Here is a 55,161-nt window from a genome sequence, read left to right as displayed (position 1 = left end):
ATTTTGTGGAATAGAGCAGCAGACACAGAAACCAATCTGCTCAGTTGTCATTTGAATGATTTCCTCTATGGTAAAATTCATTCGTTGATAGCCGGCATCCCAAACAGCATCCGTTACATCACCCGGATCACCACCTGCGTTTGTAATGATATTGACGAGGTTAAAATCAAGCGTTGTCATCTTTCACCTTCCTTGCGCGTTTTTTCTTTTTGGTGATCGGGATTAACTTTGGTGCAACGATTTGTGGTGCTGGTGGTAGAGGAGGGCATATACCCATCCTGATATAACAGCGCTGTCGAATTCCATGAATAATTCTGGTAGTCCAATCGCAGCCGTCATCAACATGGTGTACGGCTTTGAGGATCGGAGAGTTGTATTCATTAATCTCGTGTTCGGTGTTATCTTGTTCAATCACTTGTTAGCCTCCTTGCAAATACATTTATAAGCCCGTAGAACGTGATTCGCCTTACCGTAAATCGTCGTCACTCGGAAAAAGAAACCTATCGTTGATTCGTGAACTGGCGCCCGAAGTAGGGCCATATCAATTAAGTGATTCACTTTTCTGCGTTCGGTAATGAAAGACAGGATCACTACTTTGGCTGTGTTGCCTGTTTTGCTAGCGATATATTCAATTTTCATTCGTCAATCCCCATAACCTGGTCACGTAAAGATTGAGATAATTTGTGGATATCCTTTTCCATGGCCATAGCGATTAAAATGGGTTCACCATATATTTCCGATGTTAAGGCATCCATGGCAAACAGAACGGAGCGGTCGTCTTCACTAGGCAAAATATCAATACTACCTCTGCCAAACATTAAATAAGGCAGGGCTAAATAGTGGGATGCTAAAAGAGGCGTTTTCTCCTCTTTGAATGATTTGGTTAGTAATGGAGTTAAATCAGGGTAACGCTCTTGCATGAGAACTAATTCTGATTTCTCAAATGGCCTAAACTCTTCATCCCGATCCTGACGGTAATAAGTAACAGTGTGGCTTCCATCATCATGGCTATTAATATCAAGAAATTCAGCCTCTTCAGGTACTGAATATACAAACTGAACAGCAACATCCTGGTCGAACTCTGCGTTGTGTTTCATTCTGATTAATGCATGCCCGTTAGTTGCTTCTATGTACTGGTTATTAATGTGAACAACCTTTGTTACCATGCGCGGGTCATCATTTACGGATATCAAAGTTAAAGCCGCTCGGATTAAGTCAGCATCAATATGTGGTAATTTTGCTTTCATTATTTTTCCTCCCAACCAATTGCCTGAAACAATCCCATTTTCGGGTGATACCAGCGAGTACCGCGATTTTCTGCTTCGTTCATCATGTTTTTCATTGCTGCCATGAAATCAGCCTCATGGATGATAGCCATAGGTCTAGGCATCCCTTCTGGCGTAAGAATGGTTATCTGGTCTTTGCGAATACTGTATTGCTTGGCAAGCGTCTTACACTTATCAATAGTCAGACCTGATTTTGTTTTTGCCAGTGAATAACCAATCCAGCCTGCAGGAATAGTGCCTTGTTTAATTTGCTCGACAGTCTCATGCATCTGTTCAACTTTCTCATCAATACGATTAATTTGGCGTTGCTGCTGGGCATTATGGCTGGCGATCCGGGCAATCATTTCTAATTCACTAATAGCGGTTTGTGGCTGGCGGAAATAACTATTAACCAGTTCGCGTTGTACCTGCCATGCAACATCATCATTGAATGGTTTGGTTAGCATGAGATACCCAGACTCAAACAACACGATGCCGCTAGGTGCAAATTTAGAAAATATCCCTTCAGGGAGGTCCGTACGTATTACGTCCGAACCTACTTCACAGAAATCGATGCCTTCGATAAAGTGCTCACGATTACGATTAAACGCGGCACGTGCCGTTCCATCTGGTCGAGCATGTACCAGATCAATCATTGAAAAAGTAACAACACGCTGACCTTTATATTCAGCAACAGGCATTTGAGTTTTATTAATAGTGATTAAGTTGTTCATGTGCTTCCCCTAGTGAATTAAATCGCTTGAAACAGGCGAATCTAAAAGCTGGTATCCTTTAATGAATACGTCATCAATAAAGTTCTGCATCCATTTCTCACCGGTGCTTTTTTCATGTTGATCATTACTGACGTAAAACTGCCATAAGGCTAAATAGCCTTCATTAGGTCGTTTTTCTAAAATCACTTTTTCAATTTGGTGAGTAAGTAGAGTTTTGATAACCTCCTCATCAAGGGCAATAATGTTATTTTCGTGACGAAAAGCGTATGTACTGGTGACACCAGGTCCGAATCTTTCAAAGCAAGATAGTAAATATTCCCCTGCAATAATTTTCCTGTAGTTATTAATTGAATATTTTGCATACTCTAGTTTTTCATCGTCTGTTAGTGGAGGCGAATTGGTTTCTAGTCTCTCTTTATTCAGTAGAAATCTAGGTGCATTTGTTTCTTTAAGAAAATCTATAATTTCATCTGAAGTCATATTGTTATTTTTCAGATATAACGTTCCTATATTTTTACTCACAGTCCACCTCTGAAGTTTTATTAATATTCTCTTCCAGCAATTCAGCTTCTTTTTTTAGCTTATATTTCTCCCGTGCCTTTCTGGCTCGTTCTGCTAGTTCTGTTTCACGAGCTGATAAAGAGTGGCGCAGTGCATTATGTTCAGCTCGATATTCAGCCCATTGGCGAACAGCGTCGCTTTTAGTTAAATGTTTAGCCTGTTCCCATAATTGAGCCGCCTTTAAATAATCACCTTCACGTTCGGATTCTGCTGCTTGATTGGCGATGTTTAAATAAGTTAATTTCATTTATTCACTTCCTTTTGATGTAAATGTTCAGCGATTAGCAAAGTAATATCACTAATGAATTCTTTACCTTCATCAGTTAACTTTCCGTGTTTATTATAAAAGCTATTGTAGACTTCAATTATTTGCTGGTCTGTTGCTCCTGCTTCTTTACGGCAGATGTTATTTTCATACAGTTTGATTAATGACTGTTTTAATACCTCAGTATCTAAATCAATACGGTATTTAATACCATCTACAGTTCGCTCGAATGTTGTAGATTTATTTTTTCTCTTTAGGTAATCAAAGATTGCATCAATAAAATGTTTTCTTCTTTTATCTAATAAAGTTAATTTTTCCATTTTCTCAATCTCGAATTTAGATAAGGGGATCCCCTCAGCATTGGCGCTGATTTAAATTTAATTTGCTTGTTTAATTATTTATTTGTTAATGCTTCTTGAAATCTTCCGTATTTTATCACCGCATCTTCTTTCGCTTCTTCGAACTTGGTGTTTGCTTTCTGCCATTCCTTTTCTAGCTGTAAAAGATGCTTTTCTTTTTTGAGCTTCTGTTTTAAATCTCGGTATATTTCTGCTTGTCTATCGATATACTCTGGCAGCATAGCGCCTCGCTTAAAGGCAGGAGTTCCATCAGGCAACTGTGTTTTAATATCTGGCTCGTTAGTTGGCTTGCCTTGCTTACTGAATTCATCACTAGCAAGGATGTGAGCATATTTATTGATAGCGGCATCCTCAGTGAAGTAGCTTTTATTGCAAGGTTGAACAAGATAAACTTCACGAGTAATGACCTGAATGTCGTGGCCTGTTGTTATTTCTACTGGCTTTGCTTTGTTTGTCATTTTTATTTCCTTAAATTTAAAAATGCGATAATTCGCTCTTTCATCTTTGGTAATTGATTCATTATTTCTTTAGCTTCATCTGATGCCTTTTCATATTCGAAAAATGAACTTACTAATTGATAATCACCATCTGCTAGCTTATATATTTTACATTCCCACTTACCGTGATGTTGCCAAAACTCATCAATGTATTTAGGGGGGGGCATATTATTAATTTTACTAATGGTTATTGCGTTATAAGTTGCAGTATTCATGCTTAGTCCGTTTTTATTAATTTTTCTACTCTTGATAGTGTAACGCTAGTCATTAAATCAATTTCGCTCAATAAACCAATAAGTCGACCAGCCTCTTTTGGAAATGATGTAGATAATCTATTCAATAATGGCTTTATTTCTACTGTTAGCTCTCTTGTATATCTTTGAGCAAGTGAAGCTGTTTTATGTAAATCAGAGTGCTTGCTCTCAACAGGGGGGGGTAACATTAAATTATGCATTTGGAACCTCAGTATTTATCTGAGCTACATTGTCATTTGCTTGTTCAATTAATTTTAAAGCTGCTTCTAAAGTGTTTTCGATATCTTCATTGTCTAAGATGGCTGAGTTTAAAATAGTATTTATAATTGCTCTGGCATAAGTTAGTTTTGTATTTGCAGAGTTTCTTAATTCAATGTTACTTGTCATTTCTTACTTTCCTGTTTCAATATCACAGACTTCGAGAGAGACTATAACTTGAACACCGTGAAGCCAGTAATGTATGTTTTCCACATCAATAGTTTTATTGTTGGATAAAAAATTTAGTTTAATGTAATTAAGTAAGGTGCTTATTTCAGTTAATCGTCGCTCTCGCCTAGTTTGAAATTTTGCTTTCCGTACATCTTCAATAAGCAAATTAATTTCATCTTGGACAGCGTTAAACTTATCAATATTAAGCATCGCCCCCCCCCTAAACACCTTTCTATTTCATCCTCAGCTTGACAGATTAATTCATTGGCAATGTGACGTTCGCTTGAATCCCTATTTAGAAATTGTGCTGCAACCAGAAAAGCTTTAACACGATGCATTGTGTCTATAAGCTGACTGGTATCAGTCGTTATTAATTTATCCATTTCCATTATCCCGTTGTGCATTTTCTTCAATTAACCAACCTGCCACAGGGTTTGATAGTTCATAAGCTAATTCAATTAAACTATCGACAATTGTGTTGCAAATAGGCATGCCGTTTAACTGATGGAGTACCGCATTCAATTGGGCGCTTTTTTTTGCGGCGACACTTAATTCAATTTCGTGTGACATGTCACGCTCCTACGGGTGTTTGTGATGCCAGTGATAAAACATAATCACGAACAAGTTGTAATTTTGCTGATTTCAAATCAGTCGCATAAACTTCTTTGCGACAGCCTTTGTCGGTTAGGTCACTACGCTTTACAGCAAAGAAGCAGAACTTAAACAGACCTGTACGGATATCAGGTTTAACTAAAGTTAAATTTGGTGGATAATGTATAGTCGGCATTTTTTAAACCTTAAAATTATGACGTGCTTTTAGTATTACCACTAGTGATAAATAAGTCAACACCGCAAGTGATATTATTTTATCACCAAAGGTTATATGTTTGATTTTGAAAGGGATAAAAAATAAAAAAGCCCGGCGTATTTATCGCTCGGGCTTGGGGATTTGATGTGTTGGGGAGTTAAAACGTGTCGTCAGGCCACTGAGACTTAACTACTTTGCCAATAATATGGCAGTCAACTCCACAAGGTATTAGTTCATATCTAGGGTTCAGTGGTTCAAGATATGGTCGCCCCGCATCTCGAATTAATCGTTTAAATGTGAACTCATCACCATTCATTCTAGCGATACAGAAGTCCCCCGCGTCAACAGGCTCTTCAGGATCAACAAGTATCAGCATCCCTTCAGGGAAGCTCGGGCGCCCACCTTGTGGCGCTGTCATTGAGTGGCCTTCAACCTCTAACCAGAATGCGCTGTCGCTTGCTTTTCTAGCTGTAGGAATCCATGCAACAGCATCTTTTTTGGTGTAGGAATGTTCATTTTCAGTGAATGAACCCGCTTGTACCTTTGAAAGCAAAGGGTATTCGTAAGTATTAATAATCTGTTCTGAGTTTGATAAGACGGATTGATAAACCTCCCGAATTTCTTTAGCTAGAAATGGGCTTATGTCCTCAACGGGGACGTCCAATATTTTAGCAAACTTAGCTGCATGCTCATGATTAATGGCATTTACACCATTTAACAATTGAGCGACTCCGCTTTGTCCCATTCCAAGCATTTCACCAAGAATTTCTTGCGAAAGCCCCAGATCTTTTTTCTTAGATTCAAAAATAGATTTTAGGCGAATGGCATCTGCTTTCTGTTCATCAGTCAACGGTTTCTTTTTCATGTGGCAATAATATCACCTCTGGAGATAAAAACAATCACCGCAGGTGTTGATTATTTTATTATTAGCGGTGATAATCCTCTGAGGAGGGACGTTCATGGAAAAAATTGAATTGTCAGTATTAGTTTCAACGCTGGGGCAAAAAAAAGTTGCTGATTTGTTTGGTATTCAGCAAAGCGCGATTAATAAGGCCATAAAAACTAATCGAAAAATTTTCGTCATTAGAGTTGATGGCGAAGTCGTCGGCGCAGAAGAGGTTAAGCCTTTCCCTAACAAGCCTAACAGTGATTTTTATGCACCAGATACACAACATACCGATGCCTAAGCATTACTTTCCTGATGACGCTAATTGGATTCAGGAAATGTTATTGCAGCTGTCACCAAGCGCCAGAAATAGGGCGCTGGTGGCTTATTCAGAAGTGTATCAGGAGCATTGGGAATTAGAGCCTGTTTCATATCGCAAGGTTAACAAAGCGAGACATGAAGCGAACTCAAGGCTAAGGCAGTACGTGAGACGTTATTCGAAGGCAATGCAAGGTTATACCTCAGCGCCGTTGTTGGTTGGTCAGTAATTTCATCAAGGGAGTATTCAGAAGTTAAGACGTTTAGCCGTCTAGACTGTTTTCTGGGGAAGAGGGGAAAACTTTCTAGGGGGGTAAGGGGGGTGATCTTTGAAAGGGGTGTTAGGGAAGGCACTGCCAAGGAAGGAGTTAGATCTTAAATATAGATCACTATAGGGGTTATAAATCCCACCAGCCGTTTAGATGGCTAAATGATAAATCTTCCAAAGGCTTCGTCCTTGGCAGGGTAAATTATTCAAGTGAGGAACGGATGTTAAACATTACACCTAATTTTGCACAGGAACGCGGTTTAGCTATGTTGCGTCAGCACTGGAAGCAAAACCGCACGTTTATGATTTATAGCCCAACAGGGAGTGGTAAAACAGGACTAGCGGCATTTATCACAAACGGTTACATCAAGCGCAATATGCGAGTCATGTTCTGTGCGCCATATACAAACCTGATCGCCCAAACAGCGGAGCGTTTTCAAGAGTATGGCATACCAATGGAAGAAATCGGATTTGTTTGGGCTAATCATCCCAATTATGACCCAACAAAATTAATCCAAATTGCCTCAGCAGATACGGTTATTCGTCGTGAGTTTCCTGACAACATTGATTTACTCATCATCGACGAGGCCCATTTACGCCGTAAGAAAATACTCGAAGTCATTCGTGATACTGACCTCAAAGTAATAGGGCTGTCTGGAACACCTTTTTCCCCATTTCTTGGGGAATATTATGAAAGGCTGATTAAACCTACGACGATGAAGGAGCTTATTCAGCGTGGGGATCTAAGTAAATACGAATTTTACGCACCAACAAAGCCGGATTTATCAAAAGTGAAATCAGTTCGTAGTGAGGAATTCGGTAGTGATTATAAAGAGGCTGAAATTGCTGAAATTATGTCAGGTGCGGATTTGGTTGGCGACGTGGTTGATAACTGGCTGGCTAATGGTGAAAACCTACCAACCATCTGTTTTTGCGTCACTGTCAGCCATGCAAATTATGTCACTGTTGCTTTTAATCGCTCGGGGGTAAATGCAGAAGTCATTACAGCTGATACGCCACATGATGAGCGCCGAGTCATTATTCATCGTTTCGAACAGGGTGCAACCAAGATCATTGTTAATGTCGGAACGCTTGTAGCGGGTTTTGATAGTGATGTTCGTTGCATCATTTACGCCCGACCTACTAAATCGGAAATTCGCTGGGTTCAGTGCCTTGGTCGCGGATTACGCAAAGCACCAGGCAAAGATAAATGCCTCATCTTTGATCATTCCGGTTCAGTCCACCGCTTAGGCTTTCCTGATGATATCGAATATGACGAACTACCAAGCAAAAATGATGGCATGAAAGAGGTTAATAGTTTTCGTGAGCAAGAAAAACGCGAGAAGAAACCGAAAGAATGTACCTCATGCCACTACATGAAACCTGCAGGTGTTTACGTTTGCCCTAAATGTGGATTTAAGCCACTCGCTGGGGAAGACGTAGAAGTCGATACGACACGCAACATCAAAAAATTAGGTAAGACTGAAAAAGTTTATACCCAGCAAGAAAAGCAAAGTTTCTATTCCCAACTTAAATATTACCAAAATGTCAGAGCGGTTGAAGGTAAGCCGATTAGTGACGGGTGGGTAGGTCACACATTTAAAGAAAAGTTCGGTGTATTCCCCTATGGGCTACACAGCACTCCTCAAGAGATTACACCAGAGGTTAGCAATTTTATTAAACATAAGCGGATCCGTTTCGTAAAAGGTCAGCAAAAAGCAAAAGAGCAGTTCGCTCGTATTAAAGGTCAGTTAAAAAATAACACACCACAGCAAGGAGCATTACTTTGAATACAATTGAAGCCGCAAAAGGACAATGGGCAAAAATCTTTGCGCACTACGGGCTACCCCCTATAACTGGGCGCAAACACTTTAAAGGCAAGTGTCCATTATGTGAGAGAAAAGGCAAGTTTCGCATTGATGATAAAAATGGGCTGGGTACATGGATTTGCACTTGTGATTCGGGTACTGGCTTTCAGCTATTGGAAAAAACGCAAGGTAAGAGCTTTAAAGTTCTCGCTGATGAAGTGGACATGCTTCTTGGCAATCATCGAGAAAATATAGCACCTAAACCACAAACTAAAGATACCTCAATTGCAGGGTTTAGAGATCGGATCATCAAGTGCTATTCAAACCTAAAATCACTGAAAGATACCTCAGCAGCGAAATATCTACACAATCGCGGTATCTATGAGCTGCCGAGTGAACAGGTTAAATTTTGTGACAAGCAACCCGTAAAACATAACCCTAACAGCTTTCAAGCTATCTGGTCGCTTGCAACAGACTCAAAAGGGCAGCTTTGTTACCTGCATAGGACGTATTTAGAAGGCGATAAAAAAGCGCGGCTATCTCTGGTCAAACGAATGGATGCGCTACAGGAGGATAACTACTTAGAGTATGCAAGTTCCGTCGCTATCCGTATGTTCCCCGTAGCTTCAACGTTGGGGATCGCTGAAGGGCTCGAAACTGCACTTTCCTGTAAGCAAATCTATGGCGTCAATACTTGGTCAACAATGAATGCTGGACATATGGCGAAGTTTGTCGCTCCAAAAGGTGTTAAGCACCTGATTATTTTTGCTGACAATGACTGGAGCGCAACGGGTGAGGCGGCAGCTTATGAATGCGCTAAAAAAAACCTAGTGGCAAATAACGATATCGAAAAAGTAAGCGTGAGATGGCCAGACTTAAACGATTTTAACGACATGCTCACACAAGGCTGTGACGCAAGAGAACGTGTTTTTATTCGGAAACAGAGAGAGGCGGCTTAATGAAACTCGAAAATGCACTTAAAAACTTTCACCCTAAGTCACCTACATTCGGCAATGTAGCAGGTTGCACTTCCCCTGACCGAATAACGGGAACGGATATCATGGCAGCTATGGGGATGACTGAATCACAAGCTAAGTTTGGTATGACGGCTTTTCTGGCTAAAAATGATGTCAGCGAAGAAGATAAGTTTTCTACGGTAGAGGCGCTAACTCAATATGCACTTAAAGTAGCACCTAAACTAGTTCGCAAAGCTGCGGGTAAGAAACTGGGTTACTGTTTAATTGTTCTGGCCAAGATGGCATTTGAAGATTATGCCCGTTCAGCAGGATCCGTTTTCTCATGTTCAGCATGTAACGGAAAAGGACTCATTTATAGTCATAAGGACGTCATTAAACATCCTGGTATAACAAGATTAGATGGAACAGTGGTTATTGAGCCATGGATTGAAAACGAAAAGGTGGAAGAATTATGCATGCCTTGTAATGGAAAGGGGCAAATAGCGCATCGATGCCGCTGTAAGGGACGAGGTAAAGTATTAGATGAAATACAAACCGAGTTGCAAGGGGTGCCGATTTTTAAGGATTGCCCTCGTTGCGCGGGTAAAGGTTTCAACCGTGTGCCATCTTCAGTAGCCTACAATGCAATAAAGCACCTAGTACCCGATTTAACCCAATCGTCATGGTCACGCAACTGGAAGCCATTTTATGAAAAGCTGGCTGGTAAATGTTTCATTGAAGAAAGCGCAGCAGAACAGGCATTTAGCAAAGTCACTAAATAAGTAGATGGATTTGATTTTTGCATAAAATTGGCTTATTATCTTCTAATAATGGACATTCTATACCTAGTCACATTAAGAAAACTCAAGACCTCGCAATGCGGGGTTTTTTTATGCCCGAAATAAACATAAGACTTGCTGTTACGTTTAGTCAGAGTTACATGTGTAGTTATGCACAATAACTAACCATGGGTTTTAAAATATCATGTTAAAACAGAGTGATATAACACAAGAAGCGAGAATTGTTTTTGAAGCCACTCCATATTCGGAGGCGGTAACGGCGGGTGAGGTTTCCCAAGTGACTGGACTAGCACAGCCACGGTGCCAACTGATATTAACGCAGTTAGCAATGGCTGGATTAGTAGAAGAAAACATCAAAGAAAACACATTTCAAAATATCCAACTGTGAAAATGGGCGGCTGGTGGGTGTTGGTATCACCTTACCAGCCATTCGCCCGTTCTGAACGGATCACGGACAAACCAAAGCCCATTGCTTGTGTGCACAAAGCAACGAGAGCTTATCAAAAAAGGTTCTCCTGATCTATGAAAAACACTGTGAATTTAAACAGTATAAATTTAGTCAATGCCGACTCTCTCAGCTACATAAAGACACTTCCCGATAATTGTATTGACCTAATTGCAACTGACCCGCCTTATTTTCAGGTTAAGTCATGTAATTGGGATAATCAGTGGGAAAGCGTCACTGTATATTTATCTTGGCTTGATGAAATGCTTGCGGAATTTTGGCGCGTTCTGAAGCCAAACGGTAGCTTATATATGTTTTGTGGTTCAAAGCTGGCGGCTGATACGGAATTATTAGTGCGTGAGCGGTTCGATGTACTTAACCATATTATCTGGGCTAAACCATCGGGTCCGTGGAGACGACAAAACAAAGAAAGCCTGAGAAGTTATTTTCCTGCGACAGAGCGGATCTTGTTTGCTGAACACTATCAAAGCCCTTACAAGGGGAAAAGCAGTGGTTATCTTCAGCGACGCAGAGAGTTGAAAGAAAACACATTGCGTCCGTTGATTGAGTATTTTAAACAAGCAAGAGACTCATTAGGCATAACGGCTAAGGAAATACATCGGGCCACTGGAAAGCAGATGGCCTCTCACTGGTTTGGCTATAGTCAATGGCAATTACCGAATGAGTCGGACTACTTGAAGCTACAAGAGCTATTTAACCAAGTAGCGGTAAAACAGTTCAGCGACAACCCACTAAGCCGCCAGCACGCTGATTTAGTCAGTGAACAAAAGCTACTAAATCGTGAATATCATGAGTTATCCCAGCAATACCAGCTACTAAGGCGCCCATTTACTGTGACTGTTGATGTTCCTTACACTGATGTATGGACATATCCACCAGTACAGTATTACCCCGGTAAACATCCATGTGAAAAGCCTGCTGCGATGATGGAACATATTATCAATAGCAGTAGCCGCGAGGGTGATGTGGTGGCTGATTTCTTCATGGGTTCTGGCGCAACAATAAAAGCAGCATTAAAACTCAATCGTCGAGTTATAGGAGTTGAACTAGAAACCGACAGATTTGAGCAGACCAAAATGGAGATAAATAAAACCTCCAGTTTCTAATTTTTAATTAACTCGGGCACTCCGTAGGGGGTGAAATCATGCGTATGGATAAATATAGCAACGCAGCCTACGGTAGTGCTGGGCTTACAGCATTCTTTGCAAGCTTATCGCTTTATGAATGGGGTTTTATTATTGGGATGGCATTCAGCATCATCCTAGGCTTGGCGACTTTCTTCATGAATAGGCGGGAACAACGAAAGCGAACTCGTTTATTTGAAGATCTGGTCAATAAGACAGACCCACAAAACCCTTCAGCTACAGCACGAAAAGCCGCTGAACTTATGGCGAAAGCACCAAAGGATATCTAATGTCACTCAAACAAAAACTAACTGTGCTTGTCAGCGCAGGGGCTACGGCTATCGCTTTAACAGTGATTGCGCATTTTGAAGGTGTTAGATATGAGCCTTATGAAGACGTAGGCGGTGTACTGACGGTTTGTTATGGCCACACAGGAAAGGACATCATCCCTAATAAAATTTACTCCAAAGATGAATGTAATGAATTGCTTGAGTCAGACTTTCAGCGAACAAAGCAGCAGGTAGATAAATTGGTTCAGGTGCCAACTGACGATTACACAAAAGCCGCACTGTATTCATTTGCATTCAATGTTGGTACCGGCGCATTTGCTAAGTCGACAATGCTTAAAAAGCTAAATGCAGGTGATCAATATGGTGCATGTGAAGAGCTTAAAAAGTGGGTTTATGCTGGTGGTAAGGTATGGCGTGGACTTGTAAACCGTCGAGATGCGGAGGCTGCTATATGTCATGGAAACCTATAGTGGCTGTAATTTTCTTTATGCTGCTTGCGATATCAATGATTGTATCTGGTGCCTACAGACTCACTGACAACACATGCGGTATTGATAAAGCCAGTTTAGAAAAGCGTTGTCAAAAAGCTATCGATCACTACAAGGGTAAGCAGGTGAATTATGAAATTCGATAAATCATTCTGGTTATTCATTATGGTTGTAGGAATGGGCTGGTGGGTTGTTACTGTTCACGATAACAACAAACTACTTGAAAAAGAGAATGAGAGACTACAAAAGGACAATACAAATCAAAGCAAGATAATTGCCAGTCAATCATTTGAGTTCAACCGCATCAATCAGCTAATCAGTACAGCATACCGCAATGGGCTTCTATCTGAAGCGAAATCGCAGGAGAAAGTCATTGAATACCGAACCATTCTCAAGAAAGAGCCTACTTGTGATCTTGTTGTGCCTCAGTTTGTTACTGATGGGCTGCTCAACTACACATACCGTTTACGAGCCAGCGCCTTGTATGGAAATCCCGAGCGTATTGACGCAGCAGGTGTTGGTGCCATTACCGCCAGAAAATTAACATATTGTCAGGCTATCGAGTGGATAGATCCTTTATTGAGAACCATCGATAAAGCGAATACGCAACTTGACGCCATAGAGCAAGCTAAGAAAAAACCACAGGATAATTAATCTAATTCCCATGATGAGGAACGCGTCGCATTGTCGCTGTCTCATATGTTAGCTATGACCTATCTTCCTTATGTAGTGAGCGCATACCGAGAATCAAAAACAATGAATACCACCGTTTTGGTTATTTGTCGGGCATATCACAGTAACGTTTGCTGTGGGTAGAAGAAATGACGTGACTGCGGGAGAGACCGCTTTACTTTATGGTAGTCAATCAAAAAGCTTATTTTTATGAGTGAGCTTTCTTATTAACTATGAGGATGTGAGTATGGATAACCCAGTTGATGTCATGGTGGTTTTTTATAAACCAATAGGCGATGGCGAAACCCGCCTTGAACGTCGTACATATGGTAAAGAATTTGGTTTTACTAAGAAGCAAGTTGATTCAAAAGAGTTTAAGCACAATCTTTCTTTTGCCTTGAAGTGTGAGTTTGGAGCGGATATTGCCATTAAAGGGATAGCCGTAGTGGACGAAAGAAAAGAAAATCTGCGGCACATTAGATTGCTTTTCCGCACACCTAGCGATAAGGACATTGAGTCTATTATTGAAAGAGTGAATAGCGAGATGCTGGGTAAGCCATTAAATGATAAGACAGCAAGAGAAGCTCGTGAATTAGCACTAAAGTATGCAGCAGACATGATTTCAGTTGAGTCTGAACTAACGTATTAGCATTCATTGAATAGCTTTCTACAAACGTCATTCATAGAGTGGCGTTGATAGAGATTTATACAGGAGATAAACACGATGGCTAAACCGGATTGGGGGACGCTACAACAACAGTTCCTCGCCGCTCATGCCGAATCAGGAATATCCCCGAAAGAGTGGTGCGAAGAACAAGGGTTAAAATACTCAACTGCTAAGCGCTACATTAAGATTGCGAACGGTAGTGCGAATTCGCAAAAAAAAAGTGCGAATGAAACTGCGAATAAAAGAATTCGCAAAACTGAGCAAAGAACACCTAGCACTAATGCTACGCAAAATGAACATCTAGATAATTCGCAGAATGAAGCGCCGGAAACCGCGGGGATATTAAAGCCTCAGCACGAAAGCTTTGCACAAAATATCGCGCAAGGGATGACGCAGAAAGATGCTGCAATTTGCGCAGGATACTCACCAACGCGAGCAGACACTCAAGCCCCAATATTATTAAAGCGTCCTGATGTTCGCAGGCGCATTAGAGAGTTGCGCCAAGAAGCCGCGTTACTTGTCACATTCAATGCTAAAGACTTGGCCGACCTCTCATACAAAGCAGCGCAGGATGCTCTGCAGGATAAAAAGTTTGGTCAAGTAGCGCCAAACATAAAAAACGCCGCACAGCTAACCGGTATTGAAATGAGCACCAATAAAACAGAGGTGAACGTTGATTTAGCCGGGTTAAGTTATGGAAAGGTTTGCATCGTTACTCCAGCGACATGCCCCCCTGAAGTTTGGGATGCGCATATGGAGAAACTACGAGAGGGAAAGCAGAGCACCCAACAATAATTGATGGCGTTCTTTATTCGTTTAGTAGCGATTGGGTTCCCTCGGTTCTATACGATAAGCCGGTAGGTTCAGTTCGTTGGCGCTGGACTTATGGCGGGCGCGGTGGTGGTAAATCCGTAGAGATTGCCCGAGCGCTTGTATTGTTGGGTGCTAATGAGTCAATGACGATACTTTGCGCTCGTGAGTTCCAAAACTCTATTAATGATTCTGTATTGGCATTGTTAGAGTCTGAAATCTACAGCCTTGGTTTATCTCACTTCTACAAAGTGAAGAATAATGAAATAGAAGGGCTGAACGGAACTCGATTTACATTTAAAGGGTTACGCAACAATATCAACAGCATTAAGTCGATGCATGGCATTCGTGTTTGTTGGGTAGAAGAAGCGCAAACAGTATCACAAGATAGTTGGGATATTTTAGGCCCTACTGTTCGAGCTAATAAATCTGAGGTGTGGGTGTCGTTTAACCCACGCGAAGAAACAGATCCAACCTATCAGTTAATGAAGCGACACGAAGCTGACCCGCCCGACGGTGGCGTTATTATTTTTCGTGTTAATTACAGCGATAATGCTTTTTTCCCTGATGTTCTTCGTCATGAAATGGAGTATTGCAAGCGCGTTGATTATGAAGCTTATGAGCACATTTGGTTGGGGTTACCTCGAGCAATCAGTGAGGCTGTTATCTTCTCTGGTAAGTATCGAGAAGAAATGTTCCCTGATGATTTGTGGCAACAGGCAGATCGCCTCTTTTTTGGTGGTGACTTCGGTTTTGCCAATGACCCCAGCACATTAATTCGTTGCTTCATTATAGGGCGTAAGCTTTATATCGAATATGAGGCATACGGAGTAGGTGTTGAACTTGATGAACTATGGAAGTTCTACGCTGGTAAAGATGGGGCAACTGCGGAACAGCTTACACAGTGGAAAGAGAGCGACGAAAAGAAATATCCTGGTATACCTCAGTCAAGGAAGTGGCCTATTCATGCAGATAACAGCCGACCAGAGACAATAAGTTATTTATCTCGCCAAGGCTTTGTTATTGATGGCGCAACTAAATGGCCCGGTAGTGTTGAAGATGGTATCGCATATCTTAAAGGCTTTGAGGAAATCATTATTCATCCTCGATGCAAGCACATGTTAGAAGAAGCCCGGCTGTATTCTTATAAAGTAGACAGAATGACGGGTGAGATTTTACCTGTAGTGCAAGATAAGCATAACCACTGCTGGGATGCGGTTCGTTATTCCCTTGATGGTTACATTACAAGCGAAGGTGATCTGGGTGTTTGGGCTTCCTTGGGTAAACAGACTTAATTGCTAGAAATAGCGCTTTCAAATTGAAATGGCATCGAAATTGATTTCTGGTTTTTATTAACAAGTCAATAACAATATAACGGGCGATTTAGAGTGAGAAAGCATCTATTTTTGCCCGTTATAGGTGACATTTTAATTGAGTTCAAAAGTCGCGATGCACATAAGCACCATTATGTTAAATAGCCCTCCTTTTTAATAAATTATCATGAGGTTTAAATGTCTCGTAAGCAACGCCGAAACGGCGCAAAAAAGCCCGTTAAAACAGCTGACGGGTACAATAACTTCCAAGCTAAAATCGGGCCTGAAACACAGAACATTCAAACGGGCGGTACTTATGTTCCCGGTTACATTACCCGTAACCGAACCATGCTCGAATTTGCTTATCGTTCATCATTCTTAGTTGGCGCGGGTGTTGATGCGATTGCAGATGATATGACCCGAAAAGGCGTCAGTATTAGCTCAAGGCTCAAGCCAACGCAAAAGGGTAAGATTGAGAATTTCTGGGATAACGCAGCTATCTGGGATGGACTAAACGATACGTTAAAATGGTCTCGCCTTTATGGTGGCGCAATTCTTGTTGTCCTCATTGATGGACAAGACATATCGACGGAACTGAATTTAGAAACGGTGGATAAAGGGCAGTTTAAGGGCGTTATGTGCCTTGACCGCTGGCAGTTAGACCCAACCTATGATGATTTAGTGACAGAATATGGTCCACATTTTGGAAAGCCGAAATTTTACAGAGTCATAGCAGGTAATAACGAAGCGCAAGGCTGGAAGATTCACTATTCCCGCGCAATACGTATGGAAGGCGACAAGTTACCCTATCAGCAGGCACTCACTGAGAATGGCTGGGGGATGTCGGTTGTAGAGCGTATTTTTGAGCGAATACAAGGTTTTGATACCGCCAGTGCGGGAACAACTCAGCTTATTCATAAAGCACACCTTAGAACTTACAGCATCAAGGGATTAAGACAGATACTGGCAACCGGTGGTGACTTAGAAAAAGGGTTAATGCGGCATTTAGATATGATCCGCGAATTTCAAACGATTGAGGGCATGACGTTGATGGATTCAGACGATGAATTCGCCACTCATAGTTATTCTTTTTCAGGTATCGCTGATGTCATATTGCGCTTCGCTGAACAAGTATCAGGCGCTACAGGCATTCCCCTTGTACGTTTGTTTGGTCAATCTCCCTCTGGGTTCAGTACGGGTGATGGTGACTTAGAAAACTATTACAGCCGTATCAACTCACTACAAGAGCGACACTTAAGGCGGCATATTCGTTGGTTGATGGATATTTCTTGGCGTTCATTATTTGGCGAACAATTACCGGAAGACCTGACCTTTGAGTTTAATAAGCTTTGGGATATGTCAGATGCAGACCGAGCGACAATGGCAAACAATATCGCTACGGCATTGGGTTCATTGGTAGACCGACAGATTATCCCTATTCATGTCGCCATGAATGACCTGCGGAACATTTCTGATGTGATAGGTATTGGTGGTTCAATCACAGACAAGGATATTGAAGATGCGAAAGCCCAGTGGGAGACGGATGAATTTGAAACCGGCACTGCGCCGTCGTTCGGAGATCCAATATCAACAAAGCCTACAGGCGATAGTCAGCCAGATAAACCAAATCGTCACTGGCTCTTACGATGGTTCTGAGCATAGCTCAAACATTATCACCAACCATTTAATTGATTATTCCCACATGCTGAATGAATGGTCTACGCTGGTGGCCCATAAAATGTTCTCACAAGTTGAGCGTGAAGAGTGGGGGCAGTGGCGATCTGTATCAGAGCAAATATCGGAGGGGTTGCGTGATGTGGTTGGTAATACGTCAGTCGGTCAAGTGGCTCAAGATATTGTCTATCGACAAATTCAGTTAATGAAATCAATCCCGATTGAAGCCGCTGAACGTGTTCAAGATATTCAGTCACGAGCAATTCAAGCGGTTATCAACGGTGAGCGTCCTGATGCGCTGTATCAGATGATCATGGAAACGGGCAGCGTAGCATCCAGTAGAGCGAAGCTCATCGCGAGAACTGAAATAGGGCGAGCTACAGGCGCACTCACTCAAGCAAGAGCGTTGTCTATTGGCTCAGAGGGATATTGGTGGCGTATCGAGGGCGCAGGCACCCGTCCGTCACACAAGAAAATGCGTGATAAATTCGTTTATTGGCATAACCCACCTACGCTAGATGGCATGACCGGGCATGCGGGATGTCTACCTAACTGTAAATGCTGGTCAGAGGTACATGTACCGAACGCCAGAACCTAACAAGTCGCCTAGCGCGGCTTTTTTATTGTCTGCAATTTGGCAGGTAAAGCATGAAATATTTTTTTGTCACTAAGCTGGGGGAAACGCGATATCTCCAGCCTGATGGCTCATTGCTGTGTAAAAACGTTCCCATTGCGCGTACTGGCTCACAGGTCTACTTACCCGAAGAAATCGGATTAGAGCCTGATGCTAGTGGAATGGTGACGGTGTATCGAACTGAAGACGAAGTGTTTTCAGAAGAAACAATGGCTTCATTTGAAGGTGTCGCGGTCACACTAAGACATCCAGAAGATAAAGACGGCAACATCGTTTTTGTTAATCCCTCTAATTTTGCCGAATTAGCGCATGGTCATATTCAAAATGTTCGTAGAGGGGTAGGTGATAAATCAGACCTACTCATTGCGGATGTGTTGGTTAAACGGCAAGAAGCGATTGACGCTATCAATGCGGGGCTGATTGAGGTCAGTTGTGGCTATGATGCGCAATACAAGCAGCTATCACCGGGCAAAGGGAAACAATATCAAATCACGGGCAATCACTTGGCTGTTGGACTTGAAAAAGGCCGGGCGGGTGCTCGTTGTTCTATCGGGGATTCAGCCCCAACCAAAAAGAAGGAGAAGCCTGTGATTCAATGGCTTAAGAGTCTTGCTACTGCAATTAAAACGAAAGATGAGGCAGCGTTACAGCAACTCATCGACGAAGCACCTGATATGCCGTCTGATGGGCTGAGTTCAGTCCCCGGACATACTATTAATATTAATGTCCCCTCGCAGGCTACCGCATTACCCGTTGGTGAGCGTACCACAACCGATGAGGACAAAGATAAGCCTGAAAATCAGACCGGTGATAATGAAATCCCCGAGTGGGCAAAAGCTATCTTATCGCGTTTAGATAAGCTAGAAGGCAAAACGACCGATACCGATCCTGACGATGACACCAAAACAGGGGATGACGACGAAGAAGAGGACAAGAAGGTAACAGGTGATGCTGCTTACCGTCGAAGCCTCATTGCGGATGCTGAAATCATTTGTCCGGGCTTTAAGCCAACGGGTGACAAAGGACTCAAGCGTCAAGTGCTTGACCATGCTATGCGCACAGGTGACAGCCTCCGAGCGTTTGGTATTACCGATTTTAACAAAGCGCCTAAAGCAACGGTTGATGCGGTATTTACTGCGGCAGCAGCCCTGAATAAAGCCAAAAATCATATTGCCCCTATCAATCAGGGTATTTCTACCACTGATGGTGCAGCGCGTACAAAACACATGACACCAGCGGAAATTAACAAACTTAACGCTGATTTCTGGAAGAAAAACAAATAAAGGTAATCACATGGCAGGAAATGCATATTTAACCCGCATGCCAATCGGCATTGTCGGGGGTATTACTCGTCCTCGCGAATCGACAGTAGAAGCCGTTACGTTGGACAATAAAAAGCCATTCTTAAGTTATGGGCTGGTGGGTAAATACGATTCAGACAAGTTCGTGCCACTCCAAGAGGGTGACACTGCAGATAAGGTGAAAGGCATTTTAGTTCGCCCTTACCCAATCACGTCATTAACGGACTTAGCCCATTTAGGTATTACGGCTAACCAAGTAGCAGACAATCTCAAGCGAGGTTATATCTGCGTTAAAGCGACAGGCGGAAATGCACTGAATGCGAAAAAAGGCGATCCGGTGTTTGTTCGTGTTGCGGGTGGCAGTGAAGCAAGTCCGATTGGTTCGTTTGTTTTAAAGGCTGACGCAACAGCAGAAAACACACCTCAGCTACCGAATGCTGAAATTATGGGGCCGGGTGAAGCTGATGGCCGCATTGAAATTGCTTACAACATCTAAGGGGTATTGAATGTTTACAGTTGATAGAGCAACCATCGACTCAGCCGGTGTATTTTTAGTTGGCGAATTAGAGCGGATGGATCAGACGTTAAACTTACCGTTAACGTCAGTAAAATGGACGCGAGATATGCCATTGCGCAGCGATATCTCGATTGCAGATGAAGTATCTTCATTTACAAATACCGATTTCGCTAGTGTCGGTGGCCCAAACCCTAACGGTAAAAACTGGATGGGTAAAAAAGGTACCGCGATCGCCGGTATTGAACTAAGCATTGATCCAACTCGTAACAACTTGACGCCGTGGGCACAGGAAGTGGGCTGGACAGTTTTAGAATTGGCTTCCGCTCAAAAATTAGGGCGTCCTATTGATACCCAAAAATATGAAGGCATGAAGCTGAAATGGCAAATGGATACTGATGAGCAAGTGTATATCGGTGATTCTGAGATAGGAGTACCAGGCTTACTCAATTTACCAAGCGTGTCACCTGTTGCCGCTGCGGCGGCGTGGACAGCGACCACAGACCCCGATGTTATTGTGCAGGATATTAACCTCGTCCTGACGGATGCGTGGGTGCGCTCTGGTTATGCAGTCTGCCCGGGTAAAATTGGTTTAGCGCCTGAGCTTTTCGGTTTACTGGCCAGTAAAAAAGTCTCTTCAGCAGGTAATATCTCTGTCTTGGAATACGTGAAAATTAACACCATTGCATTCCAAGAGAACGGTGAACCATTAGAAATCGTTTCGATGAAATTTGCCTCTAAGCGTGGTGCTGGTGGCGCTCACCGTATCGTCGCGTATACCCAAGATGAGAAGTATGTTCGCTTCCCGATGGTTCCATTGCTGAATACGCCACTTGAGTATCGCGGCATGCAACAGTTGACTGTTTACTACGGTAAGTTAGGTCAAGTGGAAACGCCTTATTCAAATACCATCTCTTATTTGGATATTCCTGCCGCTTAATGTTGGCGGGGAAACCCGCCCTTTTATTGGAGTTACACGATGAAATATATCGTTGCTAAAGGTGCTAAATTAAGTTTTCCTGACGGCTCTCATTTTGATTTGCTCGAAGGCATTCATGATAGCGCTGAATTTTCTAAGCAAGTGACAGAGCATTGGGCGTTTTCAGCATATGCGAAACTTCTTGATGAGTCTGAGTTGCAAAAAGAAGAAGAAAGCAAAAACATGGGCGTTAAGATTCAATCTCTTGAAGAAGAAATCACAGCCCTGAAAGCCACACTGAAAGAAAAAGACGACCTCATTGCAAGTCAGTCTGATGAAATCACAGCCCTGAAAGCGGCATCCTCAGCAGAAACTAAATCAGATAAAAAACAGGGGGCTGCTGATGGCAAGAAACAGTCTTCTGCCGACAGTTGATAAGTTCCGCGCTGACTTCCCTGAATTCACCGATACCGCCAAATATCCCGATACCTCAATCAGTTTTTACTTAGGACTTGCTGATACCTTGCTTGACCAAGATAAGCACGGTGATCAGTTTGTTTATCTATCCGAACTGTTCACGGCTCACTATATGGAGCTAAAAGGACGCTCACTGGCAGTCTCTGCTATGGGGGGCGGGGTGAATAGTTCAGGCGGCGGTGTTGTCTCCTCCAAGTCGATTGATAAAGTTTCTGTGGGTTATGACACGTCCGGCACGGTTAATCCTGATGCGGGGTTTTGGAATAACACGGGTTACGGTCGTGAGTTTTATTGGTGGTGGTCGATGTTTGGCGCTGGTGGAAGGCAATTGTTATGAGTGGCGTAAAGATAACTCGGGATAATGCTGATGCCATTTTGAAGACGATTAAAAAGCTATCAAACATGGATGTGTTGGTGGGTATTCCCGCTAACAAGGCACAACGTGATGATGGTGAATACCTCAATAATGCTGAACTGGGCTATCTACAGTCAACAGGGGCAACAATCAGTATCGGTGGTGAAACGGTGACATTGCCGCCTCGCCCGTTTCTCGATATGGGAATTGAAGATACGCGAGATATCACCTCTAGCCACTTAGTCGCTGCTGCAGATTACGCCATATCAGGCAATTTTGAAGCCGCTCAGCGGGAATTGGAACGAGCCGGTATGGTTGCCTCCAATGCGGCTAAGAAGGTTATCAGTGATGGTGATCGGCTTGAGCCACTTTCAGAAGCGACGCTACAGAAACGTAGAGCTAAAGGGATGGACGGTGAAAAGCCACTCTATGACACCAGTAGCTTACTTAAATCCATCACCTACGTTGTCAGAAATAAGGGGGAATAATGCCTTTACTCGATGTTAGCGAAATTTTGTTAGATCCTGATTTTGTCGATATGTCACTGGTTTGCCATCGAAGTATTCAAGCAACTGATGATGATGGATTCACCAAAAACAGCACGCAAAACCTACCCTTTGCAGGTGTTGTGACCGTTGACCGTTCTCTCGAAGCAAAACGGATGGAAGCAGGGCAAGCCATTGGTGGTGCAATCTTAATTGTCACTCAGTTTCGTCTAACTCAAGGTTATCAAGGTGTTGACGCCGATATCGTCACGTATCAAGGACGAAAGTATCGCGTCACGTTTGTTGACCCCTATACAGCTTACGGGGCTGGATTTGTTCAGGCCCATTGTGAATTGATGGAATTTGACGGAGGGCTGCCTATTGAGTAATGACAGCACTTCATCTGGGTATCTAACACCAACAGGGGCAACCCCCGATTATGATGAAGAACTGGAACGGCAAATCAGTCGATGGATAAGAGCAGTCTCAGAACTTCCCGCAAAAATGGTGCTGCCTCGATGGACAGAAACGCAACCCAAAATACCCGCTGCAGGTACAAACTGGTGCGCATTTGGGATTATGGATTTTGATAATGAACACAGTCCCGCCGCTGTCCAGCTTTCCGAACACCATCATGAGCAATGGTCACATGAAAGCATACAAATCTTATGCTGCTTTTATGGCCCGCAAGGGCAACGCATAGCCACTCAATTTCGTGATGGTTTGTTTGTTAGTCAGAATAATGCTGAATTGTCTCGAGTTAACCTTTCTTATATCGATTGCGGTCGGATCCGACCCGCCCCTGAGCTTATCAACAATCAATGGGTAAGACGTTACGACATTACGGTGACATTACGCCGCAAAGTGATCCGTGAGTATGGCATTAAAACAATCGTAGACGCCCCCGTTAAATTCTTTGGAGAATAATCTATGCAGGGATTACCTGTTTCTAACATCGTCAATGTGACGGTGAATATGGCTGCGCGTGCTGCACAGTCTCGTAATTTTGGCTCCCTGCTTATTCTCGGAGCCAGTAACGTCATTGATGCGCATGAGCGCATTCGTCAATACAGCACACTTGATGCGGTTGTGGCAGATTTCGGTGTAGATTCACCCGAGTATAAAGCCGCTCAACTGTATTATTCACAGTCTCCTCGTCCTGTTGACCTGTTTATTGGTAAATGGAACAAAACAGCCACGCTGGCGGTATTACGTGGTGCGATACTGACGAAAACAGAACAAGCGATGGCAAACTTCAATACCATTGAGGATGGCTCGTTTAATATCACTGTAGCCGGTAAAGAAACGACCGTTATCGGCGTAGACTTAACCAAGGAAACCAACCTTAACGGGGTTGCCGCACGAGTCTCTGAAAAACTGACCGATGCAGAGGTTGTCTGGACAGGTGAGCGATTCACTATCACGCTCACCAAAACGGGGGAGATTGGTTATTTTACGACGGGTTCAGCCGGAACTTATCTTGGTGGCTTGATGAAGTGCGATGAAAGCGCAGGCGCGTTAATTGTTTCACCTCAGAAGCCTGAAACAGTATTAGAAGCCGTGGTGACAATGGCGGATATTTCCGGTGCGTGGTATGGCTTAGTTATCGCTGATGAAAGCCTGAGTGATGATGATGTGCTGGCGGTTGCGGATTATATCGAAGCCGAATCACTGTCGCGAGTTTACGGCCACACGGTCATGAAAACGACGGTTCTTGATGCAGATGTGGATACCGATATTGGTTCAAAACTCAAAGCAGCTAAGTATGCGCGCACGTTCTGGCAATATACGTCCAGTAAACCTTATGCGGTTGCCTCCTTATTTGGTCGTATGTTTACGGTTAATTTCAACGGTAATAACACCACAATCACGTTGAAATTCAAACAAGAGCCGACCGTGACGGCTGAAACACTCACTGTTTCGCAAGCAAAATCCATTAACGCAAAAAGCGGTAATGTATTCGTAAATTACAACAATGACACCGCCATTATCCAAGAAGGGGTTATGGCCAACGGTGATTTTATCGATGAGCGTCACGGGCTTGATTGGTTGCAAAACTATGTGCAAACCAACTTGTTTAACTTGCTCTACACTCGCACAACCAAAATCCCGCAAACGGATGAAGGTGTAACTTCGCTTATCACCAATGTTGAGCAATCACTCGACCAAGCTGCAACGAATGGGTTAGTTGCTCCTGGTGTATGGAATGGTGATGAGTTTGGTGCATTAACGACAGGCGCGATGCTAACTAAAGGAAGCTATATCTATGCGCCACCGGTTGCAACACAAGCTCAATCTGACCGAGAAGCACGTAAAGCCCCTGTATTGCAATGTGCTATCAAGCTTGCCGGTGCTATTCATTACAGCGACATTATTATCAACGTGAATCGATAGGTGACTCATGTCTACATATTCTTTTATGGATGTATCCGCCTCCATCGTGGGGGTGGGTGGTTTATTTGAACTCGGCTACGGCGCGGCAACGTCCGAAGAAGGGATCACTGTTTCAATGGCAGAAGATAAAAATACTATGACCATTGGCGCGGACGGTGAAGTTATGCACTCATTGCACGCAGGAAAAGGCGGTACCGTAACGGTCGTGTTACTTAAAACGAGCCCGACGAATGCCAAGTTAAACATGATGTACAACCTGCAGCAGTTTTCGTCTTCCACTTGGGGGAAGAACGTAATCACCATTCGCAATAAAGCCAGCAATGATGTGGCAGTTTGCCGCTCAGTTGCGTTCAAGCGCATCCCGGATTGGCAGAATGCGAAAGTGGGTAATACCGTTTCTTGGGTATTTGATTGCGGTAAAATTGATACACAGCTAGGAGTATTTTAATGGAGTTCACAATTAACGGTAATGACTATCGCTCTGGTAAGTTAAATGCGTTTCAGCAGCAAGATCTCGCTTTTGCGTTGGTTCCTGCATTTGGTGCATTGGCGCCACTGTTAAAAGACAAAGGTAAAAGCTTCAGTCAAGATAACTTAACGGATGTGCTACCGGCTATTTCTGAGGCGGTTCGTGCGTTGGGTAAAAAAGAACGCACTGAAATTAATGATATCTGTCTCTCGGTTGTCAGTCGTAAATCAGGGGATGCATGGTCCGTGATTTATTCCAATGGCCAGCTGATGTATGACGATATCAACGGCATTGACCTGTTTAAAATTGTTGGCTATGTGATTCAGGAGTCGCTTAGCAGTTTTTTTCCTACCCCAGCCGTGACCGACGAGTCAATCTAACTAACCCCCTTCAACTCGAAACCTTACCTAACGGCCGCTATTTTCTGATGCGTCCGGTGGGTAAGGGCATGTGTAAATATGAGTCGTTATTAGATGGCACGATTTCCCTTGCGGATATCGCCCTGATGAATGACTTTCTGGATATTGAAGCCGAGAACGAAGCGCAAATAGAAAGGTATCGTAATGAGCAATAACGTTGAAACAATGCGTGATTTTCTTGTTTCGCTCGGCTTTGACGTCGATGAATCAGGGGCGAAAAAATTCTCTTCGGTATTGGGTGAGGTTACTTCAACGGCATTTAAAGCCGGTGCGGCGGTAGAGGGATTAGCCGCTGTCATTATTGGCTTTACGACACAGATATCGAAAGGACTTGATGACTTATATTGGCAAGCACAGCGAACAGGGGCGACAGCTAATAGCATTAAATCATTGGGTTATGCGGTTAAACAGGCTGGTGGTGATATCAATGGGTTTAATCAATCCGTTGAGCGATTAGGGTCATTTTTACGTAATACACCAGGAGGTGAGGGTTTTCTAAAAAACATCGGCGTGCAAACTCGTGATGCAAATGGAAACCTCCGTGATACCGCTTCACTGGTTGCATTAGTGGGTGATCGGTTATCGAAAATGCCAATGTATCGCGCGACCGCGTTCGGGCAAGCGCTGGGGATTGACGAAAACACCTTATTGGCTATGCGCCGTGGTTTACATGGGTATTCCTCTGAATACACCATGATGATGAAAGCCATCGGTTATAACCCTGATCTTGCAGCGAAGCAAGGGAACGCGTTTATGACGCAATTCTCAAAACTAAGCGCTGCTATGGGGATCGGGAAAGATAAAATCGGTGGCGAACTTGCGCGTGTATTGACTCCCAGCTTAGAGCGTTTCACTGAACTATTGATTAGAAACTTTCCGACGATTGAAAAAATCATCTTGAAAGTTGTTAAAGCAATTTTGACGCTCTCAGAAATACTTAATCATCTTGTCTATCGGGCAGTAAAAGGGATCCGAGATTTAATTAGCTGGTGGCATACACTCGATGAATCCAGTAAAGGACTAATTAAAACCTTTGGTCTTGTACTGGCGGCTTGGTGGGCGCTGAATAAGGGATTTCTGACCTCACCAATAGGGCTAATGATAGCCGCACTGACAGCACTGTTTTTGCTGTGGGATGACTACCAAACATGGAAAGAGGGCGGTAAGTCGGCCATTGATTGGTCGGAGTGGGAAGGCACTATCGACTCGGTGACGGAATCACTGAAAAAGATATGGGAATGGGCCTCTGGTTTTGTAGAGATGATTGGTGGCTGGGAAACTGTATTCTGGGGATTTGCTTTATTCCTTGGTGGTAAATGGATGCTTAGCATTCTGGCTACATTAACCAAGGTTGGTGCGGGATTTATCAGGATGTTTGGCTTGCCCGGATTACTCGTTGGCGGCGCCTTACTGGCTTTTGATAAGCTGACAGATAAGATTGACGAGGGATTCAAGAACCTTGATGAACTTATTGATACCGCTGGGGATAAGTTGGGCAACGTTGCCAAAGCCGTCATTACTCTGAAAGATCCAGACGCTAGCACGGAAGATAAAATAAAAGCCTTGATGAAGACGGGAATTATCCCCGGCTCTGGTGTCATTGGTGACATGCTGGACTTCAAAAATGGTGGTTTAAGCAATACATGGGATGCTGTTAAAAATAGTGAGTTAGGGAAAAGAATTTCTAGTTCAGGTGGTTTGTCCTTTGCGGGAACTAAAGCACCGAAAGGCATTCGTAACAATAATCCGCTTAACTTGGTTTATGCTAAACAGCGTGGCGCATCGAAAAAAGAGGGCAGTATTTTTGCTTCCTTTGAATCGGCGTATGACGGTATTCGAGCGAACGCAAGGCAGCTCATGATGTACTTCAATGGGACATCTCAAGCAGCGGGATATCAAAAGCTTCAAACGGTTGAAGATATCATTAAGTTTTGGGCGCCTAAATCCCATAAAGGCAATGATACCGAAGCGTACATTAAACGAGTGAGTGAAGAACTTAACGTTAAGCGTAATCAGAAACTTGATTTAAACGATCCCGATGTGATGCATGCTTTGATGAGAGCTATGTCACTTGTCGAAAACTCAAATCAGTTTCCATACTCAAAAGAACTGGTCACAGCAGCTATCACAGGGGCGCCTGACCCAACAATCAAACCATCTGCACCGATAAATCTCAACGCGGAAAACATGAACCGAGCCGCATCAAATCTGGGTAGCATGGGAAAATCAGGGCAGTTTGTGCCAGAGTACCTCATTCGAAATGACTCCAGTTCATCTAAGCAAATAGTGCTTAATGCAGTGAATAACATCAACGTGACGGGCGTTTCATCTCCCCACGAAGCCGCATCACTAACCGCTGAAAGTGTTGGGCGTAAGTATCAAATACTTTCAAGAAATCTCGAAAACAAGGTGGGTTAATGGATATTTTAGGTACGCTATTTTCTCAAGGCACTCGAAAAATCGGCATGATAGTCCCCAGCGTGGTGATATCAGAAAAGCACTCTGATAGCTCTGAAATTACGGAACATCCTGTTCAAGTTCCGGGAGGTGAAGGGTTCACGGTCAGTGATCATACTTTCGATAGGCCCTCTGAAGTTGTGATGGAAATTGGCTTTGCTGGTGGTGGTTCGCTGATTGATGGTTTTGATACATCCACCATGTTTGATGTTTCAACGGGGCTAAAGTTGGGAAGTAGCCCCCGAGAAATTTATCAGCAGTTGTTAGACCTACGAGCAACTAAACAGCCCTTCGATGTGATCACCGGTAAGCGTGATTACAAAAATATGCTGATCCGTGCGATAGAAGTTACCACGGACAATACCAGTGAAAATGTCCTTTTGGTCACTCTGACGCTAAGGCAGGTGATCATTGTTGAAACCAAGGGCAAAAATGTAGCCCCTCTGGAAAACCAGAAAATGCCTGAAGTGACTGGTGGGACTGTTGACAGAGGTACGGTAACTCCTAAGCCAGTAAATCAGAGCGCATTAGAAACAATGTTAAATGTTATTCGTTAGGTAAATATGATGGATATTTTAGAGATACCGCTATCAAATAAAAACCAAGAATTTGATATTCAACTTGGTAACAAAACATACCATTTACGTGTGGCATTTGGAGAATATTGTGGGTGGACGTTAGATGTTATGACCCAATCTAAAGATGAGATCCTGTCGGGTATCCCTTTGGTTCATGGCGTAGATATTTTTGCACAATATCGGTACTTGGGCTTTGATGGTTCTTTAGTTTTTTCTTGTGAAGATCCTGCATTAGAGTTGGAGTTCAATGAAATAGGAAAAGGAAATAGGCTATACTTTGTCCAAACTAGTTAGTTAAGGACATAAAGAATGTTTAGAAAGGTTATTTTTGGGCTACTTATTTCTACAGGCATGGCAAATGCTGCAAGCTTTGATTGCTCTAAAGCACATACAGTCGTAGAAAAACTTGTTTGCAATACACCGTCGTTATCACAAGCGGACGATGAGCTGTTTGTTGATTACCTGCAGGCTAAATTAGTTACTGGTAATAATGATGAATTTAAAAAAATAGTTAAGCAAAACCGCAAGCTAAGAGAAAAAAACTGCGAAACAGTAGAATGCCAAACAAATTGGTATAAACGTTCAACAGAATTATATAGAAATATCGCAGCCTCAAAAGGCACCACAAAAGAAATTGAAGCAAGAGATAGTTATAAATACGGAGAAAAAGTTAGTTTTAAAGGGATTATTCAACGTGAATCTAGCGGATTTCCTGCTATTAGATTGGCTGATATGATTTCTGTCCATGACAATGGTTTAGATCCTGATATCAATTACCCTAGTGAATTTGGTGTTGCCATTATGCAACTAGTTATTAACAATGACTCGTTGTGGGATAAGTTTGAACAAAATAAGGGAAAGTCAGCGACTGTAATATGTTACTTGTTTCATGCTGAAACCGCACATCATAAAACCCCTGTAATGTGTTCAGTTGAAAATATTGAAATAGAAGGGGGCTCCTCTAAAGTGGCATCTAAATTATCTTTCGATGACTTTTTTAAAGCGAACCCTGAATTAGACCACTTTTACGTAAAACGAGCTATAAAAACGCAAGCGTTAGGCGCATCTCTTATGGACTCATCAACGTCGAATGATTTAAACAAAGGAAACCGAAAAAAACCTGATGACTTGTTAAGAGAAAATGGATATGAGTATGCAATCTTAGCTGTACGGCAGTTACAGGAAATATGTGCATTTGGTGGGGGTTCGATACATAGCTTAAAAGATGCTGACTGTGCAATTATTTCATCATATAAAGAAAAATAACTAAGACATAGCCGTAGATTATAGCCGCCTCGTGCGGCTTTTTTTATGCTAAAAATCGGAGTTTGTATGTCTAAAAACTGGATCCGTGAGTGTCAGATTATCGTTGCTGACAGCGACGGTAAGGGCATCGATTTATCGGAGTTGAGGGTAACATTTAATATCACTCGTCCTGATTTTGCTTATCCGACAACGGCGATTGTTAAAGTTTTTAATTTAAATAAAGAAACAGAAAACAAACTACGTCAGTACGAGTTTAAGCAAATAGTGATAGTCGCAGGTTATAAAGATAACAGCAGCCAAATATTTTCTGGCCAGATCCAATATACCTACTCCGGGCGTGAAAATACCACTGACACGTATGTTGTTATTCAATCAGCGGAAAGCGATCAGGCATATAACAACGCGATAGTTTCCACCACAATTGCTAGTGGCTACACGCAGGATACGGTTGATAAGGCACTGATGAAAAGTGTTGAAAAATACGGTGTGCTGGCGGGTATGCGAGGTGAATTCACTGACACAGTGGCGCCACGGGGCAAAGTTTTGTTCGGTATGCACCGCGATGAAATGACCCGCTTTGCGGTACAGAATGATGCGGATTGGCGTTATTCCAGCAACAGCCTTGAAGTTGTACCAAAGTCTAATTACATCAATGAAATCATCTTGAATTATGAGACTGGTCTTGTTGGAACGCCCGAGCAAACGATAGGCGGCGGTATCAATGCCACTTGCATGATAAACCCAAACATCAAGCCCGGAACGTTAATTCAACTGGATAATTCAGGCATTAATTTAGCCGGCTTGTCGAATAAAGAAATTGGGCTGTATGGCAGTCACAGTGGCTCGGTAGACCAACCCTCACCACTTGATATCGATGGTGAGTACAAAGTCATCAATGTGAGCTATTACGGTGATACACGAGGTGATACTTGGTATCAGGAGTTAATTTGTATTGCTCGTTCCGTTGAAACCAAATTAAGCCCATCGGCAATACAAGCAATGGCGGTAGAAGAATGATCACCAATGATGAACGAATAGGGCGCCCAGAAGCGCCTTTTTTATTGATGAAAGAAAGCGTGATGTCGGGGTTATTTGTTGCTCTGCCTTGCATTGTGCAGTCATTTAATCCTGAAGCAGTGACGATTGAAGCTCAGCCGGCTATTAAGTGGCGAATTAATGAAGATGGCATTGATAAAACAGTCCCGCTTCCGTTGTTAGTGGATGTGCCGGTTATTTTCCCGCGAGGTGGAGGGGCAACATTAACCTTTCCAATTAAAGCTGGTGATGAGTGTCTAGTTATCTTTGCTGACCGCTGTATTGATTATTGGTGGCAAAGTGGCGGAGTACAGGAAGCGGTAGACCCTAGAAAGCATAATTTATCAGATGGGTTCGCATTAGTTGGCCCACAGTCACAAGCGCAAAAAATTAGTGGAATTAGCACCTCTGAAGTTCAGCTACGAAGTGATGACGGTAGTGCGTATGTTGCTATTAACACTGTTAGTAAAGACGTGACCGTTATTACCCCAGCCAAATTAACCGCGACAGCGAAAGTGGGTACCGAAATCAACTCCCCTGAAATTGTGTTAAACGGAAATGTCACAATTAATGGCAACTTATCACAAGGCATGGGTAAAGGTGGCGGCGAAGCCAAAATGAATGGGCCTGTTAAGGTGATAAATGATGTTACTGCTGGCGGAATAAGCTTAACGAAACACAAGCACGGTGGTGTTCAAACTGGTGGTGGCAACACAGGAGAGCCTAAGTAATGCAATATCGCAAAGAAGACGATGGTGATTATACCTTCGGCTCAAACCAATTTCTTGTCGATACTCCAGAAACGGTGGCTCAAGCGGTAAAAAGTCGCTTGAGACTTTGGTTAGAGGAATGGTTTCTTGATGATCGTATTGGTACACCTCATGCTCAAAAAGGGCTAGGAAAGCATGTTGCTCAAGGTTATGCGCTCTCGATAAAAGAAATCATTCAGGGTACGCAGGGAGTGGTGAAAATCCTCGATTTTGGTGTGGATCTTAATACATCAACACGAAAGGTAACTATCACAGCAATGATAGAAACCCTGTATGGCACAACGAGCATTAAAAGTGAGGGCTAATGTTAAATATCGAAACGGTTGGTCTTGCACCGGTGATAACAGAAAAAGGGATCACCTCACCTGATTACCCAACCATACTTCAGCGGCTTCAAGAGTTATTCAGGCAAATATACGGCAATGATGTTTATCTTGAGCCTGATAGTAAAGATGGCCAGATGTTAGCAATCTATGCACTGGCGATTCAGGATGCGAATAAGGCGGCGGTTATGGCGTATAACTCATTTAGTCCGTCAACGTCTACAGGGCAAGCTTTATCAAACAATGTGGCTATTAACGGCTTATCGCGCAATTCTCAGTCGAACTCGACTGTCGATGTGTTAATTACGGGGCAAGTTGGTACCGTGATTTCTAACGGGACAGTAAAAGACATATCAGGCAATGCTTGGTCACTTCCTGAATCAGTTGTGATCGGCACGCACGGTGATGTTACTGTGACTGCCGTTTGTCAAAAGGGAGGGGCTATTATTGCTTTGCCGGGTGAAGTTAATCAAATTGGTACTCCAACTCGGGGCTGGCAATCAGTCACCAATATGTCCACTGCAACTCCTGGTCGAAAAGTAGAAAAAGATGGCGATTTACGCATTCGTCGTAGTAAGTCAGTCGCGCTACCTTCACGAACCGTACTCGATGGTGTGATTGGTTCTGTGAGTCAAATAGCCGGTGTTGCTAGATTGACTGCCTTTGAAAATGACACAAGCCTAACTGACAGCCGGGGGATTCCCTCTCACTCAATTGCATTGATAGTTGACGGCGGCGATGCAAAAACAATCGCTGAGGTTATCGCATTAAAGAAAACGCCCGGAACCGGTACATTTGGAAATATAGAAACCATTGTAACCAATCATTATGGCGTCACACTGCCTATCCGCTTTAGTCGGCCTGAAAGTGTGCCTATATTTGTTAAAATTACACTGGAGGCTTTTGAGGGGTATACAACATTAGTTGGCGATAAAATCAAAAAAGCGGTTTCTGATTATTTAAATAAACTAGAAATCGGTACGGATATTTATCGTACTAAGCTATTTTCACCAGCTAACCTGCAGTCAGATCCCGAAGGGGGCACTTTCTATATTTCAAAACTCGAAATAGGGCTGTCTGCTGGTGGGGTATCAGAAAATAACATTACATTAAAATATCATCAGTTTGCTACATGCAATACTGACAAAGTGGAGATAGTGGCGACATGAGAGATTATCTCAAGCTGATCACCTCTCAACACCAAACCGCTCACAAATTTCGTTCTCATATTAACTTAATCACCAAATCACTCGCTGAAACCACAGACTTTTCACTGCGATTAAATGACTATTTTTCGCTGGATGACGCTATCGGTGCACAGCTTGATATTGTGGGTGAATGGGTTGGCATACCTCGCTATATACAGACGCCGATAGCCGGTGTGTATTTTGCATTTGATAGTGTCGGAATTGGTCTTGATGAGGGCTTTTGGAAGCGAGAGTTCGATTCCGACAGTGGATTCACCGAGCTGGATGATGAAACTTATCGAACCATCATTAGGGTAAAAATAAAAGCCAATCACTGGGATGGTACAACTGAATCGTTGATGGATATCTATGATTCCCTCCTTCCAGATAAAGACACCAAATTATTTTTTATCGATAACCTCGATATGAGTATGGATGTTTTTATTACGGGTTCCTATGTTGATAACGTTACTAAGGCGATTATTAAACAAGGCTATTTGGGTGTTAAACCTGAAGGTGTACAAGTTAATCATTATTATATCAATTCTGTTCCTAAATCTCCCATGTTCGGTTTCGACATCTCCAATAATTACATAGCCGGTTTCGATACAGGCGGCTTTGCAGTTCCACTTTAAGAGGTCTTATGGCTAAGAATGAATTCTTACCTTTCGGTATAGCCGAAGGGGCAAACGTGCTCTCAAATCTGGAGTACGAACGACTCGCAGCGCGTTTCAATGGCTTTGTTAGCGGCGTTGCTAAATCGAAAGAGCTTAATACGGTCTGGCGTCAGTCGTCAGTTATGTCTAGCGCATTAGCGCAGTTTATTGTTGATTCAGATAATAAAGATTTGCTTGATAACGGTGACATTGCGGGCATTAAAAATCGCTTAGTTGCAGCGATTAAACAAACCATTTCGGGTGTGGGTTATGTTACTACTTCAGCAATGAATCTAGAACTCAACAAGAAAATGGACAAAGCGAACATTTCAGGCGTTAAAGGCAACGATAACGACAAAGTGCCTAGCCTGAATTTGTTTACTACTGAGGTTGGAAAATTAGCATCAATTGGATACAGCTATTCCAAAATTGAATCCGACGGAAGATATCAACCTAAAGGAGATTATGTAACAAGCCAAGCTTTGAGTGATGGGCTTAGTAAAAAGTTTGATAAAGCAGGCGGAAAAGTTGAAGGCGGCATTACTGCGACAGGTAACATCATGAGCACTGGTGATGTTATTCAAGTAGTTAATGCTAAAAATAATCAATCAATACAGATGGATGTAACTAATGATGGATTAGTGAGAATTAACTCTAGAGTTGTCGGTGGAACAACGGCAACTCATCTATTACCTGAAAAGTCTGGTGAATTCATGCAGTTGGGTGATTATGGCTTTGCGGGCAGAGGGTTACTCTATAACTACAGTCAAAGCGCATTAGAGACCGCATTACTCAAAGATTCAACACTATCGCAAATTTTCCGAAACGATACAACGAATACACTCACTTATCGTTACTCGCCAAGCCTTCTTATGAGAACGGGTGACACATCCGCACTTATTTCTATCGATGTAGACACGGCTAATGTTCGAGCGACATCAGTATTACTGACAAATGGCACTCGAAAAACAAACGAACTTTACGGCACTGCTAATACGAAAGTTGATAGAAATGGTTATCTACGTACAGCGAGTAATGCAGAAGAGTTAATAGGCGTACCTATTGGAGGCAGCGTGTTGTGGAATGGTGTTTGGGATGAAAATGACCCTCTCGCAGAATTCTTCTGGCCAAATGAGGGGCGTTCTTTTTCAGCATCGGCATATCCTGTTGCTGCTAAGCGTTTTCCATCGTTGAAACTACCAGATGACAGAGGGTATGCAATCCGAATTGCTGATAACGGCAGGGGAAAAGACCCGGGACGTACAGTAGGAACATATCAAGAAGATGCAATGATGAATCTTACGGGGGAGTTTACTGCTCGTACAGATAGTGCAGGGGTTGCGACGGGGGTGTTTACTAAAGGAAACGCAGGTCAAACAATGTCTCAAGGAAGTAATAACACCCTCGGAACCGTTTCATTTAATGCGGGCAATCAAGTACCTACAGCAAATGAATTTCGCATGAAAAACGTGGCTAAAATTTTAATTACGAGAATGAAATAATGAAATATTCAATTGAAATCAATAAAGCAGAATTTGATGAGAACGGGCTTGCGATTAAAGCGGGGTGGGCTCAAGTATATCTTTGCGACTCAAACACTAGAGAATATCGAAAGGCTTCGCTAGATAACGTTCCATTTGGTGGTTCTGTTGTTGCCGATGCATACTTAGATAAACCAGAAATTCCGACAAAATCGGATATCGCGATTGTTCGCAGTATTGATGAAAAATCGTGGTTACATGTTGCTGATCATCGCGGTAAAACAGCGTATAAAACAGAAAGTCGCCAGTCAGTTGAAATTGATTTTATCGGTGATTTACCCTTCACACTTACACTTCTAGAGCCGAAAACTGAGTTCGATAAGTGGGATGGTAAAAAGTGGGTGACTGACACACAAGCACAAAAATCTGCATTAGTTGCTCAGGCTGAGCATGAAAAAGCGCAGCGCTTAGAAGAGGCAGAGCAACAAATACTCATGCTTGAGCGCAAGGTGCGTCTGGGTATGGCAACAGATGATGAAAAAGAATTACTCAATCAGTGGGAAATTTATAGCATTAATGTTGCTGATATCGACACTTCACTAGCCCCAGACATCAACTGGCCACAAAAGCCGTAAATCCTATCAACAAAGCCGCTGTAAAAAGCGGCTTATCTTCTAAAGGGATGTCAATTTTTCGTGCCAAGCGTCGAGAATTTCACGCTTTTCTCTTAAGTAATCGTATCTATCATAGTGTTTTTTAGACACTCCTGGTCTTTTATGGTTTTGCACCATATCCCTCATTTCTGAGCTTATCCCCATTTCCCCTGCCAATGTTTTAAATGTCCGTCTTATATCCCTTGGTGTAAATTTTGCAAACTCATTACGTTTGCAAAACTTATTTAATTGTTTTGCGTACTCCGATGTTAATAAATGGCCTTCTTGGGTATCAGCAGGGAATAGGAAACTAGACGTTGGGTATAACAATTCCTGAATATTTAAAATATCTATAGCAGGCTTGGTTAATGGTATTACGTGATAGTCCTCAGTTTTTGAAATGTGGGGTGGTACAGTCAATGTATTATTCTTTTTATCCCAATTATCACGAGTGTTAGCTATTATTTCCCACGGTCTTTGTCCGGCAGCGTAAACACAGAATAAAAATAACCTAGCATAGTCGGGATTAATAGGGCATTCGTTGCTTGGCTTATTAAATAACTCCAGCAAGTGCTTTAATTCATCCCATGACAGGAATCTATCCAACGCTTTGTCTGCACCTTTTTGTCTAGGGACGACAGCTACAGGGTTTCTATCTAAACCGTAAATAACCCGTTCGTTAATTTTAGCAGGGTCATTATCAGCGAATAGGCCGAAATTAAACACAGCATGCAAGTTAGCCCTAACTTTGTTTGAGCCAGCTAAAGCACCACGACTGATAAATTCAGATAGTATTCTTTTAATGTGATCGGGCGTAACATCTTTAGCAGCCATAGCTGGATTTATATGCTTGCTTTCTAAAACTTGATTTAGCCTATTTTGGGTTTTATCGTATGAACGCTTACCTTGTCGCTTCTGATCTTCAATGTAGTCGTCAAAGAGTTGCTTTACAGTTGCGTGTTCATATTTGATTTTTTCAGGCGATGATGACTCTGCGGCAGCTGCAACAGATTTTACAGCAGCATCAGCTAATGATAAATTTGGGTAGTCACCAAGAGATATGAATTTTTCTTTTCCATCTTTGAAGTAACGGTAAACGAAAACCTTTCTTCCTGATGGATAGGTTTTAACTCCTAAGCGACCTGTTCCTCTTGTCGCTGATGCTTGCCAAGTGTAGTACGCAGATTTCTTAGGCTTCAATCCTCGTATTTTGCTGTCAGTGAGAAGCACACTAGCCATATTTAATATCCATTATGTAGGTCGGTTACGGGTCAAGTAACGGGTCAAGTAATGACGAAATGATATGAAACTAGGTGAAATCATGCAAGCTATATAAAGCCTTAAAAATCAATTAGATGAAATCTTATGAAATCACGTAAAACTCAATGAAATCAAGCTGTAACGCCCTTCTAAGCCGTAGGTCACAGGTTCGAATCCTGTAGGGCGTACCATTAATTTTCAATCACTTACCATCATTTAAAATTCTCCACTTTTGCTAACTGGGACGTATTTGGGACACAAGTACCGAAAATAGTGTCTATTTGCTTCGCGTGTTCGGTTAAATGATTGGGCGCTAAGTGAGCGTATCTTCTCACCATGTCAACCGACTCCCAGCCGCCCATTTCTTGTGAAACTGAAAGCGGGACGCCAGACTGAATTAACCAACTAGCCCATGTATGCCGCAGATCATGAAAGCGGAAGTTTTCTATTCCTGCTCTTTTGAGTGCGGCTCTCCATGCTGTGTTAGAATCAACACGCATTTTTCTAACGCTTGGCGTTAATGTTCCGTCTGGCCTCTTTTTGGATTCGGTATGAACAAATACCCATTTATGGTGATTTCCAATTTGTTCCTTTAGAACCTGACAAGAGGTATCATTCAATGCCACACCAATAGCTTGGCCTGATTTGCTTTCTTCTGGATTTATCCACGCTACTTTTCTTTGCATATCAATCTGATTCCACTCTAAATTGATTATGTTGGAGCGTCGCAGTCCAGTAGCCAATGCAAATATAACTACGGATTTCAGTGGTTCAGGGCATTCACGGATCAGCCTTTGTGCTTCGTGATGTTCTAGCCACCGAACCCGCTTTTCTCTCACTGTTTGCACTTTAATAACTGGTGATTTTTCCAGCCACTTCCATTCTCGCTCAGCAGTTCGTAGTAACGACTTCATAATTGCCAAATGCTTTGCTTTTGTGGCTGTGGTTACTTGGGCTTCTGAATAAGCAGGAATTTCCTTTCCCTTACGCTTAGCGGCTTCAGCTTGCTTTTCCCATCGTTCTCTAACCTTCCTATTTCTCATCTTGCTTACAGCTGCATAAATTTTTGCTTCTGTAATATCTTTCAGCTTCACACCTTCGAAGTGATCTAACCAAAAGGAAAGCCGACCTTTATCATCATCCAGTGATTTTTTATCAGCTTTTTCCTCTATCCAACGAACAATCGCCTCCTCAAATGTGACATCAGGGAAGTCACCGAGCTTTTCTATGCGCCACAGTTCAGACTTTCGTTTGTCGTGTAACTCCTGTGCTTGCTTCTTGTTCGCTGTGCCAAGAGACTCCTTGATACGCTTGCCGCTTGGCGTCGTGTAGTCCCCGTACCAGATTTTTCCTCTTTGGAATATTGACATGGTTTCCTTTCTCCTGTCTCACCAGTGTTCACTGGTATAGTGTGAATTGATTTGTTGGCCGCTGCAATACATGCTGCTCTAGTGAATAAGTAAGGGGAATTTTTCTTTAGTGGATTTTTCTTTGTGAATGCGATCATTCCTTGCTTGCACCACTGTGATAGCGTATTTTCAGTTATACCAATTATTTCTGCTGCTTCTTTTCTAGATATGGTTATTCCTGTCACCGTTAATCTCCTTATCTATGCTATTGACGTACCAAGTTAGCCACATGATTGGTGGAAACTTTTTATGTTCTTTGGTGAGTGTTAATTGAAACTTCGGAAGGTAATCTTTGAGTATTGCGGTGCTTTGTTTATCGCTGAGTTTTTTGAGTTGCTTTAATTTGTCTCTGCATTCCCTTGCAATCTTTCGACGTCCGTTCTCAAGCGTCACATCATCCATTTTTCCGCTTATATTGCTCATCATCATCTCCGCAATCTTTACTGCAATATGCGCTATTTGGTGCTGCTGGCATTTCTTCGCACCAGATACACATTCCGTTTATTGATTTAGTTACTGGCTGGCGATTTGATAATGCTGCTTGAATGTGTAATTGTTCTAGTTCATTTGCTGAGTCGATAATATCCATAATTAAGCCTGTCCTGTTTCAATTAAAAAAATAAGTACACATAGAGCTATTAGCCCTGCAAATTGAGTAAATGTCATAGGCCACCTATGCTATTTTCGATATATTATTAAATTGTAGGTCATACTTTTTCATTCTCCGCATCCTTCATTAATAGAAATAATTCCATAGCAGCGCGATATAGACTATTGCTTCTAGTTCTTTCACTTGCAAAACCATACGCAGGTGAAGCCACCCAATTACCGCCGTCGTGTTCTTCTGCAAACACATCAAATGCGGTACATATCTTATTCTCAATAATAATCGGCATTGCATCGGCTGGGTTGTTGCATGGATTGAATTCACGCCACTGCTCTTTATTGCTCATCCTTGTAACCACGCCGTACCTTGTGACTTCGTACGCCAGTCCTAACTTTTCAGCAACCTTTTTATTAATCTCGAAGTCAGATAGTTCGGTGTATTTATTCATTTTCTAATATTTCCTCTATCATGAGTTTAATATTAACTAAGTCCTGTTTTGTTATCGGTATATCCCATGATGGAGATTTTAATTTAAACTTATCTTTTATTGTTGGCTCAACCTCAAAACTTTCTTCTTCGTAGCCTTGTAACTTCACACTATATTTATCTTTCATTCCATATTTCTCCACAAACCATCTCAACACCCCGCACCATCATTATCTGCATAGCGCGGCTCTCGCATTCTTGCTGTGTGTATAATGTATCGGTTACAGGCGTGACAAATCCCTGATACAGAAGTAACAGTACATATAGTTTCATGATTAATTACTTAGAGTTTTTTATTGAGGTTTTTGAGCTTAACGCCATTTTCTTTCATTACAGCATTATTCTCATCGATTTTTAGATTGCGATAATCGTTAAGAGCACGCAGGTATGCTCTATCTATGGCATTATTAAGAACCCCTCCGCCACCGGGGAATGGAATCCATGATAGTAACCATAAAGGCACTAGCTTGATTAGTATGGTTATTTTTAATTTACGTTTGCTCATATCCTCCTCCTGCCCAAATTATACATTATTTATCTAAGCGATAGAGTGGCATTATTTTAAATGGTGAGCCATGAGATTGAAAATGAATATCTATATTTTCAGATGTAACCGCATCAGTTGTGAATTGCATTTTATCATCATGAAATACAGGGTACATCCAAGCAACTGGCTCCAAGTTATTAATTAAACTCTCACGTGATGCTTGCCATACATCGAATAGATTTATCGTTGATGATTTATTCTTACTGCGCCACTCTTCAAACTGCTGCCTTGATTTATCCATCACTCCACCTTTTAAATTCAATCACCCACGACCACTCGTTATTTCTCCAGCTATCAATGCCGTATATGAGGCTCTGAAAAAAAACGAAAGGTTCAAAGAGAATGCAGATTTTGAAATAGATAAAAGTACGAAGATAAGAATAAGAAAACTTGAGTATATGGATGAAAGTAAATCGTTTTTTGCTTACTTTACATTTTATGATCCAGATGCTTCTGTTTCAGTTACCCCTTCTGTCAATAAGGGGAAGAGTAGTGAGGAAAGTGATGATTTGATGCGCATTGAGAATTATGACAAAAGACATATTTTTGTGATTATTGATGATAGCGACATATACGCTATAAGCCAGATCGTAAGCTCACATCATTCATCTAGTATGAATGCAATTTTTAAAGCTTTAGGCTTGGAGCTTAACGTTAGGGATAAGATTGATAAAAGTACGATACAAAAAATAAGAGCGGAGAAAATAAGAAATATTGGAATCGCAGTTCAGACAACCGCCAAAGATATCGATGATATAAAGGTAAAGTCTAAATTAAGTATTTTTTCCAAAGAGGAAGATGACGAACCTTTTTATGGGACATTGACTTTAGGGTATAAGGAGAACTTGGGGCTAATAAACGAAGCAACTGATAACATTGAAAAGTATATAGACGAATTATCAGAGGACTTCTTTATTGTCACAAGAAAGGGGAGCATGATCAAGAGTTCCGAGATTAAGACTAAAAGAGATTATTTCACTGCTCCGTACGGGACAAAAACAATAAAAGACACAAATGCGAAAGAAATTCTAGAGGATTTCATCGAGTATACACTATAGTATTCTATAGCAACTTAACAATCGTAGAGGCGTATATATGATATTGAGAGGCAGAGATATCAAATACATAACAGCGTTTCTTGCGATACCATTGCTTGCTGGCGTATTGACGTTTTTATTTTATGAAAAAAATAAGGTACAACAAAGACTTACTTAACTTCATAGCTAATATTTTCTCTATATTAACTGGTTTTTTACTACTAGTAATATCTACATCTGGTGAAGTAGCTGCGTCAACAATGAATGGGGCAAACGAAGAAGATTCATACAGAGGTAAGAGAAAATTTAACATTAGGTTTCAGCGGTATTTATTTTTATTTTTTCTTTATTTGATAGTTTTGTGTTTGATTTTTACATACTATCTAGTAATACCCCAGCAACAAAATACTGCAAGTAATGCTGCCACAAGTAATGTCACTTGGCTGCTAATCTCATTAGAGGTGTTGATTTGCTTTTTTAGTATTGTGGCTTTTTTATGTTCATTTTTTATACCATTAAAAATAAAGCAATTATTTGAAGAGAAGATTAATAAAAGCAACTAACCCACTCCGGTGGGTTTTTTATTGCCTAAAGTTTTATTTTGTAGTCTTTGTATAGTCTTTTTTCAAAATCCAAAAATCGGCGCTTTAGTGTCGATTTGGCTAACGTCGAAGAAAAATAGTCAAGAGGGATTAGATTCGCTGAGCCTAGGTTATCGATAATAAAAAATCTTCCATGCGGTGAGTGTCCTAACTGATAAACAATATTGTAAGTTTTTAGAGTCATCGATACGATGGATTCACTGAAAACTTTCTTTTTGAACTCACTATACGCAATTTTCATGTTACTTTTATGTTTCAGAAACACGCTTTTATTGCTCAGGTAATAATCTAAAGTTTGAGATGTATTCCCATTTTTATCTTTTATCAATTGAAATATATAGCCTAGACCACGGTCTGTTTCTTGTGTTCCATAATATTGAGATACAGTGGTTACGGTTTTATTTTTTCTAGCCAATAACTTGTAATAACGGACTTCTCGTAAGGTTTCTTTATCATCACGATCACTATGATGTACCTTGATACATAGGTCAAAATAATCAGGGGGTTGATAACATGCACGCTGGCGACCTGATGCAATTAGAAGGGAAGAGGGAAGATGGATTCTTTTGTTAAATAGCCTGTTCATACCAATAGCCGCTTTCATAATGCGATATAGATGTTGTGTAGGTTTATATATTAATCATATTTTGGTTAAGCAAAGCATTGTACTTACTTTTGCTATGAAATGTAAGTTCGGTGTTTGCTTCAATTTGCACTCCCGCTAAGCTAACATTACTGAAACTAATTGATGGGATGGTGAGATGAAAGTTGAGCATCTATATAGTAGTGATGATGGCACATCAACATTCATGCTGAATGGCGAGTTTCTAACTGGATATCCATCATGCAATAAAAAGTGGTTTGTTTGCACCTCAAAAAACGACAAAGAAAATACTCTGTGGGATAACAGAATTACACTGGTATTAGATGAAGTTGTCCAGCTCATAATGGATGCACCGAAAGGTCATTGCTATAAGGTTTATGCTATAGCGACAAATGGTATCTTTCTGTTTTCGCTGCATAACAAAGACGATAACTCTATAGTCGCAATTGTGGTTGCAGATAAACACGGCAAGGTTCTGTATAGAATGAATTGCACTGCTTTAATGATGAGTGCAGACATATCGGAATTCGGTAAATTTGCCGTATTGTCTATTGCTAGAAGTAAAGATAAGGCAAACAAAGACGCTGGGAAAATATTAGTTATTGATGTCGGTGATTCAGAGATCATCAAATCGACTAGTAATCAGATTGGAAATTTATACTTCTCATCAGTAAATATATTTGAGCCTAATGGCGATGTGCTGGCTTTTTATCAAGGGAATGCCAGTAAAGTTGAATTTTATTAGTAGGTATACAATGAAAAGAATATTACTAGTTGCCGCATTGTTAGCTCTGGCTGGGTGTGAAGGAGAGCAGAATAAATTTGATGGAACGTATTCTTGTAAAGTATCTAATTCACTAAATGATAAATCTATAGATAGTGAAAGTGATTATGTATTTCCTGTGGATGCAACTAAAGCAAAATTAACATTTAAAGCGCCTATAATGACTATTCATGGTATGAAAAATGGTGATTATGTCAGCCACGAAATGAAAGAAATTAAAAGTGACAATAAAGTCAGCTTTATTTATCAAAATGATGGGGTTCTCGAAACATTTACTCCAGATGGTGGTGCCGCCATTGCGATTGATGGCACAGGGAATGTAAAAGCTACCACACAAGCATTTTCCGATTGCGTGAAGAATTAACAGATCATACAAACCAATTTTATGCATAGGCCCTGTCAATTTGACGGGGCTTTCTTTTTTATAGAGGAAAATAATTATGTCAGAAAGCCAATCAGCAGGTGGTATCCACTACGATGTAAGCATGGACATTAAAGAATTGCTTGTCGGCGAGAAGCAAGTTAACAAAGTAATGGATAACGTAGAGAAAAGCACAACTAAAGCCACTGATTCACTTAACAAGCTGGATAAAACGGCAGCGCAGGTTGGTGTTGCTTTGAAGATGCCTGAAGTAAACAAACTATCTAGGGAGCTGTCACAATTATCTGGGAAAATAGGAGCTAATTCATCGGCGACAGATAAGGCAACTCAAACACACAACAAATTTACAGGTGTCTTAAGTACAGTATCTGGGTCAATTGGTGCTGGGTATGTTGGTAACATAGGGAATGCTACTGAGACATTAATAAAGCATACGCAGGCAGCAATAAACGCTACAGCAGAAGAGGTAAAGAATGCAGAGGCGATGCAAAAACAAGCTCAAGCATATCAGGCTGAGGCGTCTCAATTGGTTTTATCAACACAAGAGAAAAGAAAGGCAGCGGAAGAGGCGATAAAACTAGCCGAGTCAGAGTTGCAAGTAGCGGAGGCATTAGCAGACAGAAAAACAGCACAAATAGAGTCACTAGAAGCATTACATAAAGAACAAACATACCAGCTCAAGCAAGCGGAGCTAGCCCATGAAATTATTGGTAATGAAAAAACATTAGCAGAGGTGGTCAAGGCAAGGAGCGCGGCACAAAGAACACAAAATCAAATAGAAAAGCAATCTAATGCTATAGCTCAAGAAGTCTGGAATGCAGAAGATAAAGTAAAGTCAGCAAAGGAAGCACATAAAAAAGCAACGATAGAATTAGCTCAAGCTGAGGTTCTAGAGAAGCAGGCAAAAGTTACTGCAACAGCCGCTGACGAGGCGGCAACGGTGGCTAGGAATAGAGCTACAGCAGCAACTAAAGCGCAGGCAGTTGCAATGAATGGATTAAGAAGTGTCATGGCTTTATTTGGTGGTCCATCAGGGACATCAAAAGATGTCTTTTTTTATGCCTAAAATTCAGTGAATCAACTGATTTTAACCCTTATTCGTTCAACCGACGTCTACCTATTCAACTATAGGGTAATTCGCCCGTGTTACCTAAAATTGGCTATCGATATCTTTGTTCGATGACGAATACGGCGGTTTCTGCTTAAACTCAACCATATAATTTCTAACTGTTCATTTTGTTATTTAACATTTCATTAATTAGATTGTATTTTATTGTTAACGTGTCCTGTTTTTTAAATAAAGTAAGAATGTGAGTGCAATATTTTTTTTAATTAATTGATATTTAATCATTTTAATTATTTTTTAGGGTTTTCATCTATAGCAAGTAAATTAAAAAGTATTAATGGATGATAATTCCTTATTATTACTAATCCTATTTGATATGTTATCCATGAAATAACATTTCATTTTTTAATTATATTCAAAAAAAGATAAGTCGGTATTCGTCACTCCACATTAATCATAATTACACTGTAATAAAATAACGTTTATTTCTTGTTACATTTAAATTTAAAAGAGTAATGAAAATGAAAGAAAAAATCGAAAATTACACTGGACCTGCGGCAGGTTGGGGGGCAGTTAAAGCTGTCGCTGAAGCTATACGCGAGCAGATGGATGTTGTACCCGATGTTATTACTATGTTTGAAATGAATAAGCCTCAAGGTTTTGACTGTCCTGGTTGTGCGTGGCCAGACCCTAAACATAGTGCATCATTTGATGTTTGTGAGAATGGTGCAAAAGCGATGGCATGGGAAGCCACGGCAAAGAGAACGACACTTGAGTTTTTTGCGAAACACACAGTGAGTGAACTGTTAACGTGGGATGATTACGACTTGGAAAATGAAGGTCGTCTAACTCATCCAATGAAATATAATGCGCAAACAGATTGCTATGAAAAAATTGAATGGAACGATGCTTTTGCTCAAATAGGTCAGCGGTTATCAAGTTACTCAGATCCTAATTCTGTTGAGTTTTATACTTCAGGTCGAACGTCAAATGAAGCGGCGTTTTTATATCAGCTTTTTGCCAGAGAATATGGAACTAACAATTTTCCGGATTGCTCAAATATGTGCCATGAGCCGACAAGTGTTGGTCTCGCAGCTTCAATAGGTGTGGGTAAAGGGACGGTATTACTTGAAGATTTTGACAAGGCTGATTTAGTGATTTGTATTGGGCACAATCCAGGGACTAATCATCCTCGTATGCTCAGTTCACTTCGTGAGGTATCAAAACGAGGCGCCAAAATTATCGCAATTAATCCTTTGAAAGAAAGAGGATTAGAACGATTTACTTATCCGCAAGATCCAATTGAAATGTTGACGCTAGAGTCCACACCTCTCGCGGGATATTACTATAAAGTTAGGATCGGTGGAGATACTGCATTAATTAAAGGTGTCATTCGCACTATTATTGAGTATCACGATGCGGCGGTAGCAAAAGGTCAAGCGCCTATATTAGACAATGAATTTATAAGTACCCATACCGTTGGTTTCGATAAACTTAAGCAAGATGTGTTGTCTACTTCTTGGGATGATATTTTATCTGTGAGTGGCATGACTCGCGATGAAATAGAGCAAATTGCTCAACTTTATATTGAAGCAAAAAGCACCATTATTTGTTATGGCATGGGAATTACGCAGCATCAGCATGGCACTCAAAATATTCAGCAACTCATCAATCTTTTATTATTGAAAGGTAATATTGGTCGGGATGGTGCGGGAATTTGTCCATTAAGGGGGCATTCTAATGTGCAAGGCGACCGTACCGTCGGAATAACCGAAAAACCAAGCCAATCTTTTATCGATAAAATTGAGCAACGCTTTGGTTTTAAACCTCCTATCGCTTTTGGTCACGCAGCCGTGGCTAGCATGCAAGCAATCTCTGAAGGAAAAGTAAATGCATTGATCTGTATGGGGGGAAACCTTGCTGTTGCTATGCCGGATAAAGATGCATGCTACAGTGGAATGAAAAAACTTGATATGGCTGTTCATATTGGAACCAAACTTAATCGGTCACATTTGTTGACGGCAAAGCATACATTTTTATTTCCGGTATTAGGTCGTACAGAAGTTGATATTCAAAAGTCAGGTCCACAAAGCATTACAGTTGAGGATTCTATGTCAATGGTACATGCTTCACATGGCAAACTAAAACCGGCTAGCCCATATTTAAAATCAGAATGTGCCATTGTTGCTGGTCTTGCCAAAGCAACAATCCCTAACTCAAAAGTCGAGTGGGATGATTTCATTGATGATTACGATAAAATTCGTGATGCAATGGAAGCCGTGTTACCAGGTTTTGAAGATTACAATAAAAGAATCCGAATTCCTGGCGGTTTTCATTTAACAAATGCAGCGGCTCAACGTAGGTGGTTAACGCAATCAGGTAAGGCAAACTTTATAACAACGGAAGGTGTTATTGAGGATCCGGAGTCTGCGACACATAGCGAATTAGTGTTGGCAACTATACGTAGTCATGACCAGTACAATACGACAATTTATGGAATGAATGACCGCTATCGTGGCGTTTTTGGTCAGAGAGACGTCATCTTTATCAGTGAAGCTCAGGCAAAAAAACAAAAATTATCTGCGGGTGATAGGGTCAATGTTATTGCCTTGGATAAACAGCAAAAGAGGACTAAACGTCGTTTAGATAATCTAAAAGTGGTTATCTATGATATGGCTGATCGTTGTGTTGCCACTTATTTTCCTGAAGCAAATAACTTGATAGCACTCGATAACTTTGATCCTCAATGTGGTATTCCGGCGTATAAAAATATTCCAGTAATTTTAGAGAAGGTAAGTGCCTTATCCTAATTGTTCTAAATTCTAACCACCCCTATAGTGGGTGGTTTAATTGATCCTCTAAAGGCATATCAACGACGTTGTCTAAATAATACCGATTTCCCTTCTGTTATTCCGAGTATCTTTACTGCCTTTCTTATCTAATCACTCTCTAATGCTATCGACTCAACTCATACAACATTGGTGAACCAGCTTTCCTATGAGCTCTATAAATAATCTATTCAATATTACTTAGTATTTATACTAATCAATTGCATTACTATTTCTAAACTATCTTTAATGTCTATCTTGAGCGTTTAGTTTGGCGATTCGAGTTGAATAAATCATTAAATAAAGAATTGATAGTTAATGAATAGGTTTTCTTGATATTTACCAAATACACCTGGTTATTTAATATTCAAGGTTATTAAATTATTAAATTTTATTTAAAAAATATGATTTAAAACACGAAATAAAGGTGAAATTGTGGGTGTAATAATTATTTACATATTTATTTAACTGTTGCTAGGATTATTCTTATATGCGGCTATAATGAATTCAGTTTTTGTTTTTCTTGAAAGTTGTTTTTAACTCTTAATTGGGATTTTTTGTGGGTATTACGCTTTTGTGCTGTTTTATTATTTTTTTATAAATCCATTAATATTCCAATGTCGACTATCATTTTTCGATTTATTTTTATCTTTATCTTTGCGAATTAATTGTAATGTACTGGTTATTGTTTTTCATTAATTAACGGTTTTGTTTTTATATCTTGCTCCTTATTGTAAATTATTGTGTCTATTTCACATGTATATCGTGTTATGCGTGTCTTATTTCATTTAAAGAAATATCTTCAATTATTTATTTTGGTATTTTGGGGTTCTTATAACGTGTTGATTTGTATATTTTAATTTTTTACTTATATTTGATTATTTATTGATTTAAATGAATTAATATTTATGATTGATAGCCTGCGTATATCAAATGGCTCTTTTTAGATCGAAAAAAACAATTTTTAACTACAGTTTTAATTCTATAACTTAATAACAGCTGAAGAGTATTTTCCTATATCGATAATATAAATAAATAATCAGCGAAATATGATCTGAGAGGTTTGAAATGCGAGATTATGAACCATTATCAAATAATATTGGCAGGATGTTAAAAGACTACCGTAGGCGCACAGGATTAACAGGAAGTGAATTGGCGAAGCGTATTAATGTAAGCCAGCAGCAAATCTCTCGGTATGAAAATGGCGTGAATAATATATCATTCGACAAACTTATCATACTATTTAATGCCCTTGAAATGAGTAGCAGAGATATTGATGTTTTCTTCGAAAAAATGAAGTATCTGTTTGATTCTAGTGTATACAAACACTCTAAAATAGAGTGATAGACCCTTTTTTTTAAAATTATTCAAATTTAATTAAATTGTTTTAGGCAATTTAATTAAATTCGGTCGTTTTAATTATAGTGTCATGAAGTCTGTATTTGTTTTTTTCTATCAAGATGTACTTAATAAATATACATAAGGAAATATTATGAAAGTTAAATCACTAGCACTTGTTGTTATTTCAGCTTTATCTTTAGGTTCAGTCGCTGCAATGGCTGCAACAACAACCGTAAACGGCGGTCAAGTACACTTTAAAGGTGAGCTAGTGAATGCAGCGTGTGCTGTTGATGCTGGTTCTGTGGAGCAAACTGTTCGTTTAGGTCAAGTTCGTACAGCTAAATTAGCTAAATTGGGCGATACCAGTGGTTCTGTTGGTTTTAATATCCAATTAAACGACTGTGATACAACAGTTGCTACTTCTGCAAAAGTTGCCTTTACCGGTGTTGCAGCGAATGCAGCTAACCCAACTGTTTTATCTGTTGCTTCTTCAGCTTCAGGTGCAGCAACTAACGTTGGTATCCAAATTTTAGATGGTCAGAGCGCACCTCTGGGTCTGGATGGCGCAACATTCAGTAACCCTATCACTCTGAATGACGGTGCAAACGTTCTGCCATTCCAAGCTCGTTACTTCGCACTGGGTGCAACAACTGCTGGTGTTGCTAACGCAGATGCAACCTTCGCAGTTCAATACGAGTAATCATTAAAAAGGATTAGGGATATCCCATTTGATAGGCCAAGGATGGCTTTTATTCACGAACCAAAAGGTGGAAGTTTATGAGAGAGCTGCTGGCAGTTTCACTCCTTCTGTTTTCTCCATTTTTGCAAGCTGGAAATAAATGGAAAGTTCAACTTCCTGGTGGCGGGATGCGCTTTCAAGGGGAGTTAATTGCAGAAGGCTGCACTGTTGAAACTTCAGATCGTAATTTGGTAGTGAATATGGGGCAAGTGCGCACCAATGCATTTAAGGCTCCAGGCCAAGATTCAGCACCGACTGCGTTTGATCTTCACCTACGAGAGTGTAGCGATGCGGTCAGTGAGTATATATCCATAACCTTCAACGGTGTGGCTAATGAAAGGAACCCAGATATTTTTTCCATCGGCGATGGGCCTAGCACCGCGAAAGGTGTAGGAGTAGCCATTTTTGATTCAAAAAATACCTTAATTCCGGTGAATAGTGCTCCACGTAAAATAGCTAATCTGCGTGATGGGGATATGACGTTGCATTTTGTTGCTAAGTATCGCTCGACGAGCGAGAACATCATGGGCGGAAAAGCGAATGCACAAGCACTATTCTCACTGACTTATGAATAAAAATACCGAAAAAGACAGTGACATATTTATTTAATTTTTTTAGTAAAAAAGGACAGATGTAAACATGAAAACCAGAAAAACATATAAGTTCATTACCGCCTTATTACTTTTACTCTGTTCGACCGTGTCCACTCAGGTTTATGCGGGTGTTGCATTAGGTGCAACGCGAGTGATTTATCCTGCGGATCAAAAGCAGGTTCAACTTGCCGTGACCAATAATGATGAAAAGGGCGTTTTTCTGATCCAATCGTGGGTTGAAAATGCCAATGGCCAAAAAGATAGCCAATTTGCGATTACTCCGCCCCTGTTCACGATGAAAGGCGTTAAAGAAAATACACTGCGCATTATTGATGCAACCAATAACCAATTACCGAAAGACAGAGAAACACTGTTTTGGCTGAATGTGAAAGCGATTCCAGCAATGGACAAAGCGAACATGAACGAGAACACGTTGCAGTTAGCGATTATTAGCCGCATTAAATTGTATTACCGTCCTACAGGTCTTTCTATTGCACCGGATAAAGTGGCTGAAGAATTACGCTTTAAGCGCCAAGGCAGCTCACTGATTGTGGTCAACCCAACGCCTTATTTTGCCACTGTCACAGATTTAAAAATCGGCGCAGCAAAATTGGATAATGTGCTTGTTCCTCCATTTGGTGATGCGTCAGTGAATGTTCCTTCCAATGGCAATGGTGCTATTAGCTACCAAACCATTAATGATTACGGCGCACTAACGCCGAAAATGACAGGAAAAATGCAGTAAAAACATACGTTTTTATTTCTCGAAAATAATTAAACATCATTCCGAATTGGAAATTTGCTGAGCAACATTGTTGAGCGGAGGGAGCATGTCACATCTGACATCTGAAAAAGGGCTATTAATTTCAAAAAAAGGATCATTTTTGGGATGCAGATTCGAACGCCATTTTCCTTTGGTTCCGCTGGCATTCTTGATAGGCGCATGCCTTTATCCAACATGGGCGACGGCAGAGTTATATTTTAACCCTCGTTTCTTAGCGGATGATCCTTCAGCAGTCGCAGATTTATCTGCGTTTGAACAAGGGCAAGAAGTTCCTGAAGGGACTTATCGTGTTGATGTCTATCTTAATGATGGTTATTTACTCACCCGGGATGTGAACTTTGTTCTGGATAAAAATGATAAACAGCTATCTCCTTGTTTAACGCCTAATGAATTGGCCAAGATGGGGATCAATACATTATCGCTGCCAGAATTACAGACGAAACCCAAAGATACTTGTGAACCATTATCATCCACCGTGAAGGATTCAACGGCGAGATTTGATGTGGGTTTGCAACGGTTATATATCACCGTTCCACAGCTGTTTATGAAAGACAAAGCGCGAGGTTTTATTCCTCCGGAGCTTTGGGATTCAGGGATCACGGCAGGTATTTTAAACTATAGCCTGACGGGAAGCAGTGCGCGTAACCAAGACGGAAAGCACAGTAGCTATAACTATTTGAATCTACAAAGTGGTTTAAACTTTGGCGCGTGGCGCTTACGAGATAACTCCACATGGAGCCACAGTACAGGCACAGCAAATAGTGAAACTCGCTGGGAACATATCAATACCTATTTAGAACGCGGCATCAATGTGATCCGCTCTCGTTTAACGCTGGGTGATAGCTACACACCGGGCGAAATTTTCGACAGCGTTAACTTCCGAGGCATCCAATTAGCTTCGGATGACAATATGCTGCCTGAAAGCCAAAAAGGATTTGCGCCGGTGATCCGAGGGATCGCTCGCGGTACAGCAGATGTCTCTGTTAAGCAAAATGGGTATGAGATCTATCGCAACACATTCCCACCGGGACCGTTTGTAATTAACGATCTCTATTCTGCAGGGAATAGTGGTGATTTGCATGTGACGATCACGGAAGCGGATGGATCCGTACAGAGCTTTACCGTGCCATATTCATCCGTTCCGTTGCTCCAACGTGAAGGGCATACTCAATATGCCGTCACTGTAGGAGATTATCGTTCGGGAAGCGGTAATCAGGAAAAGCCGACATTCTTACAAACGACGTTACTGCACGGTTTGTCATATGGTTGGACGCTCTATGGCGGAACTCAGTTAGCCAATCGTTACCAAGCTTTTAACGCAGGGATAGGTAAAAACATCGGTGTCTTTGGGGCGCTATCTATCGATATTACCCATGCTAATGCCAAATTACCGGATGACAGTAACCATCAAGGTCAGTCAATTCGTTTCTTATATAACAAGTCTCTGAATGAAACGGGCACGATTATTCAGCTGGCGGGTTACCGGTATTCAACAAAGGGTTACTACTCATTTGCGGATACGACATATAAGCGGATGTCAGGGTATAACCTTGCGACGCAAGACGGCATTATCCAGGTGACACCTAAGTTTTCTGACTATTACAACTTAGCCTATAACAAACGCGAAAAAATTCAGTTAACCCTAACCCAGCAATTGGGTGAGCAATCCACGATGTATGTGACGGGAAGTCATGAAACGTATTGGAATACCAGTAAAGCAGATAAGCAATTACAGGTAGGGATTAACACGCTGATTAAAGGAATTAGTTGGGGATTAAGTTACAGTCTGTCCAAAAACTCATGGCAGGATGGCAACGACCAAATGCTGGCATTGAACGTCAACATTCCCTTTAGCCATTGGTTACGTTCGGACAGTCAGTCTATCTGGCGTAATGCCAGCGCAAGTTACAATGTTTCGCACGATCTCAAAGGTCGCGTAAATAACACCGCTGGTTTATACGGAACGTTATTGGAAGACAATAACTTAAGTTATAGCGTTCAAGCTGGGTATGCAGGCGGTGGGCAAGGTAACTCTTCAGGAACGGGTTATACATCCCTGAATTATCGCGGGGCTTATGGAAATGCCAACGTCGGTTATAGCTATGCCGATAACATTCGCCAAGTTTACTACGGTGTGAGTGGGGGCGTTTTAGCTCATGAAAATGGATTAACGCTGAGCCAGCCAATGAACGATACCGTGGTATTAGTGAAAGCACCGGGTGCAGGACATGTGAAAGTCGAAAACCAAACAGGGGTTGAGACTGACTGGCGGGGCTATGCGGTATTACCTTATGCCACTGAATATCGTGAAAACCGTATTGCGTTGAATACCAATACGTTAGCGAACAACGTGGATCTGGATGATCCCGTCCTGAATGTAGTACCAACCCGTGGTGCTGTGGTTCGCGCTGATTTCCAACCTAAAGTTGGGATAAAAGTTCTCATGACGTTGATGAGACATGGAAAACCAGTACCGTTTGGTTCCGTCGTCTCTTCTGATGAAAGTGGTGGTGGCAGTATTGTGGCGGAAGATGGGCAAGTTTATTTAACGGGGTTACCGCTAACGGGACGATTAATTGCGCGTTGGGGGGAAGGGGCTGATGCTCAGTGTACGGTTAATTACACACTGCCAGCAGAAAGCCAATATGAAATCCTCAGTAAGTATCGTGCCGAGTGCCAATAAGGAGCCAATAGTGTTTGATAAATCGAATATTTTCTTTGCCTCAATGCTGACCTCGTTGTGCTTATGTTCCAATGTATTGGCGGCGGATAGCACCATTAACATTACAGGCAATGTACGAGATAACACTTGTGCCGTGGCTCCTGGCTCACAAAATCAAGTGGTCGATTTGCTCCTGAATGCGGTGAAACAGCTGCACTCAGTGGGGGAAGTGACGCCAACAGTACCGTTTCGTATTGAGCTAACACCTTGCGGCTCTGCGGTAACAGCAGTCAAAGTCGGGTTTGTCGGTATAGCAGACTCGAGTAACAAAACTTTGCTGGCATTAGAACCCGGTAGCGCAAATGCGACAGGGGCAGGTATTCAGATTTTAGACAGTGCTAAAGACCCATTAGTCCTCAATGCGGACTCAAATAATATTGCATGGACGCCTTTAGTGGCAGGAAAAGCCAATACGCTCAATTTCAATGCACGTTTAATGGCGTCAAAATTGCCCGTTACGGCAGGGCATATTCGAGCAACGGCCACATTTACGCTCGAATTCCAGTAAATAGAGGATGCGATGAATGACGTATAAATCAACAATGATGACGGCCTTAATTTTGGGGCTGTTATCTTCATCAATAACCTCCACACACGCGGCTGACGTAACCGTGACGGTCAATGGGAGCGTTGTTGCGAAACCTTGTACGGTATCAACCAAGACTGCCAATGTGGATCTGGGTGATCTTTACACGTTCAATTTGACCTCACCGGGGTCGGCATCGGATTGGCATACTGTGTCGCTGGATTTGACCAATTGTCCTGTTGGTACATCGGTAGTTATGGCGACCTTTAAAGGTGTCGCTGATTCGGTGGGATACTACAAAAACCAAGGTACGGCGGGCAATATCCAGCTGCAACTTCAAGACTCATCGGGTAATAATTTAAATAACGGCGCACAAAAACGCATGCCAGTCAGCGATGCAACGCTTTCAACCAGTTTTCCTTTACAAGTAAGGGCAATATCGGTAAGAGGCGGGGCGACACAAGGCACCATCCAAGCGGCAATTGATGTCACCTACACGTATCTGTGAGCAATATTATGAATATAAAACAGCTAGTTAAATTAATCGTTGTTAACATGTTTATTTACTTTGTCGGAGTTTCTTCGGCATATGCTTTTACCTGTTACGACTCAACAGGAAACGTTTTAAGCTACACACAAAGCCCAGTGACCGCCAATGCGTATGTTAATTTGCAGCCAAGTGTTCAAGCTGGTCAAAACTTAGTGGTCGATTTATCGAATTCAATATTTTGTAAGAACGATGCCCCATCATCGCGACGT

The 55,161-nt window shown here is 41.6% G+C and carries 76 protein-coding genes (2 of these 76 running past the window's edge); 52 read left to right on the top strand and 24 right to left on the bottom strand.

The features are described 5' to 3' along the window. From GKR48_RS06775 to GKR48_RS06705, 15 genes are all read right to left on the bottom strand, one after another. Positions 1-180 carry the 5' portion of a hypothetical protein gene (locus tag GKR48_RS06775; RefSeq protein WP_154627525.1) on the bottom strand. The gene continues 138 nt to the left of window position 1, outside the view, so 180 of the gene's 318 nt are visible here — the first part of the coding sequence; it begins with the start codon at positions 178-180; its stop codon lies off the left edge, out of view. Then, positions 167-415 (bottom strand): hypothetical protein, encoded by a 249-nt coding sequence (locus GKR48_RS06770; RefSeq protein ID WP_154627524.1) that lies wholly within the window; start codon positions 413-415, stop codon positions 167-169. The genes GKR48_RS06775 and GKR48_RS06770 overlap by 14 nt, the downstream gene beginning before the upstream one ends. Positions 416-635: 220 nt before the next feature. Further along, positions 636-1,247, bottom strand: coding sequence for a hypothetical protein (locus GKR48_RS06765; RefSeq protein WP_154627523.1), 612 nt, complete (start codon positions 1,245-1,247; stop codon positions 636-638). Continuing rightward, positions 1,247-1,999 carry an ORF6N domain-containing protein gene (locus GKR48_RS06760; protein ID WP_154627522.1) on the bottom strand — a complete coding sequence of 251 codons (753 nt, stop codon included), beginning with the start codon at positions 1,997-1,999 and terminating at the stop codon, positions 1,247-1,249. Before GKR48_RS06760 ends, GKR48_RS06765 begins: the two co-directional genes overlap by 1 nt. A gap of 9 nt (positions 2,000-2,008) precedes the next feature. Then, complete coding sequence (locus tag GKR48_RS06755; protein ID WP_154627521.1) at positions 2,009-2,521, bottom strand: hypothetical protein; 513 nt, start codon at positions 2,519-2,521, stop codon at positions 2,009-2,011. After that, the gene (locus GKR48_RS06750; protein ID WP_154627520.1) at positions 2,514-2,807 is read right to left on the bottom strand and encodes an ANR family transcriptional regulator; all 294 of its coding nucleotides are present in this window, start codon (positions 2,805-2,807) and stop codon (positions 2,514-2,516) included. The genes GKR48_RS06755 and GKR48_RS06750 overlap by 8 nt, the downstream gene beginning before the upstream one ends. Beyond that, positions 2,804-3,145, bottom strand: a complete 342-nt coding sequence (locus GKR48_RS06745; protein WP_154627519.1) for a hypothetical protein — start codon at positions 3,143-3,145, stop codon at positions 2,804-2,806. The genes GKR48_RS06750 and GKR48_RS06745 overlap by 4 nt, the downstream gene beginning before the upstream one ends. A 74-nt stretch (positions 3,146-3,219) precedes the next feature. Beyond that, entirely contained in the window at positions 3,220-3,642 is a 423-nt protein-coding gene (locus tag GKR48_RS06740; protein ID WP_154627518.1) for a hypothetical protein, read from the bottom strand. Between the two features lie 2 nt (positions 3,643-3,644). Further along, a complete protein-coding gene (locus GKR48_RS06735; RefSeq protein ID WP_154627517.1) occupies positions 3,645-3,896 on the bottom strand; it encodes a hypothetical protein in 252 nt (83 codons plus the stop codon). 2 nt (positions 3,897-3,898) lie between these two features. Further along, positions 3,899-4,135, bottom strand: coding sequence for a hypothetical protein (locus GKR48_RS06730; RefSeq protein WP_154627516.1), 237 nt, complete (start codon positions 4,133-4,135; stop codon positions 3,899-3,901). Beyond that, complete coding sequence (locus GKR48_RS06725) at positions 4,128-4,322, bottom strand: hypothetical protein (protein ID WP_154627515.1); 195 nt, start codon at positions 4,320-4,322, stop codon at positions 4,128-4,130. Before GKR48_RS06725 ends, GKR48_RS06730 begins: the two co-directional genes overlap by 8 nt. A gap of 3 nt (positions 4,323-4,325) precedes the next feature. After that, a complete protein-coding gene (locus tag GKR48_RS06720) occupies positions 4,326-4,574 on the bottom strand; it encodes a hypothetical protein (protein WP_154627514.1) in 249 nt (82 codons plus the stop codon). A gap of 165 nt (positions 4,575-4,739) precedes the next feature. Further along, positions 4,740-4,934 (bottom strand): hypothetical protein, encoded by a 195-nt coding sequence (locus tag GKR48_RS06715; RefSeq protein WP_154627513.1) that lies wholly within the window; start codon positions 4,932-4,934, stop codon positions 4,740-4,742. A 1-nt stretch (position 4,935) separates the two neighbouring features. Then, positions 4,936-5,151 carry a host cell division inhibitor Icd-like protein gene (locus GKR48_RS06710; protein ID WP_154627512.1) on the bottom strand — a complete coding sequence of 72 codons (216 nt, stop codon included), beginning with the start codon at positions 5,149-5,151 and terminating at the stop codon, positions 4,936-4,938. A gap of 178 nt (positions 5,152-5,329) precedes the next feature. Beyond that, entirely contained in the window at positions 5,330-6,037 is a 708-nt protein-coding gene (locus tag GKR48_RS06705; RefSeq protein ID WP_132495058.1) for a LexA family protein, read from the bottom strand. 94 nt (positions 6,038-6,131) lie between these two features. Here GKR48_RS06705 and GKR48_RS06700 point away from each other — a divergent pair, with 94 nt between their 5' ends. The 39 genes from GKR48_RS06700 (at position 6,132) to GKR48_RS06515 (ending at position 36,067) form a co-directional block, all read left to right on the top strand. Then, on the top strand, positions 6,132-6,359 hold the full coding sequence (locus GKR48_RS06700) for a Cro/CI family transcriptional regulator (protein WP_154627511.1): 228 nt from the start codon (positions 6,132-6,134) through the stop codon (positions 6,357-6,359). 37 nt (positions 6,360-6,396) lie between these two features. After that, positions 6,397-6,606 (top strand): hypothetical protein, encoded by a 210-nt coding sequence (locus GKR48_RS06695; protein ID WP_230088619.1) that lies wholly within the window; start codon positions 6,397-6,399, stop codon positions 6,604-6,606. A 259-nt stretch (positions 6,607-6,865) separates the two neighbouring features. After that, a complete protein-coding gene (locus GKR48_RS06690; protein ID WP_154627509.1) occupies positions 6,866-8,434 on the top strand; it encodes a DEAD/DEAH box helicase in 1,569 nt (522 codons plus the stop codon). Beyond that, positions 8,431-9,411 (top strand): DUF7146 domain-containing protein, encoded by a 981-nt coding sequence (locus tag GKR48_RS06685; RefSeq protein WP_154627508.1) that lies wholly within the window; start codon positions 8,431-8,433, stop codon positions 9,409-9,411. Before GKR48_RS06690 ends, GKR48_RS06685 begins: the two co-directional genes overlap by 4 nt. Next, on the top strand, positions 9,411-10,190 hold the full coding sequence (locus GKR48_RS06680; RefSeq protein ID WP_154627507.1) for an antitermination protein Q: 780 nt from the start codon (positions 9,411-9,413) through the stop codon (positions 10,188-10,190). The genes GKR48_RS06685 and GKR48_RS06680 overlap by 1 nt, the downstream gene beginning before the upstream one ends. A gap of 202 nt (positions 10,191-10,392) precedes the next feature. Continuing rightward, complete coding sequence (locus GKR48_RS06675) at positions 10,393-10,596, top strand: TrmB family transcriptional regulator (protein ID WP_154627506.1); 204 nt, start codon at positions 10,393-10,395, stop codon at positions 10,594-10,596. A 134-nt stretch (positions 10,597-10,730) separates the two neighbouring features. After that, a complete protein-coding gene (locus GKR48_RS06670; protein WP_154627505.1) occupies positions 10,731-11,780 on the top strand; it encodes a DNA-methyltransferase in 1,050 nt (349 codons plus the stop codon). 38 nt (positions 11,781-11,818) lie between these two features. Next, the gene (locus GKR48_RS06665) at positions 11,819-12,088 is read left to right on the top strand and encodes an HP1 family phage holin (protein WP_004912034.1); all 270 of its coding nucleotides are present in this window, start codon (positions 11,819-11,821) and stop codon (positions 12,086-12,088) included. Continuing rightward, on the top strand, positions 12,088-12,558 hold the full coding sequence (locus tag GKR48_RS06660; RefSeq protein WP_154627504.1) for a lysozyme: 471 nt from the start codon (positions 12,088-12,090) through the stop codon (positions 12,556-12,558). Before GKR48_RS06665 ends, GKR48_RS06660 begins: the two co-directional genes overlap by 1 nt. Then, positions 12,540-12,722 (top strand): hypothetical protein, encoded by a 183-nt coding sequence (locus GKR48_RS18150; RefSeq protein WP_154627503.1) that lies wholly within the window; start codon positions 12,540-12,542, stop codon positions 12,720-12,722. The genes GKR48_RS06660 and GKR48_RS18150 overlap by 19 nt, the downstream gene beginning before the upstream one ends. Next, complete coding sequence (locus GKR48_RS06650) at positions 12,709-13,230, top strand: hypothetical protein (protein WP_154627502.1); 522 nt, start codon at positions 12,709-12,711, stop codon at positions 13,228-13,230. The genes GKR48_RS18150 and GKR48_RS06650 overlap by 14 nt, the downstream gene beginning before the upstream one ends. A gap of 265 nt (positions 13,231-13,495) precedes the next feature. Further along, positions 13,496-13,897 (top strand): hypothetical protein, encoded by a 402-nt coding sequence (locus GKR48_RS06645; RefSeq protein ID WP_154627501.1) that lies wholly within the window; start codon positions 13,496-13,498, stop codon positions 13,895-13,897. Between the two features lie 75 nt (positions 13,898-13,972). Next, positions 13,973-14,710: a terminase small subunit gene (locus GKR48_RS06640; protein ID WP_154627500.1), complete on the top strand. Its 738-nt coding sequence runs from the start codon at positions 13,973-13,975 to the stop codon at positions 14,708-14,710. Further along, entirely contained in the window at positions 14,710-16,020 is a 1,311-nt protein-coding gene (locus tag GKR48_RS06635) for a PBSX family phage terminase large subunit (protein WP_048606777.1), read from the top strand. The genes GKR48_RS06640 and GKR48_RS06635 overlap by 1 nt, the downstream gene beginning before the upstream one ends. Before the next feature lie 216 nt (positions 16,021-16,236). Beyond that, on the top strand, positions 16,237-17,694 hold the full coding sequence (locus GKR48_RS06630; RefSeq protein ID WP_154627499.1) for a DUF1073 domain-containing protein: 1,458 nt from the start codon (positions 16,237-16,239) through the stop codon (positions 17,692-17,694). Positions 17,695-17,761: 67 nt separating this feature from the next. Continuing rightward, a complete protein-coding gene (locus GKR48_RS06625) occupies positions 17,762-18,310 on the top strand; it encodes a phage head morphogenesis protein (protein ID WP_195848231.1) in 549 nt (182 codons plus the stop codon). 50 nt (positions 18,311-18,360) lie between these two features. Continuing rightward, positions 18,361-19,629: a DUF2213 domain-containing protein gene (locus tag GKR48_RS06620; protein WP_154627498.1), complete on the top strand. Its 1,269-nt coding sequence runs from the start codon at positions 18,361-18,363 to the stop codon at positions 19,627-19,629. Between the two features lie 10 nt (positions 19,630-19,639). After that, a complete protein-coding gene (locus GKR48_RS06615) occupies positions 19,640-20,143 on the top strand; it encodes a structural cement protein Gp24 (RefSeq protein WP_154627497.1) in 504 nt (167 codons plus the stop codon). A gap of 10 nt (positions 20,144-20,153) precedes the next feature. Next, positions 20,154-21,101, top strand: coding sequence for a DUF2184 domain-containing protein (locus GKR48_RS06610; RefSeq protein WP_154627496.1), 948 nt, complete (start codon positions 20,154-20,156; stop codon positions 21,099-21,101). Between the two features lie 39 nt (positions 21,102-21,140). Further along, positions 21,141-21,515 (top strand): STY1053 family phage-associated protein, encoded by a 375-nt coding sequence (locus GKR48_RS06605; protein WP_154627495.1) that lies wholly within the window; start codon positions 21,141-21,143, stop codon positions 21,513-21,515. Continuing rightward, positions 21,484-21,894 (top strand): DUF4054 domain-containing protein, encoded by a 411-nt coding sequence (locus GKR48_RS06600; protein ID WP_154627494.1) that lies wholly within the window; start codon positions 21,484-21,486, stop codon positions 21,892-21,894. Before GKR48_RS06605 ends, GKR48_RS06600 begins: the two co-directional genes overlap by 32 nt. Then, a complete protein-coding gene (locus GKR48_RS06595; RefSeq protein ID WP_154627493.1) occupies positions 21,891-22,400 on the top strand; it encodes a hypothetical protein in 510 nt (169 codons plus the stop codon). The genes GKR48_RS06600 and GKR48_RS06595 overlap by 4 nt, the downstream gene beginning before the upstream one ends. After that, positions 22,400-22,786, top strand: coding sequence for a head-tail adaptor (locus GKR48_RS06590; protein ID WP_154627492.1), 387 nt, complete (start codon positions 22,400-22,402; stop codon positions 22,784-22,786). The genes GKR48_RS06595 and GKR48_RS06590 overlap by 1 nt, the downstream gene beginning before the upstream one ends. Continuing rightward, on the top strand, positions 22,779-23,324 hold the full coding sequence (locus GKR48_RS06585) for a phage neck terminator protein (RefSeq protein ID WP_154627491.1): 546 nt from the start codon (positions 22,779-22,781) through the stop codon (positions 23,322-23,324). Before GKR48_RS06590 ends, GKR48_RS06585 begins: the two co-directional genes overlap by 8 nt. Positions 23,325-23,327: 3 nt before the next feature. Then, positions 23,328-24,791, top strand: coding sequence for a DUF3383 domain-containing protein (locus tag GKR48_RS06580; protein WP_154627490.1), 1,464 nt, complete (start codon positions 23,328-23,330; stop codon positions 24,789-24,791). Positions 24,792-24,798: 7 nt separating this feature from the next. Then, positions 24,799-25,239, top strand: a complete 441-nt coding sequence (locus GKR48_RS06575) for a DUF3277 family protein (RefSeq protein ID WP_154627489.1) — start codon at positions 24,799-24,801, stop codon at positions 25,237-25,239. After that, positions 25,239-25,640 (top strand): phage tail assembly chaperone, encoded by a 402-nt coding sequence (locus GKR48_RS06570; RefSeq protein WP_129466021.1) that lies wholly within the window; start codon positions 25,239-25,241, stop codon positions 25,638-25,640. The genes GKR48_RS06575 and GKR48_RS06570 overlap by 1 nt, the downstream gene beginning before the upstream one ends. Before the next feature lie 68 nt (positions 25,641-25,708). Then, positions 25,709-25,834: a DUF6889 family protein gene (locus GKR48_RS18005; RefSeq protein WP_255425023.1), complete on the top strand. Its 126-nt coding sequence runs from the start codon at positions 25,709-25,711 to the stop codon at positions 25,832-25,834. Further along, a complete protein-coding gene (locus GKR48_RS06565) occupies positions 25,824-28,097 on the top strand; it encodes a lytic transglycosylase catalytic (protein ID WP_154627488.1) in 2,274 nt (757 codons plus the stop codon). The genes GKR48_RS18005 and GKR48_RS06565 overlap by 11 nt, the downstream gene beginning before the upstream one ends. Further along, positions 28,097-28,693 (top strand): phage baseplate protein, encoded by a 597-nt coding sequence (locus tag GKR48_RS06560; protein ID WP_154627487.1) that lies wholly within the window; start codon positions 28,097-28,099, stop codon positions 28,691-28,693. The genes GKR48_RS06565 and GKR48_RS06560 overlap by 1 nt, the downstream gene beginning before the upstream one ends. A 9-nt stretch (positions 28,694-28,702) precedes the next feature. Then, positions 28,703-29,008 carry a phage baseplate plug family protein gene (locus GKR48_RS06555; RefSeq protein ID WP_154627486.1) on the top strand — a complete coding sequence of 102 codons (306 nt, stop codon included), beginning with the start codon at positions 28,703-28,705 and terminating at the stop codon, positions 29,006-29,008. 15 nt (positions 29,009-29,023) lie between these two features. Further along, entirely contained in the window at positions 29,024-29,980 is a 957-nt protein-coding gene (locus GKR48_RS06550; protein ID WP_154627485.1) for a DUF4431 domain-containing protein, read from the top strand. Between the two features lie 66 nt (positions 29,981-30,046). Beyond that, complete coding sequence (locus tag GKR48_RS06545) at positions 30,047-30,997, top strand: phage protein (RefSeq protein ID WP_154627484.1); 951 nt, start codon at positions 30,047-30,049, stop codon at positions 30,995-30,997. Then, entirely contained in the window at positions 30,994-31,746 is a 753-nt protein-coding gene (locus GKR48_RS06540; protein WP_195848229.1) for a Gp138 family membrane-puncturing spike protein, read from the top strand. The genes GKR48_RS06545 and GKR48_RS06540 overlap by 4 nt, the downstream gene beginning before the upstream one ends. Continuing rightward, a complete protein-coding gene (locus GKR48_RS06535) occupies positions 31,746-32,090 on the top strand; it encodes a hypothetical protein (protein ID WP_154627483.1) in 345 nt (114 codons plus the stop codon). The genes GKR48_RS06540 and GKR48_RS06535 overlap by 1 nt, the downstream gene beginning before the upstream one ends. After that, the gene (locus GKR48_RS06530; protein WP_154627482.1) at positions 32,090-33,277 is read left to right on the top strand and encodes a baseplate J/gp47 family protein; all 1,188 of its coding nucleotides are present in this window, start codon (positions 32,090-32,092) and stop codon (positions 33,275-33,277) included. Before GKR48_RS06535 ends, GKR48_RS06530 begins: the two co-directional genes overlap by 1 nt. Then, a complete protein-coding gene (locus tag GKR48_RS06525; RefSeq protein WP_154627481.1) occupies positions 33,274-33,930 on the top strand; it encodes a DUF2612 domain-containing protein in 657 nt (218 codons plus the stop codon). The genes GKR48_RS06530 and GKR48_RS06525 overlap by 4 nt, the downstream gene beginning before the upstream one ends. Before the next feature lie 8 nt (positions 33,931-33,938). After that, the gene (locus tag GKR48_RS06520; protein WP_154627480.1) at positions 33,939-35,453 is read left to right on the top strand and encodes a hypothetical protein; all 1,515 of its coding nucleotides are present in this window, start codon (positions 33,939-33,941) and stop codon (positions 35,451-35,453) included. Then, a complete protein-coding gene (locus GKR48_RS06515) occupies positions 35,453-36,067 on the top strand; it encodes a tail fiber assembly protein (protein WP_154627479.1) in 615 nt (204 codons plus the stop codon). Before GKR48_RS06520 ends, GKR48_RS06515 begins: the two co-directional genes overlap by 1 nt. 39 nt (positions 36,068-36,106) lie before the next feature. On the opposite strand, the gene GKR48_RS06510 is transcribed toward GKR48_RS06515, so the two are convergent. The 8 genes from GKR48_RS06510 to GKR48_RS06485 form a co-directional block, all read right to left on the bottom strand. After that, positions 36,107-37,324, bottom strand: coding sequence for a tyrosine-type recombinase/integrase (locus tag GKR48_RS06510; protein WP_154627478.1), 1,218 nt, complete (start codon positions 37,322-37,324; stop codon positions 36,107-36,109). A 233-nt stretch (positions 37,325-37,557) separates the two neighbouring features. Next, positions 37,558-38,715 carry a tyrosine-type recombinase/integrase gene (locus GKR48_RS06505; RefSeq protein ID WP_154627477.1) on the bottom strand — a complete coding sequence of 386 codons (1,158 nt, stop codon included), beginning with the start codon at positions 38,713-38,715 and terminating at the stop codon, positions 37,558-37,560. Between the two features lie 201 nt (positions 38,716-38,916). Beyond that, complete coding sequence (locus GKR48_RS18145; protein ID WP_230088617.1) at positions 38,917-39,177, bottom strand: hypothetical protein; 261 nt, start codon at positions 39,175-39,177, stop codon at positions 38,917-38,919. Then, positions 39,149-39,343, bottom strand: coding sequence for a hypothetical protein (locus tag GKR48_RS06500; RefSeq protein WP_154627476.1), 195 nt, complete (start codon positions 39,341-39,343; stop codon positions 39,149-39,151). Before GKR48_RS06500 ends, GKR48_RS18145 begins: the two co-directional genes overlap by 29 nt. 118 nt (positions 39,344-39,461) lie before the next feature. Then, positions 39,462-39,809: a phage protein NinX family protein gene (locus GKR48_RS06495; protein WP_154627475.1), complete on the bottom strand. Its 348-nt coding sequence runs from the start codon at positions 39,807-39,809 to the stop codon at positions 39,462-39,464. Further along, a complete protein-coding gene (locus GKR48_RS17755; protein ID WP_195848228.1) occupies positions 39,802-39,975 on the bottom strand; it encodes a hypothetical protein in 174 nt (57 codons plus the stop codon). Before GKR48_RS17755 ends, GKR48_RS06495 begins: the two co-directional genes overlap by 8 nt. A gap of 155 nt (positions 39,976-40,130) precedes the next feature. Beyond that, positions 40,131-40,352 carry a hypothetical protein gene (locus GKR48_RS06490; protein ID WP_154627474.1) on the bottom strand — a complete coding sequence of 74 codons (222 nt, stop codon included), beginning with the start codon at positions 40,350-40,352 and terminating at the stop codon, positions 40,131-40,133. Between the two features lie 25 nt (positions 40,353-40,377). Then, a complete protein-coding gene (locus GKR48_RS06485) occupies positions 40,378-40,635 on the bottom strand; it encodes a hypothetical protein (RefSeq protein ID WP_154627473.1) in 258 nt (85 codons plus the stop codon). Between the two features lie 157 nt (positions 40,636-40,792). On the opposite strand from GKR48_RS06485, the gene GKR48_RS06480 reads away from it, so the two are divergent. Next, positions 40,793-41,452, top strand: a complete 660-nt coding sequence (locus tag GKR48_RS06480) for a hypothetical protein (protein ID WP_154627472.1) — start codon at positions 40,793-40,795, stop codon at positions 41,450-41,452. 567 nt (positions 41,453-42,019) lie between these two features. Here the strand turns inward: GKR48_RS06480 and GKR48_RS06475 are convergent. Beyond that, entirely contained in the window at positions 42,020-42,637 is a 618-nt protein-coding gene (locus GKR48_RS06475) for a YrbL family protein (RefSeq protein WP_195848227.1), read from the bottom strand. 157 nt (positions 42,638-42,794) lie between these two features. Between GKR48_RS06475 and GKR48_RS06470 the strand changes: the two genes are divergently transcribed. From GKR48_RS06470 to GKR48_RS06415, 12 genes are all read left to right on the top strand, one after another. Then, entirely contained in the window at positions 42,795-43,382 is a 588-nt protein-coding gene (locus tag GKR48_RS06470) for a hypothetical protein (RefSeq protein ID WP_154627471.1), read from the top strand. Positions 43,383-43,392: 10 nt separating this feature from the next. Then, entirely contained in the window at positions 43,393-43,785 is a 393-nt protein-coding gene (locus tag GKR48_RS06465; RefSeq protein ID WP_154627470.1) for a hypothetical protein, read from the top strand. Between the two features lie 76 nt (positions 43,786-43,861). Beyond that, entirely contained in the window at positions 43,862-44,869 is a 1,008-nt protein-coding gene (locus tag GKR48_RS06460; RefSeq protein ID WP_154627469.1) for a hypothetical protein, read from the top strand. A 521-nt stretch (positions 44,870-45,390) separates the two neighbouring features. After that, the gene (locus GKR48_RS06455; RefSeq protein WP_154627468.1) at positions 45,391-47,679 is read left to right on the top strand and encodes an FdhF/YdeP family oxidoreductase; all 2,289 of its coding nucleotides are present in this window, start codon (positions 45,391-45,393) and stop codon (positions 47,677-47,679) included. A 1,086-nt stretch (positions 47,680-48,765) separates the two neighbouring features. Continuing rightward, positions 48,766-49,041 carry a helix-turn-helix domain-containing protein gene (locus tag GKR48_RS06450; protein WP_036952128.1) on the top strand — a complete coding sequence of 92 codons (276 nt, stop codon included), beginning with the start codon at positions 48,766-48,768 and terminating at the stop codon, positions 49,039-49,041. 148 nt (positions 49,042-49,189) lie between these two features. Continuing rightward, entirely contained in the window at positions 49,190-49,738 is a 549-nt protein-coding gene (fimA, locus tag GKR48_RS06445; protein WP_154627467.1) for a type 1 fimbrial major subunit FimA, read from the top strand. Between the two features lie 77 nt (positions 49,739-49,815). Beyond that, entirely contained in the window at positions 49,816-50,352 is a 537-nt protein-coding gene (locus GKR48_RS06440) for a fimbrial protein (protein ID WP_154602466.1), read from the top strand. A 64-nt stretch (positions 50,353-50,416) separates the two neighbouring features. Next, on the top strand, positions 50,417-51,115 hold the full coding sequence (locus GKR48_RS06435) for a fimbria/pilus periplasmic chaperone (protein WP_154627466.1): 699 nt from the start codon (positions 50,417-50,419) through the stop codon (positions 51,113-51,115). A gap of 85 nt (positions 51,116-51,200) precedes the next feature. Next, positions 51,201-53,837 carry a fimbrial biogenesis usher protein gene (locus GKR48_RS06430; protein WP_154627465.1) on the top strand — a complete coding sequence of 879 codons (2,637 nt, stop codon included), beginning with the start codon at positions 51,201-51,203 and terminating at the stop codon, positions 53,835-53,837. Between the two features lie 43 nt (positions 53,838-53,880). Then, positions 53,881-54,384: a fimbrial protein gene (locus GKR48_RS06425; protein WP_230088624.1), complete on the top strand. Its 504-nt coding sequence runs from the start codon at positions 53,881-53,883 to the stop codon at positions 54,382-54,384. A 34-nt stretch (positions 54,385-54,418) separates the two neighbouring features. Next, positions 54,419-54,910 carry a fimbrial protein gene (locus tag GKR48_RS06420; protein ID WP_272521412.1) on the top strand — a complete coding sequence of 164 codons (492 nt, stop codon included), beginning with the start codon at positions 54,419-54,421 and terminating at the stop codon, positions 54,908-54,910. An 8-nt stretch (positions 54,911-54,918) separates the two neighbouring features. Continuing rightward, positions 54,919-55,161 carry the 5' end (the start) of a fimbrial protein gene (locus GKR48_RS06415; protein WP_154627462.1) on the top strand. 699 nt of this gene lie beyond the right edge of the window, so 243 of the gene's 942 nt are visible here — the first part of the coding sequence; its start codon is at positions 54,919-54,921; its stop codon lies off the right edge, out of view.

Source organism: Providencia sp. wls1943 (assembly GCF_009706275.1).
GTDB lineage: Bacteria > Pseudomonadota > Gammaproteobacteria > Enterobacterales > Enterobacteriaceae > Providencia > Providencia zhijiangensis.
The sequence above is the reverse complement of the archived record's forward strand: the minus strand, read 5'-3'. Positions and strand labels throughout refer to the sequence as shown.

Bases quoted from the DNA above. Each gene is read 5' to 3' on its own strand.
- GKR48_RS17755 (WP_195848228.1), bottom strand. From the start codon at position 39,975: ATGAAAGATAAATATAGTGTGAAGTTACAAGGCTACGAAGAAGAAAGT.
- GKR48_RS06620 (WP_154627498.1), top strand. From the start codon at position 18,361: ATGAAATATTTTTTTGTCACTAAGCTGGGGGAAACGCGATATCTCCAG.
- GKR48_RS06525 (WP_154627481.1), top strand. From the start codon at position 33,274: ATGAGAGATTATCTCAAGCTGATCACCTCTCAACACCAAACCGCTCAC.
- GKR48_RS06725 (WP_154627515.1), bottom strand. From the start codon at position 4,322: ATGACAAGTAACATTGAATTAAGAAACTCTGCAAATACAAAACTAACT.
- GKR48_RS06700 (WP_154627511.1), top strand. From the start codon at position 6,132: ATGGAAAAAATTGAATTGTCAGTATTAGTTTCAACGCTGGGGCAAAAA.
- GKR48_RS06480 (WP_154627472.1), top strand. From the start codon at position 40,793: ATGGATGAAAGTAAATCGTTTTTTGCTTACTTTACATTTTATGATCCA.
- GKR48_RS06745 (WP_154627519.1), bottom strand. From the start codon at position 3,145: ATGGAAAAATTAACTTTATTAGATAAAAGAAGAAAACATTTTATTGAT.
- GKR48_RS06495 (WP_154627475.1), bottom strand. From the start codon at position 39,809: ATGAATAAATACACCGAACTATCTGACTTCGAGATTAATAAAAAGGTT.
- GKR48_RS06560 (WP_154627487.1), top strand. From the start codon at position 28,097: ATGGATATTTTAGGTACGCTATTTTCTCAAGGCACTCGAAAAATCGGC.
- GKR48_RS06765 (WP_154627523.1), bottom strand. From the start codon at position 1,247: ATGAAAGCAAAATTACCACATATTGATGCTGACTTAATCCGAGCGGCT.
- GKR48_RS18150 (WP_154627503.1), top strand. From the start codon at position 12,540: ATGTCATGGAAACCTATAGTGGCTGTAATTTTCTTTATGCTGCTTGCG.
- GKR48_RS06735 (WP_154627517.1), bottom strand. From the start codon at position 3,896: ATGAATACTGCAACTTATAACGCAATAACCATTAGTAAAATTAATAAT.
- GKR48_RS06490 (WP_154627474.1), bottom strand. From the start codon at position 40,352: ATGAGCAAACGTAAATTAAAAATAACCATACTAATCAAGCTAGTGCCT.
- GKR48_RS06540 (WP_195848229.1), top strand. From the start codon at position 30,994: ATGATCACCAATGATGAACGAATAGGGCGCCCAGAAGCGCCTTTTTTA.
- GKR48_RS06730 (WP_154627516.1), bottom strand. From the start codon at position 4,135: ATGCATAATTTAATGTTACCCCCCCCTGTTGAGAGCAAGCACTCTGAT.
- GKR48_RS18005 (WP_255425023.1), top strand. From the start codon at position 25,709: ATGTGTAAATATGAGTCGTTATTAGATGGCACGATTTCCCTTGCGGAT.
- GKR48_RS06695 (WP_230088619.1), top strand. From the start codon at position 6,397: ATGTTATTGCAGCTGTCACCAAGCGCCAGAAATAGGGCGCTGGTGGCT.
- GKR48_RS06475 (WP_195848227.1), bottom strand. From the start codon at position 42,637: ATGAAAGCGGCTATTGGTATGAACAGGCTATTTAACAAAAGAATCCAT.
- GKR48_RS06650 (WP_154627502.1), top strand. From the start codon at position 12,709: ATGAAATTCGATAAATCATTCTGGTTATTCATTATGGTTGTAGGAATG.
- GKR48_RS06580 (WP_154627490.1), top strand. From the start codon at position 23,328: ATGCAGGGATTACCTGTTTCTAACATCGTCAATGTGACGGTGAATATG.
- GKR48_RS06680 (WP_154627507.1), top strand. From the start codon at position 9,411: ATGAAACTCGAAAATGCACTTAAAAACTTTCACCCTAAGTCACCTACA.
- GKR48_RS06510 (WP_154627478.1), bottom strand. From the start codon at position 37,324: ATGGCTAGTGTGCTTCTCACTGACAGCAAAATACGAGGATTGAAGCCT.
- GKR48_RS06690 (WP_154627509.1), top strand. From the start codon at position 6,866: ATGTTAAACATTACACCTAATTTTGCACAGGAACGCGGTTTAGCTATG.
- GKR48_RS06715 (WP_154627513.1), bottom strand. From the start codon at position 4,934: ATGTCACACGAAATTGAATTAAGTGTCGCCGCAAAAAAAAGCGCCCAA.
- GKR48_RS06760 (WP_154627522.1), bottom strand. From the start codon at position 1,999: ATGAACAACTTAATCACTATTAATAAAACTCAAATGCCTGTTGCTGAA.
- GKR48_RS06455 (WP_154627468.1), top strand. From the start codon at position 45,391: ATGAAAGAAAAAATCGAAAATTACACTGGACCTGCGGCAGGTTGGGGG.
- GKR48_RS06575 (WP_154627489.1), top strand. From the start codon at position 24,799: ATGTCTACATATTCTTTTATGGATGTATCCGCCTCCATCGTGGGGGTG.
- GKR48_RS06500 (WP_154627476.1), bottom strand. From the start codon at position 39,343: ATGGATATTATCGACTCAGCAAATGAACTAGAACAATTACACATTCAA.
- GKR48_RS18145 (WP_230088617.1), bottom strand. From the start codon at position 39,177: ATGAGCAATATAAGCGGAAAAATGGATGATGTGACGCTTGAGAACGGA.
- GKR48_RS06710 (WP_154627512.1), bottom strand. From the start codon at position 5,151: ATGCCGACTATACATTATCCACCAAATTTAACTTTAGTTAAACCTGAT.
- GKR48_RS06600 (WP_154627494.1), top strand. From the start codon at position 21,484: ATGGCAAGAAACAGTCTTCTGCCGACAGTTGATAAGTTCCGCGCTGAC.
- GKR48_RS06555 (WP_154627486.1), top strand. From the start codon at position 28,703: ATGGATATTTTAGAGATACCGCTATCAAATAAAAACCAAGAATTTGAT.
- GKR48_RS06460 (WP_154627469.1), top strand. From the start codon at position 43,862: ATGTCAGAAAGCCAATCAGCAGGTGGTATCCACTACGATGTAAGCATG.
- GKR48_RS06565 (WP_154627488.1), top strand. From the start codon at position 25,824: ATGAGCAATAACGTTGAAACAATGCGTGATTTTCTTGTTTCGCTCGGC.
- GKR48_RS06640 (WP_154627500.1), top strand. From the start codon at position 13,973: ATGGCTAAACCGGATTGGGGGACGCTACAACAACAGTTCCTCGCCGCT.
- GKR48_RS06675 (WP_154627506.1), top strand. From the start codon at position 10,393: ATGTTAAAACAGAGTGATATAACACAAGAAGCGAGAATTGTTTTTGAA.
- GKR48_RS06615 (WP_154627497.1), top strand. From the start codon at position 19,640: ATGGCAGGAAATGCATATTTAACCCGCATGCCAATCGGCATTGTCGGG.
- GKR48_RS06670 (WP_154627505.1), top strand. From the start codon at position 10,731: ATGAAAAACACTGTGAATTTAAACAGTATAAATTTAGTCAATGCCGAC.
- GKR48_RS06485 (WP_154627473.1), bottom strand. From the start codon at position 40,635: ATGGATAAATCAAGGCAGCAGTTTGAAGAGTGGCGCAGTAAGAATAAA.
- GKR48_RS06420 (WP_272521412.1), top strand. From the start codon at position 54,419: ATGATGACGGCCTTAATTTTGGGGCTGTTATCTTCATCAATAACCTCC.
- GKR48_RS06530 (WP_154627482.1), top strand. From the start codon at position 32,090: ATGTTAAATATCGAAACGGTTGGTCTTGCACCGGTGATAACAGAAAAA.
- GKR48_RS06515 (WP_154627479.1), top strand. From the start codon at position 35,453: ATGAAATATTCAATTGAAATCAATAAAGCAGAATTTGATGAGAACGGG.
- GKR48_RS06705 (WP_132495058.1), bottom strand. From the start codon at position 6,037: ATGAAAAAGAAACCGTTGACTGATGAACAGAAAGCAGATGCCATTCGC.
- GKR48_RS06435 (WP_154627466.1), top strand. From the start codon at position 50,417: ATGAAAACCAGAAAAACATATAAGTTCATTACCGCCTTATTACTTTTA.
- GKR48_RS06610 (WP_154627496.1), top strand. From the start codon at position 20,154: ATGTTTACAGTTGATAGAGCAACCATCGACTCAGCCGGTGTATTTTTA.
- GKR48_RS06645 (WP_154627501.1), top strand. From the start codon at position 13,496: ATGGATAACCCAGTTGATGTCATGGTGGTTTTTTATAAACCAATAGGC.
- GKR48_RS06740 (WP_154627518.1), bottom strand. From the start codon at position 3,642: ATGACAAACAAAGCAAAGCCAGTAGAAATAACAACAGGCCACGACATT.
- GKR48_RS06570 (WP_129466021.1), top strand. From the start codon at position 25,239: ATGGAGTTCACAATTAACGGTAATGACTATCGCTCTGGTAAGTTAAAT.
- GKR48_RS06505 (WP_154627477.1), bottom strand. From the start codon at position 38,715: ATGTCAATATTCCAAAGAGGAAAAATCTGGTACGGGGACTACACGACG.
- GKR48_RS06470 (WP_154627471.1), top strand. From the start codon at position 42,795: ATGAAAGTTGAGCATCTATATAGTAGTGATGATGGCACATCAACATTC.
- GKR48_RS06720 (WP_154627514.1), bottom strand. From the start codon at position 4,574: ATGCTTAATATTGATAAGTTTAACGCTGTCCAAGATGAAATTAATTTG.
- GKR48_RS06465 (WP_154627470.1), top strand. From the start codon at position 43,393: ATGAAAAGAATATTACTAGTTGCCGCATTGTTAGCTCTGGCTGGGTGT.
- GKR48_RS06630 (WP_154627499.1), top strand. From the start codon at position 16,237: ATGTCTCGTAAGCAACGCCGAAACGGCGCAAAAAAGCCCGTTAAAACA.
- fimA (WP_154627467.1), top strand. From the start codon at position 49,190: ATGAAAGTTAAATCACTAGCACTTGTTGTTATTTCAGCTTTATCTTTA.
- GKR48_RS06545 (WP_154627484.1), top strand. From the start codon at position 30,047: ATGTCTAAAAACTGGATCCGTGAGTGTCAGATTATCGTTGCTGACAGC.
- GKR48_RS06440 (WP_154602466.1), top strand. From the start codon at position 49,816: ATGAGAGAGCTGCTGGCAGTTTCACTCCTTCTGTTTTCTCCATTTTTG.
- GKR48_RS06450 (WP_036952128.1), top strand. From the start codon at position 48,766: ATGCGAGATTATGAACCATTATCAAATAATATTGGCAGGATGTTAAAA.
- GKR48_RS06430 (WP_154627465.1), top strand. From the start codon at position 51,201: ATGTCACATCTGACATCTGAAAAAGGGCTATTAATTTCAAAAAAAGGA.
- GKR48_RS06750 (WP_154627520.1), bottom strand. From the start codon at position 2,807: ATGAAATTAACTTATTTAAACATCGCCAATCAAGCAGCAGAATCCGAA.
- GKR48_RS06660 (WP_154627504.1), top strand. From the start codon at position 12,088: ATGTCACTCAAACAAAAACTAACTGTGCTTGTCAGCGCAGGGGCTACG.
- GKR48_RS06535 (WP_154627483.1), top strand. From the start codon at position 31,746: ATGCAATATCGCAAAGAAGACGATGGTGATTATACCTTCGGCTCAAAC.
- GKR48_RS06665 (WP_004912034.1), top strand. From the start codon at position 11,819: ATGCGTATGGATAAATATAGCAACGCAGCCTACGGTAGTGCTGGGCTT.
- GKR48_RS06520 (WP_154627480.1), top strand. From the start codon at position 33,939: ATGGCTAAGAATGAATTCTTACCTTTCGGTATAGCCGAAGGGGCAAAC.
- GKR48_RS06425 (WP_230088624.1), top strand. From the start codon at position 53,881: ATGCTGACCTCGTTGTGCTTATGTTCCAATGTATTGGCGGCGGATAGC.
- GKR48_RS06595 (WP_154627493.1), top strand. From the start codon at position 21,891: ATGAGTGGCGTAAAGATAACTCGGGATAATGCTGATGCCATTTTGAAG.
- GKR48_RS06550 (WP_154627485.1), top strand. From the start codon at position 29,024: ATGTTTAGAAAGGTTATTTTTGGGCTACTTATTTCTACAGGCATGGCA.
- GKR48_RS06605 (WP_154627495.1), top strand. From the start codon at position 21,141: ATGAAATATATCGTTGCTAAAGGTGCTAAATTAAGTTTTCCTGACGGC.
- GKR48_RS06590 (WP_154627492.1), top strand. From the start codon at position 22,400: ATGCCTTTACTCGATGTTAGCGAAATTTTGTTAGATCCTGATTTTGTC.